At 69.1% G+C, this 55011-nt stretch carries 52 protein-coding genes (2 of these 52 running past the window's edge); 36 read left to right on the top strand and 16 right to left on the bottom strand.

The features are described 5' to 3' along the window. From AC0IYU_RS04955 to AC0IYU_RS04965, 3 genes are all read left to right on the top strand, one after another. Nucleotides 1-224, top strand: the 3' portion of a protein-coding gene (locus AC0IYU_RS04955) for a TetR/AcrR family transcriptional regulator (protein WP_472113762.1). 484 nt of this gene lie to the left of the window's left edge; the window shows 224 of its 708 coding nt (coding positions 485-708); its start codon lies off the left edge, out of view; its stop codon occupies nt 222-224. 4 nt (nt 225-228) lie between these two features. Continuing rightward, on the top strand, nt 229-1065 hold the full coding sequence (locus AC0IYU_RS04960) for a hypothetical protein (RefSeq protein ID WP_472113764.1): 837 nt from the start codon (nt 229-231) through the stop codon (nt 1063-1065). Between the two features lie 63 nt (nt 1066-1128). After that, nucleotides 1129-1386: an acyl-CoA-binding protein gene (locus tag AC0IYU_RS04965; RefSeq protein ID WP_198083495.1), complete on the top strand. Its 258-nt coding sequence runs from the start codon at nt 1129-1131 to the stop codon at nt 1384-1386. Nucleotides 1387-1398: 12 nt separating this feature from the next. Here AC0IYU_RS04965 and AC0IYU_RS04970 read toward each other — a convergent pair whose 3' ends face one another. Then, nucleotides 1399-2637: a CaiB/BaiF CoA transferase family protein gene (locus AC0IYU_RS04970; protein ID WP_472113767.1), complete on the bottom strand. Its 1239-nt coding sequence runs from the start codon at nt 2635-2637 to the stop codon at nt 1399-1401. Between the two features lie 92 nt (nt 2638-2729). Here AC0IYU_RS04970 and AC0IYU_RS04975 point away from each other — a divergent pair, with 92 nt between their 5' ends. Then, a complete protein-coding gene (locus AC0IYU_RS04975; RefSeq protein ID WP_472113770.1) occupies nt 2730-4256 on the top strand; it encodes an FGGY-family carbohydrate kinase in 1527 nt (508 codons plus the stop codon). 21 nt (nt 4257-4277) lie between these two features. Here AC0IYU_RS04975 and AC0IYU_RS04980 read toward each other — a convergent pair whose 3' ends face one another. Genes AC0IYU_RS04980 through AC0IYU_RS04990 form a run of 3 tightly spaced genes read right to left on the bottom strand, consistent with a single transcriptional unit; the run spans nt 4278 to nt 7775 of the window. After that, on the bottom strand, nt 4278-4592 hold the full coding sequence (locus tag AC0IYU_RS04980) for a polyhydroxyalkanoic acid system family protein (protein ID WP_472113773.1): 315 nt from the start codon (nt 4590-4592) through the stop codon (nt 4278-4280). Then, nucleotides 4585-5715, bottom strand: coding sequence for an aminopeptidase (locus AC0IYU_RS04985; protein ID WP_472113775.1), 1131 nt, complete (start codon nt 5713-5715; stop codon nt 4585-4587). The genes AC0IYU_RS04980 and AC0IYU_RS04985 overlap by 8 nt, the downstream gene beginning before the upstream one ends. Then, the gene (locus AC0IYU_RS04990; protein ID WP_472113777.1) at nt 5712-7775 is read right to left on the bottom strand and encodes a molybdopterin-containing oxidoreductase family protein; all 2064 of its coding nucleotides are present in this window, start codon (nt 7773-7775) and stop codon (nt 5712-5714) included. The genes AC0IYU_RS04985 and AC0IYU_RS04990 overlap by 4 nt, the downstream gene beginning before the upstream one ends. A 51-nt stretch (nt 7776-7826) precedes the next feature. Between AC0IYU_RS04990 and AC0IYU_RS04995 the strand changes: the two genes are divergently transcribed. Beyond that, on the top strand, nt 7827-8957 hold the full coding sequence (locus tag AC0IYU_RS04995; RefSeq protein WP_472113780.1) for an ABC transporter substrate-binding protein: 1131 nt from the start codon (nt 7827-7829) through the stop codon (nt 8955-8957). Here the strand turns inward: AC0IYU_RS04995 and AC0IYU_RS05000 are convergent. The 3 genes from AC0IYU_RS05000 to AC0IYU_RS05010 form a co-directional block, all read right to left on the bottom strand. After that, nucleotides 8947-10041, bottom strand: a complete 1095-nt coding sequence (locus AC0IYU_RS05000) for a M14 family metallopeptidase (RefSeq protein ID WP_472113782.1) — start codon at nt 10039-10041, stop codon at nt 8947-8949. The genes AC0IYU_RS04995 and AC0IYU_RS05000 overlap by 11 nt on opposite strands. Then, nucleotides 10038-11240, bottom strand: coding sequence for a M20 aminoacylase family protein (locus AC0IYU_RS05005; protein WP_472113784.1), 1203 nt, complete (start codon nt 11238-11240; stop codon nt 10038-10040). Before AC0IYU_RS05005 ends, AC0IYU_RS05000 begins: the two co-directional genes overlap by 4 nt. A gap of 162 nt (nt 11241-11402) precedes the next feature. After that, nucleotides 11403-12599: a glycerophosphodiester phosphodiesterase gene (locus AC0IYU_RS05010; protein ID WP_472113787.1), complete on the bottom strand. Its 1197-nt coding sequence runs from the start codon at nt 12597-12599 to the stop codon at nt 11403-11405. A gap of 100 nt (nt 12600-12699) precedes the next feature. Between AC0IYU_RS05010 and argE the strand changes: the two genes are divergently transcribed. From argE to AC0IYU_RS05065, 11 genes are all read left to right on the top strand, one after another. After that, nucleotides 12700-13866 carry an acetylornithine deacetylase gene (gene argE, locus AC0IYU_RS05015; RefSeq protein WP_472113790.1) on the top strand — a complete coding sequence of 389 codons (1167 nt, stop codon included), beginning with the start codon at nt 12700-12702 and terminating at the stop codon, nt 13864-13866. A 2-nt stretch (nt 13867-13868) separates the two neighbouring features. After that, nucleotides 13869-15146: a DUF445 domain-containing protein gene (locus AC0IYU_RS05020; protein ID WP_472113793.1), complete on the top strand. Its 1278-nt coding sequence runs from the start codon at nt 13869-13871 to the stop codon at nt 15144-15146. 121 nt (nt 15147-15267) lie between these two features. Continuing rightward, nucleotides 15268-16959: a Vgb family protein gene (locus AC0IYU_RS05025; protein ID WP_472113796.1), complete on the top strand. Its 1692-nt coding sequence runs from the start codon at nt 15268-15270 to the stop codon at nt 16957-16959. Between the two features lie 137 nt (nt 16960-17096). Continuing rightward, nucleotides 17097-17876 carry an MHYT domain-containing protein gene (locus AC0IYU_RS05030; protein WP_472113799.1) on the top strand — a complete coding sequence of 260 codons (780 nt, stop codon included), beginning with the start codon at nt 17097-17099 and terminating at the stop codon, nt 17874-17876. A 104-nt stretch (nt 17877-17980) separates the two neighbouring features. Next, nucleotides 17981-19591 (top strand): acyl-CoA carboxylase subunit beta, encoded by a 1611-nt coding sequence (locus AC0IYU_RS05035; protein ID WP_472113802.1) that lies wholly within the window; start codon nt 17981-17983, stop codon nt 19589-19591. Nucleotides 19592-19709: 118 nt separating this feature from the next. After that, a complete protein-coding gene (locus AC0IYU_RS05040) occupies nt 19710-21617 on the top strand; it encodes an acetyl/propionyl/methylcrotonyl-CoA carboxylase subunit alpha (RefSeq protein ID WP_472114340.1) in 1908 nt (635 codons plus the stop codon). A 41-nt stretch (nt 21618-21658) separates the two neighbouring features. Continuing rightward, the gene (locus AC0IYU_RS05045; RefSeq protein WP_472113804.1) at nt 21659-22570 is read left to right on the top strand and encodes an SDR family oxidoreductase; all 912 of its coding nucleotides are present in this window, start codon (nt 21659-21661) and stop codon (nt 22568-22570) included. A gap of 25 nt (nt 22571-22595) precedes the next feature. Further along, entirely contained in the window at nt 22596-23756 is a 1161-nt protein-coding gene (locus AC0IYU_RS05050; protein WP_472113807.1) for an acyl-CoA dehydrogenase family protein, read from the top strand. A gap of 10 nt (nt 23757-23766) precedes the next feature. Next, a complete protein-coding gene (locus AC0IYU_RS05055) occupies nt 23767-24930 on the top strand; it encodes an acyl-CoA dehydrogenase family protein (protein WP_435487184.1) in 1164 nt (387 codons plus the stop codon). A 135-nt stretch (nt 24931-25065) separates the two neighbouring features. After that, entirely contained in the window at nt 25066-25377 is a 312-nt protein-coding gene (locus tag AC0IYU_RS05060) for a YciI family protein (RefSeq protein WP_472113810.1), read from the top strand. Between the two features lie 17 nt (nt 25378-25394). Further along, nucleotides 25395-25697, top strand: a complete 303-nt coding sequence (locus AC0IYU_RS05065) for a Dabb family protein (protein ID WP_472114343.1) — start codon at nt 25395-25397, stop codon at nt 25695-25697. On the opposite strand, the gene AC0IYU_RS05070 is transcribed toward AC0IYU_RS05065, so the two are convergent. Next, complete coding sequence (locus tag AC0IYU_RS05070) at nt 25682-26626, bottom strand: LysR family transcriptional regulator (RefSeq protein WP_472113813.1); 945 nt, start codon at nt 26624-26626, stop codon at nt 25682-25684. The two genes, AC0IYU_RS05065 and AC0IYU_RS05070, sit on opposite strands and share 16 nt — an antisense overlap. 124 nt (nt 26627-26750) lie before the next feature. Between AC0IYU_RS05070 and AC0IYU_RS05075 the strand changes: the two genes are divergently transcribed. Genes AC0IYU_RS05075 through AC0IYU_RS05085 form a run of 3 tightly spaced genes read left to right on the top strand, consistent with a single transcriptional unit; the run spans nt 26751 to nt 30917 of the window. Further along, nucleotides 26751-27746 (top strand): Bug family tripartite tricarboxylate transporter substrate binding protein, encoded by a 996-nt coding sequence (locus AC0IYU_RS05075; RefSeq protein WP_472113815.1) that lies wholly within the window; start codon nt 26751-26753, stop codon nt 27744-27746. A 53-nt stretch (nt 27747-27799) separates the two neighbouring features. Next, nucleotides 27800-29488, top strand: coding sequence for a carboxylesterase/lipase family protein (locus AC0IYU_RS05080; RefSeq protein WP_472113817.1), 1689 nt, complete (start codon nt 27800-27802; stop codon nt 29486-29488). Between the two features lie 25 nt (nt 29489-29513). Then, complete coding sequence (locus tag AC0IYU_RS05085) at nt 29514-30917, top strand: dipeptidase (RefSeq protein WP_472113820.1); 1404 nt, start codon at nt 29514-29516, stop codon at nt 30915-30917. Nucleotides 30918-30929: 12 nt separating this feature from the next. Here AC0IYU_RS05085 and AC0IYU_RS05090 read toward each other — a convergent pair whose 3' ends face one another. Then, nucleotides 30930-32216: a DEAD/DEAH box helicase gene (locus AC0IYU_RS05090; RefSeq protein ID WP_472113823.1), complete on the bottom strand. Its 1287-nt coding sequence runs from the start codon at nt 32214-32216 to the stop codon at nt 30930-30932. A gap of 47 nt (nt 32217-32263) precedes the next feature. Between AC0IYU_RS05090 and AC0IYU_RS05095 the strand changes: the two genes are divergently transcribed. The 5 genes from AC0IYU_RS05095 to AC0IYU_RS05115 all read left to right on the top strand — a co-directional run bounded on the left by AC0IYU_RS05095 (nt 32264) and on the right by AC0IYU_RS05115 (nt 35697). After that, the gene (locus tag AC0IYU_RS05095; protein WP_435438865.1) at nt 32264-32644 is read left to right on the top strand and encodes a translation initiation factor Sui1; all 381 of its coding nucleotides are present in this window, start codon (nt 32264-32266) and stop codon (nt 32642-32644) included. A gap of 7 nt (nt 32645-32651) precedes the next feature. After that, nucleotides 32652-32888 (top strand): DUF3820 family protein, encoded by a 237-nt coding sequence (locus tag AC0IYU_RS05100; RefSeq protein WP_435446788.1) that lies wholly within the window; start codon nt 32652-32654, stop codon nt 32886-32888. A gap of 180 nt (nt 32889-33068) precedes the next feature. Continuing rightward, complete coding sequence (locus AC0IYU_RS05105) at nt 33069-33479, top strand: RNA recognition motif domain-containing protein (RefSeq protein WP_192323417.1); 411 nt, start codon at nt 33069-33071, stop codon at nt 33477-33479. 205 nt (nt 33480-33684) lie between these two features. After that, nucleotides 33685-34173, top strand: coding sequence for a tripartite tricarboxylate transporter TctB family protein (locus tag AC0IYU_RS05110; protein WP_435487191.1), 489 nt, complete (start codon nt 33685-33687; stop codon nt 34171-34173). 12 nt (nt 34174-34185) lie between these two features. Further along, a complete protein-coding gene (locus AC0IYU_RS05115; protein ID WP_093127645.1) occupies nt 34186-35697 on the top strand; it encodes a tripartite tricarboxylate transporter permease in 1512 nt (503 codons plus the stop codon). A 91-nt stretch (nt 35698-35788) separates the two neighbouring features. Here the strand turns inward: AC0IYU_RS05115 and AC0IYU_RS05120 are convergent, their stop codons facing one another. Then, the gene (locus AC0IYU_RS05120; RefSeq protein WP_472113826.1) at nt 35789-36547 is read right to left on the bottom strand and encodes a sulfite exporter TauE/SafE family protein; all 759 of its coding nucleotides are present in this window, start codon (nt 36545-36547) and stop codon (nt 35789-35791) included. Nucleotides 36548-36964: 417 nt separating this feature from the next. Here AC0IYU_RS05120 and AC0IYU_RS05125 point away from each other — a divergent pair, with 417 nt between their 5' ends. Next, nucleotides 36965-38200, top strand: coding sequence for an ammonium transporter (locus tag AC0IYU_RS05125; RefSeq protein ID WP_472113829.1), 1236 nt, complete (start codon nt 36965-36967; stop codon nt 38198-38200). 18 nt (nt 38201-38218) lie between these two features. After that, entirely contained in the window at nt 38219-38521 is a 303-nt protein-coding gene (locus tag AC0IYU_RS05130; protein WP_472113832.1) for a hypothetical protein, read from the top strand. Between the two features lie 33 nt (nt 38522-38554). On the opposite strand, the gene AC0IYU_RS05135 is transcribed toward AC0IYU_RS05130, so the two are convergent. The 4 genes from AC0IYU_RS05135 to amaB form a co-directional block, all read right to left on the bottom strand. Continuing rightward, a complete protein-coding gene (locus AC0IYU_RS05135) occupies nt 38555-40228 on the bottom strand; it encodes a thiamine pyrophosphate-binding protein (protein WP_472113835.1) in 1674 nt (557 codons plus the stop codon). Between the two features lie 156 nt (nt 40229-40384). Beyond that, the gene (locus AC0IYU_RS05140) at nt 40385-41605 is read right to left on the bottom strand and encodes a pyridoxal phosphate-dependent aminotransferase (protein WP_472113838.1); all 1221 of its coding nucleotides are present in this window, start codon (nt 41603-41605) and stop codon (nt 40385-40387) included. Then, entirely contained in the window at nt 41602-42510 is a 909-nt protein-coding gene (locus AC0IYU_RS05145) for an amino acid ABC transporter substrate-binding protein (protein WP_472113841.1), read from the bottom strand. The genes AC0IYU_RS05140 and AC0IYU_RS05145 overlap by 4 nt, the downstream gene beginning before the upstream one ends. Nucleotides 42511-42613: 103 nt before the next feature. Beyond that, on the bottom strand, nt 42614-44161 hold the full coding sequence (gene amaB, locus AC0IYU_RS05150; protein ID WP_472113844.1) for an L-piperidine-6-carboxylate dehydrogenase: 1548 nt from the start codon (nt 44159-44161) through the stop codon (nt 42614-42616). 231 nt (nt 44162-44392) lie between these two features. Here amaB and AC0IYU_RS05155 point away from each other — a divergent pair, with 231 nt between their 5' ends. Together AC0IYU_RS05155 and AC0IYU_RS05160 are read left to right on the top strand one after the other, a co-directional pair. After that, complete coding sequence (locus AC0IYU_RS05155; protein ID WP_472113847.1) at nt 44393-44896, top strand: hypothetical protein; 504 nt, start codon at nt 44393-44395, stop codon at nt 44894-44896. Nucleotides 44897-44898: 2 nt separating this feature from the next. After that, nucleotides 44899-45339 carry a DUF4174 domain-containing protein gene (locus AC0IYU_RS05160; protein ID WP_472113850.1) on the top strand — a complete coding sequence of 147 codons (441 nt, stop codon included), beginning with the start codon at nt 44899-44901 and terminating at the stop codon, nt 45337-45339. A 42-nt stretch (nt 45340-45381) separates the two neighbouring features. On the opposite strand, the gene AC0IYU_RS05165 is transcribed toward AC0IYU_RS05160, so the two are convergent. Beyond that, on the bottom strand, nt 45382-46266 hold the full coding sequence (locus tag AC0IYU_RS05165) for an IclR family transcriptional regulator (protein WP_472113852.1): 885 nt from the start codon (nt 46264-46266) through the stop codon (nt 45382-45384). A gap of 218 nt (nt 46267-46484) precedes the next feature. Here AC0IYU_RS05165 and AC0IYU_RS05170 point away from each other — a divergent pair, with 218 nt between their 5' ends. The 7 genes from AC0IYU_RS05170 to AC0IYU_RS05200 are packed head-to-tail and all read left to right on the top strand — an operon-like array spanning nt 46485 to nt 53220. Then, nucleotides 46485-47555 (top strand): ABC transporter ATP-binding protein, encoded by a 1071-nt coding sequence (locus AC0IYU_RS05170; protein ID WP_472113855.1) that lies wholly within the window; start codon nt 46485-46487, stop codon nt 47553-47555. Further along, entirely contained in the window at nt 47552-48415 is an 864-nt protein-coding gene (locus tag AC0IYU_RS05175; RefSeq protein WP_472113858.1) for an ABC transporter permease, read from the top strand. Before AC0IYU_RS05170 ends, AC0IYU_RS05175 begins: the two co-directional genes overlap by 4 nt. Before the next feature lie 3 nt (nt 48416-48418). Next, nucleotides 48419-49216, top strand: coding sequence for an ABC transporter permease (locus AC0IYU_RS05180; RefSeq protein WP_435438844.1), 798 nt, complete (start codon nt 48419-48421; stop codon nt 49214-49216). Continuing rightward, nucleotides 49213-49518, top strand: coding sequence for a (2Fe-2S)-binding protein (locus tag AC0IYU_RS05185; RefSeq protein ID WP_472113861.1), 306 nt, complete (start codon nt 49213-49215; stop codon nt 49516-49518). Before AC0IYU_RS05180 ends, AC0IYU_RS05185 begins: the two co-directional genes overlap by 4 nt. Next, complete coding sequence (locus tag AC0IYU_RS05190; protein ID WP_472113864.1) at nt 49515-50963, top strand: FAD/NAD(P)-dependent oxidoreductase; 1449 nt, start codon at nt 49515-49517, stop codon at nt 50961-50963. Before AC0IYU_RS05185 ends, AC0IYU_RS05190 begins: the two co-directional genes overlap by 4 nt. Beyond that, the gene (locus AC0IYU_RS05195) at nt 50960-52117 is read left to right on the top strand and encodes an NAD(P)/FAD-dependent oxidoreductase (protein WP_472113866.1); all 1158 of its coding nucleotides are present in this window, start codon (nt 50960-50962) and stop codon (nt 52115-52117) included. Before AC0IYU_RS05190 ends, AC0IYU_RS05195 begins: the two co-directional genes overlap by 4 nt. 44 nt (nt 52118-52161) lie before the next feature. Continuing rightward, nucleotides 52162-53220 (top strand): ABC transporter substrate-binding protein, encoded by a 1059-nt coding sequence (locus AC0IYU_RS05200; protein WP_472113869.1) that lies wholly within the window; start codon nt 52162-52164, stop codon nt 53218-53220. A gap of 4 nt (nt 53221-53224) precedes the next feature. Here AC0IYU_RS05200 and tet read toward each other — a convergent pair whose 3' ends face one another. Next, on the bottom strand, nt 53225-54454 hold the full coding sequence (tet, locus tag AC0IYU_RS05205; RefSeq protein WP_472113872.1) for a Tet(A)/Tet(B)/Tet(C) family tetracycline efflux MFS transporter: 1230 nt from the start codon (nt 54452-54454) through the stop codon (nt 53225-53227). 90 nt (nt 54455-54544) lie between these two features. On the opposite strand from tet, the gene tetR reads away from it, so the two are divergent. Then, nucleotides 54545-55011 carry the 5' portion of a tetracycline resistance transcriptional repressor TetR gene (tetR, locus tag AC0IYU_RS05210; RefSeq protein WP_472113875.1) on the top strand. 247 nt of this gene lie beyond the right edge of the window, so 467 of the gene's 714 nt are visible here — the first part of the coding sequence; the start codon lies at nt 54545-54547; the stop codon falls past the right edge of the window.

Consider the following 55011-nt stretch of genomic DNA (forward strand, 5'->3'; position numbering starts at 1 on the left):
ACTGGCTGAGCTACGAGTACGTGCGCAACCCGCGCGAGGCGCTGGAGCCCTCGCACGCGCATGGCGCGCTGATGCGCGGCGCCCACCACACGCTGCACCAGCTCGCGCCGTACCTCGAGCGGGAGCAGCGGCGGCATCTGCTGACACTCAGCCATGCCTACAACGGCGACGATGCTCCACAGCGCGGCAGCAACGCGACACCTTCTGTCGACATGGCGGTCTAGACACATGCCCCACCCCGACTTCCAACCCCTCTCGCTGATGTCCGCCCATCCGGCTGCCGCGAACGCCGACCCGTGGAAGCCGCTGCCCTGGGCCGACGTGCCGCGCTACGACGCGCGCAGCGTGGCCTCGCACTGGCCGCGCCTGCATGCCGGCCATGAGCTGCCCGTGCCGGACGAGCGCTCGCCGCTGGCCGAGGGCTGGGCCCTGTACCACAGCGGCGAGTTCGAGCGTGCCGCCATGCTGGGCCTGCTTCACGGGGCCGAAGGGATGGCGCTGGCCAACCAGGCCACCGCCATCTACGCCAACTACCTGGAGCCGCGCGAGGCCGTGCGGCTCGCCATGTTCCGCCAGGTGATCGAGCGCGCCGGCGCGCAGGCCGCGGCCGAGCCCGACAACTGCCAGGCGCTGTACTGGCAGGCCTATGCGCTGGGCCGCTACAGCCAGGGCATCAGCGTGGCGCGCGCGCTGGCCCAGGGGCTGGGCAGCAGGCTCAAGGGCACGCTGGAGCGCGTGATCGAGCTGCAGCCCCGGCATGCCGATGCGCACCTGGCGCTGGCGTCGTTCCACGCCGAGGTGATCGACAAGGTGGGTGCGCTGGTCGGGCGCATGACCTATGGCGTGCGGGCGGAAACGTCGATGGCGCTGTTCGAACGCGGGCTCGAGCTGCACCCGCATTCCGCCGCCGGGAAGATGGAGTACGCGCGCGCGCTGCTGATGCTGCACGGCGATTCGCGCATGGGCGAAGCCACCGACCTGTACGAGCAGGCCGCGGCGCTGAAGCCGGCCGACGCGCGCGAACGGTTCGATGTGGAACTGGCGCGTGCGGGCTTGAAAGACTGAGCCGGTACCCATGGGTACCGCGCAATTTAAGATGTGCGTTTCCAGCTTTTCAAACCGACCGACATGTCCGATCTCCATGCCCAGTTCGAAGCCGCACAGGCCAACTCCAAACTGCTCGCCGAGCGCCCCGACAACCCCACGCTGCTGAAGATCTACGGCCTCTTCAAGCAGGCCACCGAAGGCGACAACACCGCCAAGAAACCCAGCTTCAGCGACATCGTGGCCCGCGCCAAGTGGGATGCGTGGACCGCGCAGAAGGGTGCGAGCGCGGACGAGGCCAAGCAGAAATACATCGACCTGATCGAATCCCTGCGGGGCTGATCGGCACCCGCTTCAACCCACGATCCCGCGTTCATGCAGCGCGGCGATCTGCTCGGCGCTCAACCCGATTTCCTTCAGCACCGCATCGGTGTCCGCGCCCAGCGCCGGCGCGTTGTGCCGGTGGCTGGCCGGCGTGAGCGACAGCTTGGGCACGAAGCCGGGCACGGCGAGCGCGCTGCCGTCGGGCATGCGCACCTGCTGCAGCATGCCGCGCGCGGCGTAGTGCGGGTCGGCCGCGATGTCGGCGATGGTGTAGATGCGACCCGCCGGCACGTGCGCCGCGTCGAGCGCGGCCAGCACCTCGTCGACCGTGCGCTGCGCGGCCCAGTCGCCGATGGCGGCGTCCAGCATCTGCACCTGCGCCACCCGCCCCGCGTTGCCCGCGAGCGCCGCGTCGGCCGCGAGATCGGGCCGGCCGATGCATGCCATCAGGCGGCGAAAGATGCTGTCGCCATTGCCCGCGACGATGGCGTAGCCGCCGTCCTTGCAGCGGTAGGCGTTGGTCGGTGCGATGCCCGGCAACGCGCTGCCGGCCGCCTCGCGCACCGCACCGAAGGCGCCGTACTCGGGCAGCAGGCTTTCCATGCAGTTGAAGACCGCCTCGTACAACGCCACGTCGATCACCTGGCCGATGCCCTTCGGGTGGGCGGCGCTCACCGTGGCATGCCGGTGCTGCATGGCCAGCAGCACGCCGATCACGCCATGCAGCGACGCGAGCGTGTCGCCGATCGACACGCCCACGCGCACCGGCACGCGGCCCGGCTCGCCCGTGAGGTGGCGCAGCCCACCCATGGCCTCGGCCACCACGCCGAAGCCGGGCCGGTCGCGGTAGGGGCCGCTCTGGCCGTAGCCGCTGATGCGCAGCATCACGAGCGCGGGGTTGGCCGCCAGCAGCTGGTCGGGGCCCAGGCCCCAGCCTTCCATGGCGCCGGGGCGGAAGTTCTCGATCAGCACGTCGGCCTCGGCCGCCAGTTGCCGCACGATCGCTTGGGCCTCGGCCTCGCGCAGGTCGAGCGCCAGCGAACGCTTGTTGCGCGACTGCACCTGCCACCACACCGAGGTGCCGTCCTTCAGCAGCCGCCAGGTGCGCAGCGGGTCGCCCGCGCCGGGCGGCTCGATCTTGATGACCTCGGCGCCGAAGTCGGCCAGCGTGCGCGCCGCGAAAGGCCCGGCGATGAGCTGCCCGAGCTCGATGACCTTGAGGCCGGCCAGCGGGCCGGCCACGGGTGGAGAAGAGGTTGTCGTCGTCATGGCGCCAGAGTGTGCCGCGTCGCTGGCAAACTGGCCGGATTCCAACCCGGAGCTGCAGCGGCCGCAGCCCCGATTCCCAGAGACAACACACCATGAAATACGTGATCGGCGTCGACATCGGCACGCAGAGCACCAAATGCCTGCTGGTCGGCATCGACGGCAAGGTGCATTCGCAACGCAGCGTGGCCTACCAGCCCGAGACGCCCAAGCCGCTGTGGGCGCAGCAGGACTGCGCGGTGTGGTTCGACGCGGTGTGCGAAAGCGTGCGCGCCTGCGTGGCGGCCAGCGGCTTGGCGCCCGCGGACATTGCAGCGATGTGCGTGAGCAGCCTGTACGGCGGCGCGGGCATTCCGGTCGATGCGGCGATGCAGCCGCTGCACCCCTGCCTGATCTGGATGGACCGCCGCGCCACCGCCGAAGTCGCGTGGGTGAACGCAAACGTGGACGTGCCGCGGCTCGAGGCCATCACCGGCAACGGCGTGGACAGCTACCACGGCTTCACCAAGATCCTGTGGGTGCGCGAGCACCTGCCGCAGGTGTGGGAGGCCACGCGCTACTTCCTGCCGCCCAACAGCTACATCAACTGGCGGCTGACGGGCGAACTTGCGGTGGACCACAGCTCGGCCGGCAACATCGGCGGCGTGTACGACGCCGAGCGCCGGCAGTGGTCCGAAGAGGCGATGCGCATGCTCGGCATTCCAGCGCATCTGATGCCGCCGCGCCTCGTGGAATCGAGCGACGTGGTCGGCGGGCTGAGCGTCGGGTGGGCGGCGAAGCTGGGCCTGGCCGAAGGCATGCCGCTGATGGCGGGCGGCGTCGATGCGGCCGTGGCCACCTTCTGCGCGGGCGTGACGGGCAGCGGCGACCATGTCGCGATGATCGGCACCAGCATGTGCTGGGGCTTCGTGAGCCCCACGGTCGATGCGCGGCACCAGCTCATCACCATGCCGCACGTGTACCGCGGCGCGGACCGCAGCTATGTGTTCGGCGGCGCGATCACGGCGGGTGCGGCCGTCACCTGGTTCCGCGAAGCGTTCTGCCAGGCCGAGGTGGCCGAGGCCGCGCGCACCGGAGCGGACGCGCACGCGCTGATCGAGCGCAAGGCCGTCGACGTGCCGCCCGGCGCCGAAGGCCTCGTCTTCCTCCCGTACCTGATGGGCGAGCGCAGCCCCATCTGGGACGCACAGGCCAAGGGCGCGTTCATCGGCCTGTCGCTCGCGCACAGCCGCGCGCACCTGTACCGCGCGGTGCTCGAAGGCGTGAGCTTCGCGCTGCAGCACAACATCGAGGCGGGGCGACGCAGCGGCCAGCCGCTGGACGACCGCCTGATCGTGGTCGGCGGGGCGGCGCACTCCGACCTGTGGATGCAGATCGTGGCGGACGTCACGGGCTACCCGGTGTTCACCATCGAGGAAGAAGTCGAGGCTGCATTGGGCGCGGCGATGCTCGCGGCGCTGGGTGCGGGGCTGGTCGATGCGGCGACGGCCGAGCGCGGCTGGGTCACGCTGGTGGAACGCGCAAGGCCCCAGCCCGAGGCGCAGGCGGTGTACCGCGAACGCTTCGATATCTACAAGTCGCTCTACCCGGCGTTGCGCGATGCGATGCACCGGCTGAGCTGAAGCCTGGCGCCGGTCGACGCCTCAGGCGAGGCGGGTACCGCCGCCGGGCGCGCCAAGCATCGCGTCGAGGTTGCGCGTGATCTTCTGCTCGATCATTTCGCTGAAGCTGCTGAACAGGAAGCCCAGCGTTGCGTCCAGCACGAAGGTGCTGGCCGTGACCTCGACGGTGCCGTCGATGCCGGCGCGGGTGAACGTCGCCACGTCGCGGTCGTCGCCCTGGGTGTAGACGCATTCGAGGCCGAACTCCTGCTCGGCCTGCTCGATCCACCGGTGTGCGACGGCGCGGGCGCCGGCGATGCCCAGCGTGTGGTTGCGTTCGATATGGATGTCAGGCACCGTGATCTTCCTTGTTGGCTTTGTGGGGGCTGGAGCGGGCTTGCAGGATGCCGGTGGCCGCTTGCAGCGCGCCGCGGCGTTCCTCGGCGGTCGGCAGCGCGGCGATGCGCTTGACCTCAGTGTAGAAGCGCGGCCAGTCGCGGCCTTCGCGATCGAAGAGTTTCTCGAAGCTGGGCACCAGGTCGTCGTACGCGCCCTGCGCCCCGAAGGCCGCGTTGTTGGCGCGCGCGACCCAGCCGTCGTAGGCATTCTGGCGCGGGCCGGCCCAACCCGCTTTCAGTTGGGCGTAGCGCGCGCGAAACTCGGCCATGGCGGCCTGCTTCATCGCTTCGACCCGGGCCCAATCCTTGGCCTTGGCTTCGGGCGATTCGTAGACCTGGGTCAGTGCGCGGCGGGTGTCGAGCGCCAGCGCGCGAAAACCCTGGCGCTGCGCGTCGAACTGCGTGTATTCCCCGCGCGCTGCCTCGCCGGCTTCGCGCTGCAGCCACATCGCGCCGCCGATGCGCTCGACCGACGTGGCGTACGACTCGTTGAACACCGTGTCGCCCGGCACATACAGCACCTGATGCGCGAGTTCGTGGAACACGATGCGCGCCAGCTCGCCCTCGGGGTAGCCGATGAAGGTGGACAACAGCGGATCGCCGCCGGCCCAGTTCATCCAGCCGAGCGTGGAGTACGCGGGCACGGGGTACACGGCGACTTCCAGGTCGAGCTTCTTCTGCGCCTCGGCTTCGGCCTTGGCCGCGTCCTCGCTGTAGTAGCCGCGGTAGCCCACGCAGCCCGCCACCGGAAAGCACCAGCTCTTGAGCGTGAGCGCATACGGCGGCGCGGCCACCACGTTCCATACGGCGGCGGCGCGGTGCAGGTCGGCATAAGACTTGTAGCTGGGGTTGTCGGGCAGCCCGAGCTCGCGGGACGCGAAGCGGCGGATGCGCTGCGTGAGTTCGAGCTTGGCCTTCAGCGGCGCGGACACGGCCGGGTCGGCCAGCCACTCGGGCACGGGCTTGGCCGCCCGCATGATGCCGATGTGGCCGCTGGCCGATTGCCAGTAGTAACCGAGGTCGGCGCAGCCGGTCAGCAACAACAGCGAGCCGGCCAGCGCGAGCGCGGGGAGTGGCCTCACGCCCGCTCGACCTCGACCAGGCAGTCGTAGAACGTGGGGCCGCGGCCGATGTCGGTCAGGCGCTGGCTGGTCAGCTCGTTCACGTTGGTGCCGTCCATGCCCAGCTTGCGCCACCAGATGCCCATGCCGTGCACCACGCCCTGCCGCGCGCGGCGCGACACCTCGGCACGGCAGCGGTGCTCGCCGCGCTGGTTGAACACGCGCACCGTGGCCCCGTTTTCAATGCCGCGCGCGGCGGCGTCGTCCGCGTGGATCTCCAGCAGCGGCTCGACCTCGATGGCGCGCAGGCTGGTCACGTTGACGAAGGTCGAATTGAGGAAGTTGCGCGCCGGCGGCGAGATCATGGCCAGCGGGAACTCCTTCGAGCTGCCGGCCGGCTCCCAGTTGGGCACGTGGTCGGGCACGGCGTTCATGCCCATGGCCTCCAGCCGGGCGCTGAAGAACTCGCAGCGGCCCGAGGGCGTGGGGAACTTGCCTTCGGCGAACGGCGCCTCGGGCAGCTTCACGCTGGTGAAGCCCTGTTCCAGCAGCTGGGGAAAGTCGATGGCGTTCTCGGCGAAGGCGGTGCGGCACAGCGTCTCGTCGGAGTCGGAGAAGCAGGGCTCGGTGAAGCCCATGCGGCGCGCCAGCTCGCGGAACACCCAGGCGTTGCTGCGCGCCTCGCCGCGCGGCGCCACGGCCGGGCGGTTCAGCAGCACGTCGGTGTGGCCGTAGCTGCAGTGGATGTCCCAGTGCTCCAGCTGCGTGGTGGCGGGCAGCAGGTAGTCGGCGTAGTCGGCGGTGTCGGTGCGGAACTGCTCCAGCACCACGGTGAACAGGTCTTCGCGCGCAAAGCCCGCCGCCACCTTGGCCGACTCGGGCGCCACCGCCACCGGGTTGCTGTTGTAGACCACGATGGCCTTCACGGGGCGGGCGGTGTCCAGCAGCGCGTCGCCGATGGTGCTCATGTTGATGGTGCGCGGCCGGCGGCCGGCCAGCAGGTCGGGGCGCTGCAGCGCGGCGCGGTCGACCGGGTAGTGGCCCGAGCTGCTCAGCAGCAGGCCGCCCGCGCGGTCGCGCCAGGCGCCCACCAGCGCCGGCAGGCAGGCGATGGCGCGGGCCGCGTTGCCGCCGCCGCGCACGCGCTGCATGCCGTAGTTCAGGCGGATGGCGGCCGGCTTCGTGGTGCCGTAGGCCCTGGCCAGCGACACGATCTGCGCTTCGGGAATGCCGCAGACCTCGGCCGCCCGCGACGGCGGCCATTGCAGCGCGCGCTCGCGCAATTGCTCCCAGCCCAGCGTGTGGTCGGCGATGTAGCCGTGGTCGAGCCAGTCGTGCACGATGAGTTCGTGCATCAGCGCCAGCGCCAGGGCGGCGTCGGTGCCGGGCAGCAGCGCGACGTGCTCGTCGCACTTGTCGGCAGTTTCGGTCTTGCGCGGGTCGATGCACACCACCCGCGCGCCGGCGCGCTTGGCCACCTGCACGTGGCGCCAGAAATGCAGGTTGCTGGCGATGGAGTTGCTGCCCCAGATCAGGATGAGCTTCGCCTCGGCGAAGAACTCGATGCGCATGCCGACCTTGGCGCCCAGGGTGTAGACCATGGCCTCGCCGCCCGCCATGGAGCAGATGGTGCGGTCCAGCAGGCTGGCACCCAGCTTGTGGAAAAAGCGCCGGTCCATCGACTCGCCCTGCACCAGGCCCATGGTGCCCGCATAGCTGTAGGGGAGAATGTCTTCGGGTTTTCCCTGTAATACTTCAAGATGCGCGGCGATGTCGTCGAGCGCTTCGTCCCAGCTCACCGGCTCGAACTGGCCGCTGCCCTTGGGACCGACTCGCTTGAGCGGCTGAACCAGCCGTTCGGCATGGTCGTTGCGCTCGATGTAGCGCGACACCTTGGTGCACAGCACGCCGCCGGTGTGCGAATGCGCGGCATTGCCCTGCAGCTTCACGGCCACGCCGTCCTTGACGGTGGTGACGAGCGCGCAGGTGTCCGGACAGTCATGGGGGCAGGCCCCCAGGACGGTGGACACAGCGGTGGGCGGGGGTGCTTCTTCGAGCAGGGAATCCGGTGCGTGGGGCATCGGGCAAGTCTAATTTGTGCGCGAGTCAAAGCGCGGGAGGGGGTTTTGAACATGGTGATGAATCGACGACGTTTTTCTTTGGCCGCGGGCGCGGCCGCCACGCTGGGCAGCTTCGGCATCGCCCGGGCGCAGGGCGAGGCACCGCTGGTGCTGGGGCAATCGGCGCCGTTCACAGGCCCGGCGGCGCAACTGGGCATCCAGTTCCACCAGGGCGCCAAGCTGTTCCTGGACACCTACAACGCCCAGCCGGGCCGGCGCAACGTGGTGATCAAGAACCTGGACGACGGCTACGAGCCCGACCGTTGCGCGGCCAACACGCAGAAACTGATCGACGAGGACGTGTTCGCGCTGTTCGGCTACATCGGCACGCCGACCAGCCTGGCGGCGATGCCGCTGGCGGTCAAGGACAAGGTACCGTTCATCGCGCCACTCACCGGCGCCATGTCGCTGCGCGAGCCGTTGCAAAAGAACGTGTTCCACCTGCGCGCCTCGTACAACGACGAGACGGCGCTGATGGTGAAGCAGCTGACGCACCTGGGCCAGAAGAAGATCGCGGTGTTCCATCAAAACGACGCCTACGGCAAGGCCGGGCTCGACGGCGTGACGCTGGCGCTCGAGCAGCAGCAACTCAAGCCTGTGGCGCTGGCCACGGTGCAGCGCAACTCGAACGACGTGGCTGCGGCGGTGAAGACCATCGTGGCCGCACGGCCGGACGCGGTGGTGCAAGTCGGCGCCTACAAGGCCTGCGCGGCGTTCATCCGCGAGGCGCGCAAGGCGGGTTACGGCGGCACGTTCTTCAACATGTCCTTCGTCGGCACGCAGGCGCTGGCCGACGAACTGGGCAAGGAGGCCGCGGGCGTGATGGTCACGCAGGTGGTGCCCTCGCCCTACAACCAGGCCAACACCCTGGCGCGCGAGTTCGCGGACGCGGTGCGCAAGGCCGGCAACGGTGCCAGCGCCAACTTCTCGAGCATGGAAGGCTACCTGGCCGCGAAGGTGCTGACCGAGGGGCTGCGCAGGGCGCCGGGCAAGCCGACGCGCGACAGCCTCGTGGCCGGGCTGGAAAGCATCGACCGCCAGCAGTTCGGCGGGTTCGAGGTGTCGTTCTCCGCGAAGAACCACGTGGGCTCGAAGTTCGTCGAGCTTTCGATGCTGACGGGCGACGGGCGGGTCAGGACCTGAGCCCGTCCACGGCCTGGAACATGGCCTGGCGGGCCTGGCTGACGATCTGCCCGCGCCAGGCGTCGGTGTCCGTGTAGAACGCCTCCACCATCCGCGCCCGGATGCCGTCGGCCAGGTCGGCCGGCGCTTCCGGATGCTTGTGCAGCCAATGGTCGGCGCGCAAGGCGCCGGTCACTTCGAGGATCGGCAGCGTGCCGTATTCCAGCGCGATGCCGGTGTACTCGGCCTGCGGGCACTCTTCGTACACCGAGTCCCACATGAGCCCGCGCAACAGCGCCGAAGTGGAAGAACCGTCGTAGATCGAAGTGACAGGCGCGGCCGGCGTGCCCCACCAGGCGTTGGCGCGTGCGTAGGCGGCCTTGTCGTCCTTGCCGGCGTAGATGCGTTCGCCCAGGCCGCTGGGGCCCAGGCCCGTGTGCAGGTCGATCCACGCCAGGCGCTTCGCGCGGCCCGCGTGGCGCCTCAGCACCTTGCGAACCGTCTGGTTGCTCCAGGTCGGCGCCTTGCCGCCGAAGAACAGGCCGTCGTCGAACTGGTACTGCCCGCTGGTCACGGCGGCCTGGTAGGCCGTGGTGCCGTGCTTGTCGATCCACTTGGCCACCGCCGCCTGGTTCTCGGGCGTGGGCGGCCAGGTGGCGGGCAGCAGCAGCTCGTGCAGCCTGGCGTAGGGCTCGTTCACCGGCACCGGCTTCGAGAAGTCGATGAAGTTGCGGTTCAGGTCGACGTTCTCGTGCGTCACGCGCCGGCCGTGCGAAAAGCCGTGCGGGTTGAGCGCGTGCACGTACAGCACCGCCACGCCCTGCGCCCTGGCCTTCTCGCGCCACTCGGCGTCGTGCAGCGCGAACACCTGCACGCCGCTGCCACAATGGCCTTCGACGCCGTGGCAGGCGCTGGTGACGATGAGCATGTGCTCGGCGTCGGCGTTGCCGTCCAGCGCCACGTCCATCGACAGCTCCTCGCCGTCGCGGCCCTTCAGCGGGTGTGCGTGCGGCTCGACCGTCAGGCCCGCGCTCACGCAGGCCTGCAGGAACTTCTGGCGCGCCTGGGCGTAGCGCGGCGAAAAAGCTTCGGCAATGCCGATCATGCGGCGGCGGCGCCGGGCTTCAGGAACTGCTCGGCGAGCTGCACCCAGCAGGTCGCGCCCAGCGGAATCAGGTCGTCGTTGAAGTCGTAGCTCGCGTTGTGCAGCGTGCACGGGCCTTCGCCGTGGTGCACGTCGCGGTGCGCGCCGTCGCCGTTGCCGATGAAGGCATAGGCACCGGGCTTGGCCTGCAGCATGAAGGCGAAGTCTTCCGACGTCATGGCCGCCTCCTGGCGCAGCACGTTGTCGGGGCCGACGATCTCGCCCATCACGCGGCGGGCGAAGTCGGCTTCGGCCTCGGTGTTGATGGTGGGCGGGTAGTAGCGCTCGAAGCGGAAGTCGCAGGTGGCGTCGTGCGCCGCGCAGATGTGCTTGGCGATCTGCTCCATCTTGGCCTCGATCATGTCGAGCACTTCCAGCGAGAAGGTGCGCACCGTGCCCGACAGCTCGCAGTTGTCGGGAATCACGTTGTTGGTTTCGCCCGCGTGGATGGTGGTGACCGAGATCACGGCCGAATCGGTCGGCTTCATCTTGCGCGTGAGGATGGTCTGGAAGGCCTGCACGATCTCGCAGGCGATCGGCACCGGGTCGATGCCGGTCTGCGGCAGCGCGGCGTGGCCGCCCTTGCCGATCACGTTCACGTGGAACTTGTTGCCCGACGCCATCACCGGGCCGGGGCTCACGGCGAACTGGCCGGCCTTCATGCCGGGCCAGTTGTGCATGCCGAACACGGCGTCCATGGGGAACTGCTCGAAGAGCCCTTCCTTGATCATTTCGCGCGCGCCGCCGCCGCCCTCTTCCGCGGGCTGGAAGATCAGGTACACGGTGCCGTCGAAGTTGCGGTTCTTCGCCAGGTGCTGCGCGGCCGCCAGCAGCATGGCGGTGTGGCCGTCGTGCCCGCAGGCGTGCATCTTGCCGTGGTGCTGGCTGGCGTGGGCGAAGGTGTTGAGTTCGGTGACGGGCAGCGCGTCCATGTCGGCGCGCAGGCCGATGGCGCGGTTGCCCGTGCCGTTCTTGATGATGCCCACCACGCCGGTGGTGCCCAGCCCGCGGTGAATGGGAATGCCCCATTCGGTGAGCTTGCCTGCCACCACGTCGGCGGTGCGGACTTCTTCGAAGCAGAGTTCGGGATGGGCGTGGAGGTCACGTCGGACGGCGGCGATGCCGGCCGCCTGCGTGACGAGCGAATCGATGAGTTTCATGTTTCACAGTCTAGGCTTTGCAGGAACACCCGCAAAGACCGTGCCGGGTAATCACGCACTCCCCCAGGCTGCGCGCACTTCGTGTCGCTTCGCCAACCCCCTCGCCGGGGGGCAACACCTGCGGCCCGGCAAAGCCGGTTCCGCGGTGTTCCGCGAAAAGGGTCAGCGCCCGATGCTCTTCAGGTAGTCCGCGCGCGCGGCCAGGGCGGTGTCGGTGAAGTCGGTGAACACGCCGTCCACGCCCAGCTTGTAGTACACGCCGTATTCGTTCTTTCCGTCCTTGTTGTAGTCCGACGGCAGGCGGCGCGACTCGTTGCGGAAGGTGAAGGGGTGCACGAACAGGCCGGCCTTGTGGGCGTCGGCGATCAGCGTGGTGGGCGCCATGGAAGTGGCGTCGGCGTCGTTGATCTTGCCGTCCTTGTTCACGTCCACCGGCTTGCCGTCGGCGCCGATGGTGCCCTTGATGCTCACGATGTAGCGCTTCCACGGGCCGATGCCGTCGGCGTAGGTCTTGATTTCGGCCAGGCCCGCGGGCGTGACCATGGCGTCGAAGTTGCGCTTGTCGCCCGCCTTGGTCCAGTCGTAGGGGCGGTCGCTGGGCACGGCGAAGGTCACGGTGCCGGTGCGCAGGTCGACGCTGTCGCCGTCGATCAGCTGGATGATCTTCGTGTTCAGGCCCTTGCTCTTCATGTACTTCAGGCTGCCCGGCTCGAAGGACTGCACGTAGATGGGCGCGGTCTTGCTGTTCCAGCCGGCGGCCGTGATGGCGGCGATCATCTTGTCTTCCAGCGGCAGGCCGAGTTCGCGGAAGTAGGTCGGGTTCTTCGATTCGGGGTAGATGGCGATGGTGCGGCCGGTTTCCCTGGTCTTGGCCTTGGCGAAATCGATGATTTCCTGGAAGGTCACGACCTTGAACTTGCCGTTGAACTCCTGCGGCCGCTCGGCGTCGGTGGAGATGCCACCCAGGTTCTTGATCTCGGCGAGCGTGAAGTCGTTGCTGAACCAGCCGGTCTGGGTTTCGCCGTCGACCTTGATGGTCTTCTTGCGCGAGGCGAAGCGCGGGTGCTTGGCCACGTCGGTGCTGATGGCCAGGTTGGGGTCGTGGCGGGCGATGAGCACGCCGTCCTTGGTGGAGACCAGGTCCATCTCGATCACGTCGGCGCCCAGCTCGATGGCGCGCGAATAGGCTTCCAGCGTTTCTTCAGGCAGGTAGCCCGAGGCGCCGCGGTGTGCAATGACCAGCGGCGGGTTGCCGTCGAGCGTCAGCAGCTTGTTGGCGGAACCGGAATTGCCGGTGGTGCCGCAGGCGGCAACGCACAGGGCGGCGGTCGCGGTCAGGGCGAGCTGAAGGGTGCGCATGGAATTTTTCTCCGTCCAAAAGAGGCGCAGCGTACCCGCTTCGCGTGACAGCATCGACCCCGCCCGGCGCGGCGCGCCGACTTCCGGGAGAATGTGTTGCATGCTCCATACGCTTTCCCCCCAAAGCCTTCTGCTGGCCCAGACGCTGGTTCGCATGAACACCGTCAGCGCCAACAGCAACCTCCAATTGATCGACTTCGCCCAGAGCCGTCTGGCCGCCCTGGGCGTGAAGAGCCGCATCACCTACAACGCCGAACGCACCAAGGCCAACCTGTTCGCCACGCTGGGCGAAGGCAAGCCGGCCGGCGTGATCGTCTCCGGCCACACCGACACGGTGCCCTGGGACGGCCAGGACTGGAGCGTCGACCCGCTCTCCGCCGTGGTGCAGAACGAGCGCCTGTACGGCCGCGGCTCGGCCGACATGAAGAGCTTCATCGCCATTGCGCTGGCCAATGCCCACCGCTTCCTGGAAAGCGACTCGCCCTTCGCGGTGCATTTCGCGTTCAGCTACGAGGAAGAGATCGGCTGCTTCGGCGTGAAGGAACTCATTGCCGACATGCGCGACGCGGGCATCAAGCCGCTGGCCTGCATCGTGGGCGAGCCCACCAGCATGGTGCCGGCCATCGCCCACAAGGGCGTGTACCGCTACAAGTGCTGCGTGCGCGGCAAGGAGGCGCATTCGTCGCTCACGCCCAAGTCGGTGAATGCCATCGAGATGGCCGCCCGCGTGATCGGCAAGGTGCGCGACATGGCCGAGGACTTCGAGCGCAGCGAGCCGCGCTACGAGGGCTTCGACGTGCCCTTCAGCACCGCGAGCGTGGGCCAGTTCCACGGCGGCATCGCCGACAACGTGGTGCCGCGCGACGCCGAATTCCGCTATGAATTCCGCGACCTGCCCACCGCCGACGCCAGGCGCATGCAGGCCGACGTGGTGGCCTACGCCGGCGGCCTGGAGCCTTCGATGAAGAAGGTGGCCAAGGACGCCGGCTTCCAGTTCGAGACCATCTGCGAAATTCCGAGCTTCCTGGGCTCGGCCAGCGACCCCATCACCCTGCTGGCCCAGCGCCTGGCGGGCGAGGACCGCACCACGCTGGTGGCTTTCGGCACCGAAGCGGGCCTGTTCAAGAACGCCGGCATCCCCACCGTGGTGTGCGGCCCCGGCAGCATCGAGCAGGCGCACCAGCCCGACGAGTTCGTGAGCCTGGAGCAGCTGGCGCGCTGCGAGCTGTTCATGGAACGGCTGGCCACCTCGCCCACCATCGGCTGATATTGGCTGACACCGGCGACAGCGGCGCAGGCGACGCGCTGCGGCGCATGAAGCGCGTCGCGCTCGGCCTGCTGTGCGGCGCCGCGCTGCTCTATGCGGTGGCCAGCGTGCTGCATGCGCGGCACCCGGCCTGGGTGTCCCCGGGCTATGTGGCGGCCTTCGCTGAGGCCGCGATGGTCGGCGCCATTGCGGACTGGTTCGCGGTGGTGGCGCTGTTTCGCCATCCGCTGGGCCTGAAGATTCCGCACACGGCCATCATCCCGAGCAACAAGGACCGCATCGGCGCCAAGCTCGCGGGCTTCATCTGCGACAACTTCCTGAGCACCGCGCAGGTGCTGGGCAAGGTGCGCCAGTTCGACGCGGCCGGGCGCATCGCCGACTGGCTGGCCCGCCCGGCCAGCGGAGAGAAGCTGGGCGAATGGGGCGTGGCGGCCGCGCGCTACGGCCTGACGGCCTTCGACGACGAACGGGTGCGCGCCTTCATGGGCCGCGCCGCGGCGGCGGGCCTGGAGAAGATCGACCTGTCTCGCCTGACCGGCCAGGCGCTGGACGCGCTCACGGCCGGCGGGCGCCACCAGGCGCTTCTCGACGACGTGCTGCAGCAGGTGGCCGGCCTGCTCGAGGGCGACGAACTGCAGGCGCACATCACCGAGGCCATCGCGCGCGAGATCAAGACGCTGCGCTACGTGGGCCTGGACCAGGTGGCGGCCAAGCTGGCCACGCGCAAGATCGTGGCGGCCGTGGCGCACACCCTCGGCGAGCTGGCGGCCGAGCCCGACCACCCGATGCGCAAGCGCTTCGACCACTTCGTCGACGACTTCGTGGTGCGCCTGAAGCTGGACCCCGAGTTCCAGCGGCGCGGCGAGCAGATTCGCGCCGAGCTCATCGCGCACCCTGCCCTGGGCGACTACCTGCACGGCCTCTGGGGCGAGCTGCTGGCGTGGCTGCACGACGACCTGGGCCGCCACGACTCGACCATCCGCCAGCGCATCGCGTCGATGGCCGGCGCGCTGGGCACGCGGCTGCAGGGCGACGAGGCCATCCGCCGCTGGATCAACGAGCAGATCGAGGCCGCCGCGCCGCTGGCCATCGAGCGCTACCGCGAAGACATCCGCCGCTACATCGAGGAGCGCGTGGGCGAGTGGAACGCGCAGGAAATGACCGTCGAGCTCGAGCGCCACATCGGGCGCGACCTGCAGTTCATCCGCATCAACGGCACGCTGGTGGGCGGGCTGGTGGGGCTGCTGATCCACACGGTCACGCAGCTGCTGCGCGGCTGAGCGCGATTCCGCCGGGCGGGTAAGCCCCAGCGGACGAAAGTCCGCACCGTGTCCCCGGAGAGACTCCGCCGCCCCGGCGGCCTCCTAGACTGCTCGCGCCATCACAAGAGGAGACAAACCCATGCCCCGTCGTTCGTCCGGCGTTTTCCGCGCCGCCGCGCTGGCCGCCACCTTGGCCCTGCTGGGCGCCTGCAGCACGCTGGCCCCGCCTTCCTTCACCCCGTCCGCCGAGCCGCTCAGCACCCGGCCTGCACGGCCCGTGTCGTGGGCCGCACCCGAAGCGCTGGTGGCGCCTTCCGCCTTCGCCGGCGTGCACGGCCTGGCCATCGACGCCAAGGGCCGCCTGCTGGCGGGCTCGGTGCTGGGCAACACGCTGTGGGAGGTCGACCGCACCACCGGCGCGGCCAAGGTGCTGGTCGACGCGCCCGAAGGCCAGGCCGACGACATCGCGGTGGGCCCCCGGGGCGAGCTGGCCTGGACCAACTACCTCATGGGCATGCTGCGCTACCGCGAGAACGACACCGCCCCGCTGCAGGTGCTCGCCAAGGACCTGCCCGGCCTGAACTCGCTGGACTTCGACCGCCGCAGCGGCAAGCTCTATGCCTCGCAGGTGTTCCTGGGCGACGCGCTCTGGGAAATCGACCGCACGGGCCAGAAGCCGCCGCGGCTCATCAAGAAGGACATGGGCGGCTTCAACGGCTTCGAGGTCGGGCCCGACGGCCTGCTCTACGGGCCGCTGTGGTTCAAGGGGCAGGTCGTGAAGATAGACCCGGCGAACGGCGACATGACCGTGATTGCCGACGGCTTCAAGATCCCGGCCGCCGCCAACCTGGACGGCAAGGGCAACCTCTGGGTGGTCGATGCGCGCAGCGGCGAGCTGGTGCGGGTCGATCTTGCAAACGGCAAGAAGACCGTCGCCAGGCAACTGCGGCCTTCGCTGGACAACCTCGCCATTGCACCGGACGGCACGATCTACGTGTCGAACATGGCCAACAACGAGGTGCTGGCCTTCAACCCCGCCACCGGGGACCTGCGCACGCTCACCAGCGGCAAGGTGGCGGTGCCGGCCGGCATGAAGATCGACGGCAACGACCTGTGGGTGGCCGACGTGTTCGGCTTCCGCCAGGTCGACGTGCGCACGGGCGAGGTGCGCGACGTGTTCCGCATGCAGCGCGAGCCCGAGCTCGACTACCCGTTCGCGGTCGGCCTGTCGCCCAGGCTGTTCGCGCTGACCTCGTGGTTCACCGGCACGGTGCAGCTGGTGGACCGCCAGACGCTGAAGACCGTGGAAACCATCCACGGCCTGAAGGCGCCGTTCGACGCCATTCCCATGCCCGACGGCAGCGTGATCTATGCCGAGATCGCCACCGGCAGCATCACGCGCGCCAGCGGGCCGAAGTTCGTCCAGAAGTCGGTCGTTGCCAGCGGCCTGAACGGGCCGGTGCAGATGGTCATCGGCCAAGACGGCGCGCTGTACGTGACCGAGGCGGCCGGCAAGCTGCTGCGCATTCCGCTGGACGCCAGCGCGCCGCTGCGCACCGTGGCCGACGGGCTGGCGCTGCCCGAAGGCGTGGCGCAAACGCCCTGGGGCAGCTTCATCGTGGCCGAGAGCGCGGCGCGCCGGCTGGTGGAGATCGACCCGGCCGACGGCAGCCGCCGCACCGTGGCCGAGAACCTGCCGATCGGCCTCGCGCCCGGCCCCGGGCTGCCGCCGCCGTACGTGGTGACCGGCGTGGCCGTGGGGCGCGACGGCACCATCTACATGGCGGCCGACCGCAACAATGCGATCTATCGAATTCGCGCCGTAAGGTAGCGTAACAAGAAGTGTAATTACCTGTTTACTTTTTAAAACAACCATTACAAACTGACCCGAACGTCTCGCGGCGTCCCGGTCGCATTCCGTTTTCGGGGGTTCGCGAGCCGTCCTTTCTTTCATCGAAAGGAACACGCATGACTCCGCTCGTCGCAGGCCAGCTGCTGTTGCCCGAATATTCCCTGGGCATGGTGGCGCTCTCCTTCTTCATCTCGTTCGCCGGCTCGCTGGTGGCGCTCATATGCGCCGGGCGCATGGTCGGCGCGGACGGCAAGCCCAACCTTGCCGTCGTCGCCTGCGCCGCGGTGGCGCTGGGCGGCATCGGCATCTGGTCGATGCACTTCATCGGCATGCTGGCGTACCGGCTGCCGGTGGCCATTTCGTACAACGTGCCGCTCACGGCGGTGTCGCTGGTGGCGGCCGTGCTCATCTCCGGCATTGCGCTGTACATGGCCGGCGGCCGGCACCGGTTCAGCAAGTCGGGCTGGCTGGGCGGCAGCCTGCTGGCCGGGGCCGGCGCGTGCGTGATGCACTACATGGGCATGTTCGCGATGAACATGCGCGCCGAGATGGACTTCGACGTGGCGTGGGTCGCGCTGTCGGTGGTCATTGCCGTCAGCGCCGCCGCCGCCGCGCTGTGGCTGGCGTTCAACCTGCGCAAGTTCTCCCACAAGGTGGCGGCCGCCGCCGTGATGGGCGTGGCCGTGTGCACCATGCACTACGTGGGCATGAGCGCCGCGCGCATGGTCTGCACCGCCGCCGCGCCGGTCGACGCGCTGGCCATCGGCGGCAGTTCGATGGGCCTCATCGTGTTCGGCACGGCAGGCGCGGTGCTGATCTTCATCTACTGGGTGGTCACCGGCAGCAGCCTCGACACGACACCGGCGGCCGGCGTGCGGCGGCCGACGGCCCACTGACGCACCGACGCCCGGGAGCGCCCACCAGCTAGTTGGCGCAAGCAGGGGCGGCGGGCCCCTCATAAAGTCCGTACAGAGCGACAACAACGATCCGTACAGACCCCATGCCCGTCATCGAATCCCGGCTGCACGCGGCCAGCGACACCTTTCAGGCCAACCGCACCGGCATGCTCGCGCTGCTCGGCGAGGTGCGCGCGCACGAGGCCCGCGCCGAGGCGGCGTCCGGCGCATCGGCCGAGCGCTTTGCCAAGCGCGGCCAGTTGCTGCCGCGCGAGCGCATCGCGCTGCTGCTGGACACCGGCGCGCCCTTTCTCCCGCTGGCCTCGCTCGCCGGGCTGGGCCAGGACAACCCCGACCTGTCGAAGAGCGTGCCCGGCGGCGGCGTGATCGCCGGCATCGGCCGGGTGTCGGGCGTGCGCTGCATGGTGAGCGCGTCCGACTCGGGCATCGACGCCGGCGCGCTGCAGCCCATGGGGCTGGACAAGCAGCTGCGCGTGCAGGAGATCGCGCTCGAAAACAAGCTGCCCTATGTGCAGCTGGTGGAAAGCGCGGGCGCCAACCTCATGCAATACCGCGTGCAGGACTTCGTGCGCGGCGGCGGCATCTTTCGCAACCTGGCGCGCCTGTCGGCCGCCGGGCTGCCGGTGGTGACGGTGACGCACGGCTCCTCGACCGCGGGCGGCGCGTACCAGACCGGCCTGTCCGACTACATCGTCATGGTGCGCGACCGCACGCGGGCCTTTCTGGCCGGGCCGCCGCTGCTGAAGGCCGCCACCGGCGAGATCGCGACCGAAGAAGAACTGGGCGGCGCGGTCATGCACACGCACGTCTCCGGGCTGGGCGACTACCTGGCCGAGGACGACCGAGACGCCCTGCGCATCGCGCGATCGATCCTCGGCGGCATCGACTGGGCGCGCCACGAAGCGCCGCGCACTTTCGCGCCGCCGCGCCACGACGCCGACGACCTGCTGGGCCTCATGCCCAGCGACGGCCGGCGGCCGGTGGACATGCGCGAGGTCATCGCGCGCATCGCCGACGGCTCGGAGTTCCTCGAGTTCAGCGAACACTACGGCAGCGCCACCGTCTGCGGCCACATCCGGCTCGAAGGGCACGCGGTGGGCCTCATCACCAACAACGGCCCCATCGATTCCGACGGCGCGACCAAGGCCACGCACTTCATCCAGGCCTGCTGCCAGTCGCGCACGCCCATCGTCTACCTGCAGAACATCACCGGCTACATGGTGGGCCGCGCGCACGAGGAGGCCGGGATCATCAAGCACGGCGCCAAGATGATCCAGGCCGTGACCAGCGCCACGGTGCCGCAGATCACGCTGCACTGCGGCGCCTCCTACGGGGCGGGCAACTACGGCATGTGCGGGCGCGGCTTTGCGCCGCGCTTCTGCTTCAGCTGGCCCAATGCGCGCACCGCGGTGATGGGCGGCGAGCAGGCCGCGAAGACCATGGCCATCGTGATGGAGGCCGGGATGGCGCGCAAGGGAGCGGTCGACCACGCGAAGATCGACGCCATGCAGCAGCAGATCGTCGAGCGCTTCGATCGGCAGATGAGCGTGTTCACCACCAGCGCGCTGCTGCTGGACGACGGCGTCATCGACCCGCGCGACACGCGTGCCGTGCTGGCCGAGGTGCTGTCGGTCTGCCGCGATGCCGATGCGCGCGTGCCGCAAGCCATGCAGTTTTCGGTGGCGCGGCCATGAGCGAAGCGCCGGGCCGCCCCAGGCAAGCGCGCGCCGCAGTGCGCAGCGCGGAGGTTTTTCAGTGAACGGCTTCAGCAAGATCCTCATCGCCAACCGCGGCGAGATCGCGGTGCGCGTGATGCGCACGGCGCGCGCGATGGGCTACCGCACCGTGGCCGTGTATTCCAGCGCGGACGCCGACGCCGAGCACGTGCGCCAGGCCGACCAGGCCGTGTGGATCGGCGAGCCGCTGCCCGCGCAGAGCTACCTGAACATCGCCGCGGTCGTCGAGGCCGCACGCACCAGCGGCGCGGACGCGGTGCACCCGGGCTACGGCTTCCTCGCGGAGAACGCCGAGTTCGCGCAGGCCTGCCGCGACGCGGGCCTGGTCTTCATCGGACCGTCGCCCGAGGCGATTCGCGCCATGGGCGACAAGGCCGGCGCCAAGCGCCTGATGCAGGCCGCGGGCGTGCCGTGCATTCCGGGCTACCAGGGCGACGACCAGGGCACGGAGCGGCTGGCCGCCGAAGCCGCGCGCATCGGCTGGCCCGTGATGATCAAGGCCACGGCCGGCGGCGGTGGGCGCGGCATGCGGCTCGTGGCATCTGCCGCGCAGTTCGACGAACTGCTGCGCAGCGCGCAGTCGGAAGCGCTCAACGCCTTCGGCGACGCGACCGTCATCCTGGAGCGCGCCATCGTCGCGCCGCGCCACATCGAGATCCAGGTGTTCGCCGACCGGCACGGCCACGCCATTCACCTGGGCGAGCGCGACTGCTCGGTGCAGCGCAGGCACCAGAAGGTGATCGAGGAAGCGCCCTCGCCCGCGGTGTCCGAGGCCTTGCGCGAGCGCATGGGCGCCACGGCCGTGGCGGCGGCGAAGGCCATCGCCTATGAAGGCGCGGGCACGCTTGAATTCTTGCTCGATGCCGAAGGCCGGTACTGGTTCATGGAAATGAACACGCGGCTGCAGGTGGAGCACCCGGTGACCGAGGCCGTGACCGGGCTGGACCTGGTCGAGTTGCAGTTGCGCGTGGCCGCCGGCGAACCGCTGCCGCTGGCGCAGCAGGACGTGCGCATCACCGGCCATGCGATCGAAGTGCGCCTGTGCGCCGAAGACCCGAACCAGGGCTTCATGCCGCAGAGCGGCACGCTCGCGGCGTGGCGGCCTTCGCCCGCGCTGCGCACGGAACACGCGCTGCGCGACGGCGCGGCGGTGCCGCCCTTCTACGACTCGATGATCGCCAAGCTGGTGGCGCACGGCCGCACGCGCGAGGAAGCCAGGCACCGGCTCATTGCGGGCCTGCAGGACACGGTGGCGCTCGGCATCGCGACCAACCAGCCACTGCTGCAGCGCGCGCTGTCGCACGAAGTGTTCGCCAGCGGCGCGGCGACGACGGCCTTCATTGCGGATCACTCGGGTGCGTTGCTCGCGCCCGATGCCCCGGCCGACACGCAGGCCGCGCTGCTCGCCGCCCTGCTGCTGCAACTCGGCGAGCGCGGCTGGCCGTCGCCGCTGGCGCACACGCTGCCCAATGCCTTGCGCTTTGCGCTCGACGGCGCGGTGCACACGGCCCGAGTGACGCCGCGCGGCAAGGGCGCCTTCGATGTGGTGCTGGACGACCAGGCGCCCGCGCAGGTCGCGCAGATCGCGCTGGTGGCCTTGCAGGACGACGGCACGCTGCGCTTTTCGTGCGGCGGACTGGCCGAGCAGCCGCTGGTGGTGCGCGAGGCCGGCCGCGTCTTCTTCCATTTCCGTGGCCGCGCGTTCCGGCTCGACAACCTCACGCACGTGGCCGTGGCACGCGCCGCAGATGCCGGCCACGACGGCCTGCTGCGCGCTTCCATGAACGGCCGCGTCATCGCGCTGCTGGTGGCCGAAGGCGATGCGGTCGCCGCGGGCCAGCCGCTCGTCACGCTGGAGGCGATGAAGATGGAGCACGTGCACTGCGCACCGCGCGCCGGGCGCGTCGCGCTGCATGTCGCGGTCGGCGCGCAGGTGGCCGCGCGGCATGTGGTGGCCGAGGTGGCCGAGGTCGTCGGCGCATGACGCATGACGCACCGCAAGACAAGTTTCCGAAAGTCCTTCGCATGAACGCCTCTTCATCCCGCTACCACTCCGTCTTCACCCCCGGCCTGTTCGACGGGCAGGTCATCGTCGTCACCGGCGGCGGCTCCGGCATCGGCCGCTGCACCGCGCACGAACTCGCGGCGCTCGGCGCACACGTGGTGCTGGTCGGGCGCAAACAGGAAAAACTCGACGCGGTCAAAGCCGAGATCGAGGCCGCCGGCGGCCATGCCAGCACGCAGGCCTTCGACATCCGCCGGGAAGACGCGGTGCGCGAGGCCATCGGCGCCGTCGTTGCCGCGCAGGGCCGCATCGACGGGCTGGTCAACAACGCGGGCGGCCAGTACATCACGCCGCTGGCCGCCATCTCGGCCAAGGGCTGGGAGGCGGTGATCCACACCAACCTCACGGGCGGCTTCCTGGTGGCCCGCGAGTGTTACGTGCAAAGCATGCAGGCGCACGGCGGCGCCATCGTCAACATCGTGGCCGACATCTGGGGCTCCATGCCCAACATGGGCCACAGCGGCGCGGCGCGCGCCGGCATGGTGAGCTTCACCGAGACGGCCGCCGCCGAATGGGCCGTGAGCGGCGTGCGCGTGAACGCGGTGGCACCGGGCTACATCGCATCGAGCGGCATGGACCACTACCCGCCCGAGGCCGGCGACATGCTGCGCGCCATGCGCAAGACCCTGCCCGCGGGCCGCTTCGGCACCGAGGCCGAGACCTCCGCCGCCATCGCCTTCCTGCTGTGCCCCGCGGCCAGCTTCATCAGCGGCACCGTGCTGCGCGTGGACGGCGCGCGGCCGCAGGTGCGCATGGGCTGGCCGATGGAACTGCCCGATGCCCGGGCGCGGCAGCGCGGCGCGGTGAAGCCCTTCGACGGCTTCCACCTGGCGCAGACGCCGCGTGTGTTCCAGGACGCGCAGGGCAAGTGAAGAAAGAACGAACGGAGACAACCCCATGCAGTACACGCACGAGCACCTCGAGATCCAGAAGACCCTGCGCCGCTTCATCGACGAAGAGATCAATCCGCACGTGGACGAATGGGAAGCCGCCGAAATATTCCCCGCGCACGAGGTCTTCAAGAAGCTCGGCAACCTGGGCCTGCTGGGCCTGAACAAGCCCGAGGCCTTCGGCGGCGGCGGGCTCGACTACTCGTACGCCATGGCCATGGCCGAGGCGCTCGGCCACGTCAGCTGCGGCGGCGTGCCCATGGCCATCGGCGTGCAGACCGACATGTGCACGCCCGCGCTCGCGCGCTTCGGCAGCGACGAACTGCGCCGCGAGTTCCTGGCGCCCGCCATCGCGGGCGACATGGTGGGCTGCATCGGCGTGAGCGAGCCCGGCGCGGGCAGCGACGTGGCGGGCCTGAAGAGCCATGCGCGCAAGGACGGCGACGACTACCTCATCAGCGGCCAGAAGATGTGGATCACCAACAGCCTGCAGGCCGACTGGATGTGCATGCTGGTCAACACCGGCGACGGACCGGTGCACCGCAACAAGTCGCTGGTGATGGTGCCGATGGACAGCCCCGGCATCGAGAAGGCGAAGAAGATCCGCAAGATCGGCATGAACTCGAGCGACACCGGGCTCATCTACTTCGACAACGTGCGCGTGCCGCAGCGCTACCGCGTCGGCGAGGAGGGCCAGGGCTTCATCTACCAGATGCAGCAGTTCCAGGAAGAGCGGCTGTGGGCCGCGGCGAGCTCGCTCGAAGCGATGGAAGACTGCATCGCCCAGACCATCGAATGGGCGCAGCAGCGCCAGATGTTCGGCGGCACGCTGGCCGACCAGCAGTGGGTGCAGTTCAAGCTGGCAGAGCTGAAGACCGAAGTCGAAGCCCTGCGTGCCCTCGCCTACCGCGCCTGCGACCTGCATGTGCAGGGCGAGGACGTGCTCGAGCTGGCCTCCATGGCCAAGCTCAAGGCCGGGCGCCTCACGCGGCAGGTGGCCGACACCTGCCTGCAGTTCTGGGGCGGCATGGGCTTCACCCTGGAAAACCGCGTGTCGCGCCTGTACCGCGACGGGCGGCTGGGCTCCATCGGCGGCGGCGCGGACGAGGTGATGCTGGGCATCCTCGCAAAGACCATGGGCATCGCCAAGCGGGCGCCGCGCGTTTGAAGACGCGGTCATGAATGCAGAACTGCAAGCCGACCGCGCCGCGCTCGCCGACACGGTGCGGCGTTTCGCCGAAACCGAGATCGCGCCGCACGTGCAGGCTTGGGACGACGCGGGCGAGTTTCCGCGCGCGCTCTACACACGCGCCGCCGAACTCGGCTTGCTGGGACTGAGCTATCCCGAGGAACTGGGCGGCACGCCCGCCTCGTATTCGCTGAAACTGCCTGCATGGATCGCGCTCGCGCGCCATGGACGCAGCGGCGGCGTGCTCGCCAGCCTGTTCTCGCACAACATCGGCCTGCCGCCCGTGGTGCTGCACGGCAGCGAGGCGGTGCGCCGGGAGGTGGTGCCGCCGGTGCTGCGCGGCGAGAAGATCGCGGCCCTGGCCATCACCGAGCCCGGCGGCGGCTCCGACGTGGCGGCGCTGCGCACCACCGCACGGCGCGAGGGCAACGACTACGTCGTAAACGGCGAGAAGACCTTCATCACCTCAGGCATGCGCGCCGACTGGATCACCGTGGCCGTGCGCACCGGCGAAGGCCGCGGCGCGGGCGGCATCTCGATGCTGCTGGTGCCGGGCGACACGCCGGGCCTCTCGCGCACGCGCCTGGCGAAGATGGGCTGGCTGTGCTCCGACACCGCCACGCTGCACTTCGACAACGTGCGCGTGCCGGCGCGCTACCTGCTGGGGGACGAAGGCGCGGGCTTTCGCATGGTCATGGGCAACTTCAACGGCGAGCGCATCGGGCTGGCCGCCGGGGCGCTCGGCTTCGCGCAGGCCTGCCTCGACGAAGCACTGGCCTGGTCGCGTGAGCGCAAGACCTTCGGCACCGCGCTCATCGAGCACCAGGCCGTGCGCCACAAGCTGGTGGACATGCAGATGCGCATCGCCTCCACCGAAGCATGGATCGAGGCCGTGTCGGCCGAGGGCGATGCGCTCGAGGCGGCCGGCCGCTTCAACGCGCCCGAGTGGGTGGCGCAGATCTGCATGCTGAAGAACCACGCGACGCAGACCATGCAGTTCTGCGCCGACCAGGCGGTGCAGATCCTGGGCGGCATGGGCTTCATGCGCGGCACCGTCAGCGAGCGCATCTACCGCGAGGTGAAGGTCATGATGATCGGCGGCGGGGCGGAGGAAATCATGAAGGAGCTGGCGGCCAGGCAGATGGGCTGGTGAGCGGCCAGACCGGGCGCGCCGCAGGCCGATCTCACGCCAGCGGAAAACTGTTCTTCACCGGCGAGGCTGCCGGTGCATGGCGTTCTGCGCCGCGCCTGCTTAGCATCGAGCGGCCACCCACAGCAGGAGCCCCGTGTGATCTTCGTCTTTCATCTTCTCGACAAACCCGGTTCGGCCGCGTTGCGCACCGCGGTGCGCCCGGAACACAAGGCCTACCTGGCGCAGGTGGCCGACCGCATGGCCTTCGCCGGCCCGCTGCTGGCCGACGACGGAAAGACGATGGTGGGCAGCCTGCTGGCCATCGAATTCGACAGCCGCGCGGCTGCCGAGCAATGGCAGGCGAACGAGCCTTTCACGCGCGCCGGGCTCTATGCCAGCAGTTCGAGTTCGGTCCTGGCCTTCACCAACCTGTGGCCGCAGAAGGTCGGCTTCGCGCCGGCCGAATGAGCGAGCGCACGGCCTCCATGGTCAAGCACATCGTGATGTGGAACCTGCGCGGCGACACGCCCGAAGAAAAGGCGCAGGCCTGCCAGCTGCTCAAGCGCAAGTTCGAGTCGCTGCGCGGGCAGGTGCCGGGCCTGCGGCACCTGGAAGTGGGCGTCGATTCAAGCGGCGTGGGCTACGCCTGCGACGTGGTGCTCTACAGCGAGTTCGACAGCCAGGCCGCGCTGGACGGCTACGCCACGCACCCCGCGCACCTGCGCATTCGCGAAGAGCTGGGCGAGCTGCGCATTGCGCGGCACCAGGTGGACTACGCGGCAGGTTGATCCGAGGCGGGTCGACCGGCGCCGGAGCGCGCCTGCGCCACGCAGAAGCTGCGCACCAGTTGCAGCGCTGGCGCCTCGGTGCGGCCTTCGAGCGTGACGAAAGCGAACTGCGCGCTCAGCCCCGCCGCGGGATGCACCTTCAACTCGGCCAGCTCGCCGCTGTCCTGCAGCGCACGCGTGGCCGCCAGTACGCCCAGCAAGATGGCGTCGGTGTTGCGTACAGCGCCGATCAGCGCGCCGATGTCTTCCGATGACACGTGCAGCCAGCGCTGCGGGCTGGCGTCGCTGCCGTAGCGCGCCACCAGCGTGCGTGCCACGTCGTCGCTGACCATCGTCGAGATCACCGGGTAGCGCGTGAGCGCGTCGAAGCGCACGGGCTTGCGGCGACCCTGCTCGAGCAGCGGATGGTCGCGCCGGCAGACGAAGCCCGAACGCATGGTCGGAAGCACCTCGATGTGCAGGTCTTCGCGCGGCGGCACCGCACGGTAGGTGAGCACCAGCGCGTCGAGCGTGCGCGCACGCAGCGCCGCCAGCTGAAGCTCAGGGCTGCCGCCGTGCAGCTGCACGCCCACGCGTGGATGGTTGCGCAGCATCTCGATCAGCAAGGGCCCCGAGAACAACGCGCCGGGCGCCGCGCCGAGCCCCAGCCTCACCGAGCCCGCCTGTCCGTCGGCCAGCAGCGCGGCGGCGCGCTTGAGTTCGTGCGCTTCCGTGGAGATGCGCTTGGCGCGCGCCAGCACCATCGCGCCGAAGGGTGTGAGCTCGTTGCGCTTGCCAATGCGGTCAACGAGCTGCATGCCCAGTTCCTGCTCGAGCATCTGAATGCTTCGGCTGAGCGCCGGCTGCGTGAGGTGCACCTTCTCTGAAGCACGGCTGAAGGAGCCGGTTTCCGCGAGCGCGAGCAGATGGTCGAGTTGCTGGAGGTTCATGGCGGGCGGCGAGTTGTCGTATGCATGAGTAGTGCGCATGGTAATGACAAAAACAATGCATTGGACGGATGAAAGAACGATTCCTAGCATCCAGCGCATACCACTCAAGACCCAGGAATTCCCCATGAAACGGTTCGCTCGATGGCTCTGCGCGCTCGCTTTTCTAGGCTGCGCAACGGCAGGGACGGCGCAGGCGCAGACGGCCACCTTCCCCTCGAAGGTGGTCACGCTGTTGGTTCCCTACCCGGCCGGCGCGGCCAGCGACTTCACAGCGCGGGCGCTGAGCGAGCCCCTCGCCAAGGCGCTCGGCGGCCCGGTGATCGTGGAGAACATCGGCGGCGCGACCGGCGCCATCGCCGCGGCCAAGGTGCTCGCCGCGCCGGCCGACGGCCACTACCTGTTCCAGGGCTCGCCCAACGAACTGATCCTGTCGGGGCTGGTGAACAGGAGCACGCGCTACAAGCCCGAAGACTTCCAGTGGATCGCGCCGGTGGCGACCTCGCCGCTGGTGCTGGTGGTCAACAGCAAGCTGCCGGTGCACACGCTCGACGAGTTCGTGGCGCTGGCGCGCACCCGCAAAGACGCCCCCTTGAGCTACGGCACGCCGGGCGCGGGCACGCTGTACCACCTGCTGGGCGAGCTCTTCACCAAGCGCACTGGCGCGGCACTCACGCACGTGCCCTACAAAGGCGGCGCGCCGATCATCCAGGACCTGCTCGGCGGGCAGATCGACTTCGCGTTCATGCCCTACCAAGCCTTCTATGTGGACTACGTGAACCAGGGCCGCCTGCGCCTCGTCGGCTCGCTCTCGCCGGGCAAGCGCCTGCCCGCGCCCTTCGACACGCTGCAGACCAGCGCGCAGAGCAAGGAGATGAAGGAGTTCGACTTCGGCATCTGGACCTCGTACATGGTGCGCAAGGGCACGCCACAGCCAGTGGCCGAGCGGCTGAACGCCGCGATTGCAGCAGCGCTGAAGAACCCGCATGCGCGCGCGCAGCTGGAGTCGCAGGCCAAGACGGTCTTCGAGCCGATGAGCCTGGAGGTGGGCGAAAAGTTCTACGCGAACGAGGCCGCGCGCTACCGCGAGCTGGTCAAGACCATCGGCTACGAGTCGCCCTGACGCCGGTTCGCTTCCTTCCATTTCCATTCGATTCCGTTCGAGGAGACGCATTCATGAAGACTGGACACATCCATGGCATGGCGCTCGCGCTCGCGCTCGCGCTGTCGCTCTCCGCTTGCGGCGGTGGAGGCGGGGGCACCACGGGGTTCGGCGGCCTTGCGCTGCCGCCACCCGCGGCACCGGCGCCCGCCCCGGCAGCGGCGCCACCACCCGCGCAGGACCTCACGCTCGCCATGACCACCGAAGGCCAGGTCGCGGGCACGGCCGGCGCCGATGCGGTGTCCTTCCTCGGCATTCCCTACGCGCAGGCACCGGTGGGCGCGTTGCGCTGGGCGCCACCGCGGCCGCCGGCCGCGCATGCCGACACGCTGCTCGCCAAGACCTTCGGCAACGCCTGCCCGCAGGCGTCAGGCGCGGTGTCGTCGCCGATTGCCGAAGACTGCCTCTACCTGAACGTGTGGAAGCCCGCGGGCACCAAGCCCAACGACAAGCTGCCGGTGCTCTTCTACATCCACGGTGGCGCCTTCACGCTGGGCTCGGGCGAGATGGGCCCGAGCCCGCTGGCCAGCCGCGGCGTGATCGTTGTCAGCCTGAACTACCGACTGGGCGCGCTCGGCTACCTCGCCAACCAGGCACTGCGCGCGGCCAACAAGGACGGCAGTCTCGGCAACTTCGCGGTGATGGACCAACTGGCCGCGCTCGGCTGGGTGCAGAAGAACATCGCGGCCTTCGGCGGCGACGCGGGCAACGTCACGCTGTGGGGCACCTCGGCGGGCGCGACGCAGAGCTTCTCGCTGCTGCAGTCGCCCAAGGCCAGGGGGCTGTTCCAGCGCGCGGTGATGCAGAGCGGCGGCTCGGCCGAGTACTCGAACCCGAGCATGGACACCTCGCTGGCCGTCGGCGACACGGCGGTGAAGAACCTCGGCTGCAGCACCGCAACCGACGTGGTCGCTTGCCTGCGCGCGCTGCCCGTGTCGGCGCTGCTAGGCCAGGGCGGGCTCAAGTGGCGGCCCACGGTGGACGCACAAATCATCACGCAGGTGCCCGCGCGCGCCTTCCAGAGCGGCAACTTCAACCAGGTGCCCGTGATGATCGGCGGCGTGTACGACGAGGGCACGCTGTTCGTCGACACGCAGCTGAGCACCGACAACTACCCGCTGTACCTGCGCGGCCTTGCACCGGCAGGCTACGACACCACGGCCATCGAGGCCGCGTATCCGGTTGGCAACTACGCGGTGCCCGCGCAGGGCTTCGCGCGGGCCATGGGCGACGCGCTGTACGCGTGCGGCAACAGCGCCCGGCGCGATGCGCTGTCGGCCTGGGTGCCGGTGTACGGCTGGGAACTGAACGACCCGCAGCTCTCGTTTCCGCCAAGCCCCAAGCGCTTCTACTACGGCACCGCGCACGGCATGGACAGCTACTACTTCACCGGCACGGTCGATGCGCTGCCCAGCTACCCGTACTTCGACCCCGGCAGCGCCACGCCCGACGCGGCCACCACGGCGCAGCGCAAGGCGTTGTCGGCGCAGATGGTTGCGTACCTGCTCAACTTCGCGAAGAACGGCGACCCCAACGGCGACGGGCGCAACGTCGCCTCGCGCTGGCCGCGCTTCACGGGGCCGTCGGACCGCGCGCTGATCGACTTCAGCTACCCCGCCGTCAAGACCTCGAGCAACGCCTTCGAGCACACGCACAAGTGCGACACGCTGTGGGGACCCGCCGTGTTCCCGCCGCTGTACTGACCCACGAACCCGAACAGATTTCTTCATGAACGAGCAGCACGTCATCGACTACCTCCACGCCCGGCAACCCAAGATCGTGGACTGGCTCAAAGCCTTCCTGCGCATTCCGAGCGTGAGCGCCGACCCGGCCTTCGCGCAGGGCATGCACGACGCGCGGCGCTTTCTCGTCGAGCGGCTGGAAAACATCGGCCTGGCCAACGTGCGGCTGCTCGACGGCGGCGGCGAACCCGCCGTGTATGGCGAATGGAACGGCGCGCCGGGCAAGCCCACGCTGATGGTCTACGGCCACTACGACGTGCAGCCCGTGGACCCCATCGAACAGTGGCGCACGTCGCCCTTCGAGCCGACGGAGGTGGACGGCCGGCTCTACGGGCGCGGCACGTCCGACGTGAAGGGCTCGACCACCATCGCGCTGGAAGTGATCGCCGCGTTCCTCGCGGTGCAGGGCGCATGCCCGGTGAACATCAAGGTGTTCCTGGAGGGCGAGGAAGAGACAGGCAGCCCGTCGCTTCGGCCCCTCATCGAGCGGCATCGGCAGTTGCTGCAAGCTGACGCGGTGCTGTCGGCGGACGGCGGGCGCGCGAGCGCCGAGGTGCCCACCATCAACACAGGCGCGCGCGGCAATGCGCAACTCGAGGTGCGGCTGCGCACCGCGCACAAGGACCTGCACTCGGGCCGCTACGGCGGCAGCGTGCGCAACGCGCTGCATGAGATGGCGCGGCTGGTCGCCTCGCTGCACCATGCGGACGGCAGCGTGGCGGTCGACGGCTTCCACGACGGCGCCTTGCCGCCGACCGAGCGCCAGCGCGCCGACACCGCGGCGTTTCCGTACGACGAGGCGGCGTTCTTCTCGGACGTCGGCGGCAACTCGCATGGCGAGCCGGGCTACACGGCGCGTGAACGCGTCACGCTGCGGCCTGCGCTGGACATCAACGGCCTGTGGGGCGGTTACACCGGCGGCGGCGGCAAGACCATCGTGCCCTGCGAGGCGCAGGCCAAGCTGACGACGCGCGTGGTCGTGGGGCAGGACCCGGCCGGCATGATCCGCGCGGTGCTGCACCACCTGCAACGGCATTGCCCCGCGGGCTGCACACTCGACGTGGTGGCGATGAACGATGGATCGCCCGCATCGACGCTCGCCGCGGGCCATCCGCTGGTGCGCGCGGCCGAGGCGGTGCTCGAATGCGAGACCGGACGCCGGCCCATTCACGTGCGCCTGGGCGCGAGCGTACCGGTGACGGCGATCTTCAAAGAGATGCTGGGCATCGACACGTTGATGTTCGGCTTCAACCTGCCAGACGAAGACGTGCACGCGCCGAACGAGTTCTTCAGGTTGAAGTCCATCGGCGAAGGCACGCGCGGGTGGACGCTGCTGCTGGCGGAGCTGGCGAAGCATGCGCCGGCGTCGTTCCACGCAGCGCAGGACTGACGCGCGTCAGGCTCAGTGCCCGGCGTCGTTTCCGCCGTCGTTGTCGTTACCACCCTGCGCGGCCTTCGCCGCCGCGCGCAGCTTGTCCTTCTTGCTCGGCCGCGCCCCCTTCACGCCGCCCGTGCCCGACGCATCGGTCACCGGCACGGCCGCTTCGGTAGGCTCGAAGCCTTCGACGCGCTCGCGCGGCAGGCTCAGGCCCTGGCGCTTCTCGATCAGGCGGAAGTGGGCCTCGGTCGATGCACTCACGAAGCTGATCGCCAGCCCGCTCGCCCCCGCGCGCCCGGTGCGGCCGATGCGGTGGATGTAGTCGGTGGGCGAACGCGGCAGGTCGTAGTTGATGACCACGGGCAGCTGCGCGATGTCGATGCCGCGCGCCGCGAGGTCGGTGGCGATCACCACGTCCCAGCGGCTCTCCTTGAACTGCGACAGGATGTCGGTGCGCGTGCCTTGCGCGATGTCGCCGTGGAAGGGCACCGCGTAGATGCCGTTCTTGTAGAGCTTCTCGGCCACGATCTGCGCCGCGTGCTGCGTGGCGACGAAGACCAGCACGCGGTCCCATTCGCCTTCGTGCTGCTTGAGCAGGTGGCGCAGCAACTGCGTGCGTCGGATGGCGTCGACCTCGATCACGCGCTGCACGATATTGGGCTCGGTGCCCGGTTCGCCCTGCACGTCGATGACGGCGGGCTCGCGCAGCATGCCGTCGGCCAGCGCCTGGATGGCGGCCGGGAAGGTGGCGGAGAACAGCAGGTTCTGGCGCTGCGCGGGCAGCAGCGCGAGGATGCGGCCGAGCTCCTCGGCAAAGCCGAGGTCGAACAGGCGGTCGGCCTCGTCGAGCACCAGCGTCGACACGGCATTCAGCTTGAGCGCGTTGTGCTCGATCAGGTCGAGCAGCCGGCCCGGCGTGGCGATGACGATGTCGGCGCCGCCGCGCAGGCCCATCATCTGCGGGTTGATCGACACGCCGCCGAAGGCGATGACGATCTTCAGCCGTTCGGGCAGGTGCTGCGCCAGGCTGCGCATGGTCTCGCCGACCTGGGCCGCGAGTTCGCGCGTGGGCACGAGGACCAGGGCGCGCACGCGGCGCGGGCCGTCCACGCGCTGGGCACTCAGGCGCTGCAGCACGGGAAGGGAAAATGCGGCGGTCTTGCCGGAGCCGGTCTGCGCCGAGCCCCGCACGTCGCGGCCCTGCAGAATCGCGGGGATGGCCGCGGCCTGGATGGCGGTCGGCGCGGCATAACCGCTTTCGGCGGCAGCCTGAACGAGCGCGGGGGCCAGGCCCAGTGAAACGAATGGCATGTGAGCAGACAGAGAGAGAAACCCGAGAGAGAAGAAAGACGTAGCGAATGTCGACGATGAAACAGCGCAATCAGACCGGCAGCGCCCTGGTGTACTCCACCGAGGCGGGCGGGCGCATGTGCCCCGACTGCGGCGAGCCCGTGGCCCGGTGCCGCTGCAAGGAACTCAACGCGCGCGCGCCGGCCACCGACGGCATTGTGCGTGTATCGCACGAGACCAAGGGGCGCAAAGGCAAGGGCGTGACCGTCGTCAAGGGCGTGGCGCTGGACGCCGAAGGCCTCGCAGCGCTCGGCAAGCAGCTCAAGACGGCCTGCGGCTCGGGCGGCACGGTGAAGGACGGCGTGATCGAAATCCAGGGCGACCACCGCGAAACGGTGATCGCCGCCCTCGTGAAGCAGGGCCACACCGTCAAGCGCGCGGGAGGCTGAGCACCCGATGAAGCCCGAAGACCTGCAGCGCCTGGTGAGCCTCCCGATGCCTTTTGGCAAGCACAAGGGCACGCTGATCGCCGATTTGCCCGGAAATTACCTGAATTGGTTTGCACGTGAGGGTTTTCCCTCAGGCGACATTGGCCGGCTGCTCGCCCTGATGCATGAGATAGACCACAACGGGCTTTCGGACCTCCTGAAACCGTTGCGAAATCGCCCGCCGGGTCGGACTGTTTCGCAATAACACACGAATTTCCCACTCTTTTTGCAATTCACGCTGGATAATCCGGCTTACGTGTCTGTGAGACTTGTCTCCCGTGCACGTAATTCGGTGATCGGTCAGTTTCGCGCCACAGCGCACTTGTTTGTTGTGATTCTGGGACTCCATCGCTTTGTTTTGTTGGTTTGAATTAGGAGTCCCTCAATGGGCAAGAAACTCTACGTAGGCAACCTCGCCTACTCCGTGCGTGACAACGACCTGGAACAGGCTTTCGGCGAGTTCGGCTCGATCGTCAGCGCCAAGGTCATGATGGAACGCGACACCGGTCGTTCGAAGGGCTTCGGCTTTGTCGAAATGGGCACGGATGCTGAAGCACTCGCAGCTGTCGAAGCCATGAACGGCCATTCACTCCAGGGCCGTGCCCTGACGGTGAACGAAGCCCGTCCGATGGAAGCTCGTCCCCCCCGCACCGGTGGTGGCGGCGGCTACGGCGGTGGTGGCGGTGGCGGCTACGGCGGTGGTGGTGGTGGCGGCGGTTACGGCGGCGGCGGCGGTGGCCGCAGCGGTGGTGGCGGCGGTTACGGCGGCGGCGGCGGTGGCCGCGGCGGCTACTAAGCCCTCCCTGCACGTCCGAGAGCTCCGGCTCTCTGAATGAAAAAAGCTCCTTCGGGAGCTTTTTTCGTTTCTACCGCGCCCTTCCGTGCCCGCAGTCAGGTCGCCCTCATGGAAACCCGGTAAGCATTTGTCCGTACCCTCGCGGTCAGCCAACGGTCAGCCGCGCAGAACGACGCTCACTCCTTCAAAACAAGAGGGGCGAGACATGCGCATCAAGAGTCAGGCGGACTTCTTTTCAGGAGTCATGTTCACCAGCGTGGGAGGGGCCTTCGCGATAGGCGCCACGACCTACACCATCGGCGACGGCGCCCGCATGGGGCCGGGGTACTTCCCGCTGATGCTGGGCATCCTGCTGGCCTTTCTGGGCGCCATCATCATGTTCCAGGCGCTGGTGGTCGAGACCACCGACGGCGACCCGATCGGCAAGTGGGCCTGGAAGCCCCTGGCCTTCGTGCTCGGCGCCAACCTCGCCTTCGGCGTGCTGCTGGGCGGGCTGCCCAGCATCGGGCTGCCGGCCATGGGAATGATCATCGCGATCTACGCCCTCACGATCATCTCGAGCATGGCGGGCGAGCACTTCAAGCTGCGCGACGTGCTGATCCTCTCGACCATCCTGGCCGCCGGCAGCTACGTGGCCTTCATCTGGGCGCTCAAGCTCCAGATCCAGGTCTGGCCCACTTTCATTTCGGGCTGAGGAGCACGCACCATGGACCTGATCCACAACCTTTCCATCGGTTTCGGCGTTGCCTTCACCTTCACCAACCTGCTGTATTGCCTGCTGGGCTGCATTCTGGGCACGCTGATCGGCGTGCTGCCCGGCATCGGCCCGGTCGCGACCATCGCGATGCTGCTGCCTGCCACGTACGCGCTGCCGCCCGTGTCGGCGCTCATCATGCTGGCAGGCATCTATTACGGCGCGCAGTACGGCGGCTCCACGACGGCCATCCTGGTGAACCTGCCCGGGGAGTCGTCCTCGGTGGTCACCTGCATCGACGGCTACCAGATGGCAAGGCAGGGCCGCGCGGGCCCCGCGCTGGCCGCGGCCGGCCTGGGCTCGTTCTTCGCGGGCTGCGTGGGCACGCTGATCCTGGCGGCCTTCGCACCGCCGCTGACCGAGCTGGCCTTCAAGTTCGGCCCGGCCGAGTACTTCTCGCTGATGACGCTGGGCCTGATCGGCGCGGTGGTGCTGGCGTCGGGTTCGCTGATCAAGGCGGTGGCCATGATCGTGCTGGGCCTGCTGCTGGGCATCGTGGGCACCGACGTCAACTCGGGCGTGGCGCGCTACAGCTTCGACATTCCTGAACTGACCGACGGCATCGGCTTCGTGGTGATCGCCATGGGCGTGTTCGGCTACGGCGAAATCATCGGCAACCTCTCGCAGCCCGACGACGAGCGCGAGGTGTTCACGCACAAGGTGAAGGGCCTGTGGCCCACCAAGGAAGACTTCAAGCGCATGACGCCCGCGGTGCTGCGCGGCACGGCGCTGGGTTCGGCCCTGGGCATCCTGCCGGGCGGCGGCGCGCTGCTGGCCTCGTTCGCCTCGTATGCGCTGGAGAAGAAGATCAAGATGCGCCCGGGCGAAGTGCCTTTCGGCAAGGGCAACATCCGCGGCGTGGCGTCGCCCGAGTCGGCCAACAACGCCGGCGCGCAGACCTCCTTCATTCCGCTGCTGACGCTGGGCATTCCGCCCAACGCGGTGATGGCGCTGATGGTGGGCGCCATGACGATCCACAACATCCAGCCCGGCCCGCAGGTGATGACCAGCAACCCGGAGCTGTTCTGGGGCCTGATCGCCTCGATGTGGATCGGCAACGCGATGCTGATCATCCTGAACCTGCCGCTCATCGGCATGTGGATCAAGCTGCTGACGGTGCCCTACAAGTTCCTGTTCCCGGCGATCGTGCTGTTCTGCGCCATCGGCGTGTACTCGACCAACAACAACACCTTCGACGTGTGGATGGTGGCGGCCTTCGGCTTCATCGGCTACCTGTTCATCAAGCTCAGGACGGAGCCCGCGCCGCTGCTGCTGGGCTTCATCCTCGGGCCGATGATGGAAGAGAACCTGCGGCGCGCCCTGCTGCTGTCGCGCGGTGCATGGAGCGTGTTCGTCACGCGGCCGCTGTCGGCGGGGCTGCTGGTGGCCGCGGTGATGCTGCTGGGCATCGTGCTGCTGCCGGCCATCAAGGCCAAGCGCGAGGAAGCCTTCGTCGAAGAATAGGCCCGCCACCGGGGGCAACACCCGAGGCCCGGCAAAGCCGGTTCCTCGGTGTTTCTGGAAGAAGCCCCCGGCTTGGCGCCTGGGGCTTTTTTCATTTCAGGAACGCGTCGTACGCCGTCTTCAGGATCAGCGCGCTCACCACCACGATGAACACGCCCCGCACGAACCCCGCGCCGTGCTTGAGCGCCACGCGCGTGCCCAGCAGGCTGCCGGCCACGTTGGCCACCGCCATCACCAGCCCGTACTGCCACCACACGTGGCCCTTGGCCGCCAGCAGGATCAGCGCGGCGCCGTTGGTCAGGGTGTTGATGATCTTGGCGGAGGCCGAGGCGTTGAGGAAGTCGTAGCCCATCCAGCGCACGAACAGGAACACCAGGAAGCTGCCCGCGCCCGGCCCGAAGAAACCGTCGTACAGCCCGATCGACAGGCCGATGGTGCAGGCCGCCAGCGTTTCGGCGCGGCCGGTGAAACGCGGCGCGTGCAGCCGGCCCATGTCCTTGCGCGCCAGCGTGTACAGAAGCACGCCCAGCAAGATGACAGGCAGCGCCCGGCGCAGGAAGTCGCCGGGAAACATCGTGACACCCCAGGCGCCCAGCATCGCGCCGGCAAAGCCGGCCAATGCGGCCGGCCAGAGGGCCCCCCAGCGCATCTGCACCCGCTGGCTGAACTGGGCCGCCGCGGCGGCCGTGCCCCAAATGGACGCGCTCTTGTTGGTGCCCAGCAGGGTCGCCGGTGGTGCGCCCGGAAACACGGCGAACAGCGCCGGCACCAGGATCAGCCCGCCCCCACCCACGATCGAATCGACAAAACCCGCGAGCAGCGAGGCACCTGTGACCACCAGCATTTCCATGGCGGCGATTGTCTCACCCGCAACGCTACTAAAAAAGTAGCGTCACGCGCAGGTGCGGCAAGCGTATGGGGTGCATTCGGCTTGAGAAAAAAGGCCGGGCCACGCCCTTCGAACAGGCAAAAAAAAGACGCCGACCAGCGGCGTCTTTCAAGTTCGAAACAGGCATCTCGTACGGAGCCTTTGAAGATTTTTCTTGTTGATCGGGAAGTTGTCTCCTCGGACCCTCGGCAGTACGAGCAGGGCCCGTTCGCGAGTGGGCAGACTTTAGAGCGTGCACCGCGTCAGTGCATTGGGAATTACCCGCTTTGACTCAGGTCCGACACACGATTTGCGAACGAAAGTGTGTCGATGAGTTAACAAGGTGGCACGACTTGTGCACGTAAGGCAACAGTCCACAACTCGAAGAAGACAACGGCCATGGCCTTGGCAACGCACGCCTCCATCAGCGCGGCAGACACCGCGTGGATGATGACTTCGACCGCGCTGGTGCTGCTGATGACGCTGCCCGGCATCGCGCTCTTCTACGCAGGCATGGTGCGCCGCAAGAACGTGCTGGCCACCATGGCGGCCGTGGTGGCGATTGCCGCGGTGGTCTCGCTGACCTGGTTCGCGCTGGGCTACTCGCTGGCCTTCACGCCCGGCTGGCCCTGGCTGGGCGGGCTCGGGCGCTGGGGCTTCTCGGGTTTCGAGTACCTGAAGGAAGCGGGCCAGGTGGCGGTGAGCCATGTCGCGCCCAACGTGCCCGAGTCGGTCTACGCGATGTTCCAGCTGACCTTCGCGATCATCACCACCGCCCTGGTGCTGGGCGCCTTCGTCGAACGCATGCGCTTCTCGGCCATCCTGTGGTTCGCGCTGCTGTGGAGCGTGCTGGTGTATGCGCCGGTGGCGCACTGGGTGTGGGAGCCGGGCGGCTGGCTCGCGCAGATGGGCGCGCTCGACTTCGCCGGCGGCTCGGTGGTTCACGTCAACGCGGGCATCGCGGGGCTGGTCTGCGCCTATGCGCTGGGTCCGCGCAAAGGCTACGGGCGCGAGGCCTTCGAGCCCTACAGCCTGGCGATGACGATGATGGGCGCCGGCCTGCTGTGGGTCGGCTGGTTCGGCTTCAATGCAGGCTCGGCCGTGGCAGCCGACGGGCGCGCGGGCCTGGCGATGCTGGTGACGCACATCGCGGCGGCGGCCGGCGCCATGAGCTGGATGATCGGCGAGTGGATCGTGCGGCGCAGCCCCTCTTTGCTGGGCCTGTGCTCGGGCCTGGTGGCCGGGCTGGTGGCGATCACGCCGGCGGCCGGTTTCGTCACGCCGCTGGCGGCGCTGGCCATCGGCACCATCGCGGGGCTGGCGTGCTACTGGGGCGCCACCGGGCTGAAGCACATGCTGGGGGCGGACGACTCGCTGGACGTGTTCGGCGTGCACGGCATCGGTGGCATCGTGGGTGCGCTGCTCACGGGGGTGTTCGCCGATGCGCGCATCTCGGGCGTCACGGGCGACGTGCTGACGCAGGCCGTCGCGGTGGGAAGCGTGGCCATCTACAGCGCGACGGGGACGGCGGTGGTGCTTTGGCTGGTGCATGTGCTGGTGGGCTTGCGCGTCGACGCAAACAGCGAGCTGCTGGGCCTCGATCTTGCACAGCACAAGGAACACCTGGGGAGTTGATCCACCGTCGGAGGAACCATGCCATCCATGTCCGAAAGCGAACGCATCGCCCTCGCCGCCCGCCTTCATGTGGCGCTGCGGCGAAAGCACGGCCGCGTGACCGACACCGAGTGGATGGCAACCAACGCGGAATACGCCGCCGAGATCGTGCGCATGACGCGCGCGCACGCCGCCGAAACCAAGGACGAGGAGCTCGACCAGCTGGCCACGCGGCTGGAGCAGGCGATGGAGCCGCTGGCGCGCGCTGCCCGGCTGGCGGCGCGGCAACCCGACGGGCAGCCGCCGACGCCGCCGCCGCGGTACGTGGGCGGGTTGCGCTGAACGAACCCCGCCCCCCGATGCCGATTCCCGAACTCAGCCCGCAGCCAACGCCGCCTTGCGAATCGACTGCAGCGTGCTCCCCGGGGTGATGGCCTCCGGGTCCAGCAGGCAATGCAGGATCGCCGGCTTGCCGCTCGCTCGCGCGCGGGCCAGTGCGGGGCCGAACTCTTCCGTGGTGGTGACCCGCTCGCCGTGGCCGCCGAACACCTCGGCATAGCCGCGGAAGTCGGGGTTCTTCAACTGCGTGGCGCTGATGCGGCCGGGGTAATGCTTTTCCTGGTGCATGCGGATGGTGCCGTACATGGCGTTGTCGAGCAGCACCACGAGGATCGGCAGGCCGTACTGCACCGCCGTCGCGAACTCCTGGCCGTGCATCATGAAGTCGCCGTCACCGGCAAACACCACCACCTCGCGCTGCGGCCACAACCGCTTGGCGCCGACACCGGCCGGCAGGCCGTAGCCCATCGAGCCGCTGGTGGGCGCCAGCTGGCTGGCGAACGCGCGGAACGGCCAGAAGCGGTGCACCCAGGTGGCGAAGTTGCCCGCGCCGTTGCAGAAGATGGTGTCGGCCGGCAGCACCTCGCGCAGGTGCTGCATGACCTCGCCCATCTGCAGCGGACCCGGAATGCGGATGGGCGCCGGGTCGCTCCAGCGCAGGAAGTCTTCGCGCGCGGTCTTGGTCTCGGCCTGCCACGCGGGCGTGGATGCGGGGCGCAGCGCGGTCACCGCTTCGGCAAAAGCCTGCGGCGTGGCGTGGATGCCCTGCGCCGGGCGGTAGAGCTTGCCGAGTTCGTCCGCATCGGCGTGCACGTGCACCAATGCCTGCTTCGGCTGCGGAATCGCCAGCAGCTCGTAGCCCTGCGACGGCACTTCCGACAGGCGGCCACCGACCAGCAGCACCAGGTCGGCATGGCGGATGCGCTCCAGCATGCGCGGGTTGGCGCCCAGGCCCAGGTCGCCCGCATAGCAAGGGTGCTCGGCGGACATCAGCATCTGGCGGCGGAACGAGCAGTACACGGGCAGCGAGAACGCCGCCGCGAATTCCGCGAACTGCTGTGCGGCCTTTTCGGACCAGCGGCTGCCGCCCAGGATGACGACCGGGCGCAGCGCCTGCGCCAGGCGCTGCTGCAGTTCGGCGACCTGCGACGCACCGGGATGGGTTTCGGTCACCGCGTAAGGCAGCGCGTTCGCCACCGTCGCGGCCTCGGTCAGCATGTCTTCCGGCAGCGCGATCACCACCGGGCCGGGCCGGCCCGAGGTGGCGACGTGGAAGGCGCGCGACACCAGCTCCGGCACGCGCGCCGGGTCGTCGATCTGCACGACCCACTTGGCCATGGTGCCGAACACGGCGCTGTAGTCGAGTTCCTGGAAGGCCTCACGGCCCAGCGCCTCGCGCGCGACCTGGCCCACGAAGAGCAGCAGCGGCGTCGAGTCCTGGTGCGCGATGTGCACGCCGGCCGCCGCGTTGGTGGCGCCCGGGCCGCGCGTGACGAAGCAGATGCCGGGCTTGCCCGTGAGCTTGCCCTGCGCCTCGGCCATCATGGCCGCGCCGCCTTCCTGGCGGCACACGGTCACGTCGATCGATGCGTCATGCAGCGCGTCGAGCACGGCAAGAAAGCTTTCGCCGGGCACGCAGAAGAGTTGCTGCACGCCATGGGTGATGAGCTGGTCGACCAGGATCTGGCCGCCGGTGCGGGGTGAGGTCATGCTTGTTCCAAAGGGCTGAAGGTAGGCGGTATTGCTCCTTCCCCTTTGGGGGAAGGCTGGGATGGGGGCAAGCGGCGTTGGTCAGGCCGACAGCAACTGACATGCCGCAAGCCCCCACCCCTTCCCTCCCCCAGCGGGGGAGAGAGAAAGTCAAAGTCATTCGAGGGCGTTGCACGCGGCGATGATGCGACTGCACGCCTCTTCCAGTTGCGACATCGCCGTCGCATACGAAATCCGGAAATACGGCGCCAGCCCGAACACGCTGCCTGGCACCACCGCCACCTCGAAGTCCTGCAGCAGGTAGCCGCAGAAGTCGCTGTCGCTCTGCAGCAAGGTGCCGCCGGGTGTGCGCTTGCCGAGCACGCCCGCGCAACCCGCGAAGGTATAGAACGCGCCTTCGGGCACGCGGCAGTGCAGGCCGGGCGCGCGGTTCAGCGCGGCGACCACGAAGTCGCGGCGCGCCTGGAAGTCGGCGCAGCGCTCGGCCACGATGCCCTGCGGCCCGGTCAGCGCCTCGATGGCCGCGGCCTGGCTGATGGACGACGGGCAGGAGGTCGTCTGGCTCTGCACCACGGCCATGGCCGCGATGAGCGCGCGCGGCCCTGCGCCGTAGCCCACGCGCCAGCCGGTCATGGCGTAGGCCTTCGACACGCCGTTGACGGTCAGCGTGCGTTCGCGCAGCCGCGGCTCGACCGCCACCGGCGTCGCAAAGGCGAGCTCGTCGTAGAGGATGTGTTCGTAGATGTCGTCCGCCAGCACCCACACCTGCGGATGCCGCAGCAGCACCTCGCACAGCGGCTTGAGTTGCGCCGCGCTATAGGCCGCGCCGCTCGGGTTCGACGGCGAGTTGAGGAACAGCCAGCGCGTGCGCGGCGTGATGGCCGCGTCGAGCTGCGCCGCATCGAGCCGGAAGCCGTTGGCTTCGGTGCAGGCCACCACCACCGGCACGCCGCCGCAGATCCGCACGATGTCCGCGTACGAGGTCCAGTACGGCGCCGGCAGGATCACCTCGTCGCCCGGGTCCAGGCTGGCCATCAGCGCGTTGAAGATGACCTGCTTGGCGCCCGCGCTCACGCTGATCTCGTCGGGCGCGAAGTCCAGCGCATTGTCGCGCCTGAACTTCAGCTGCACCGCCGCCTTCATCGCCGGGCTGCCGTCGAGCACCGTGTAGCGCGTCTCGCCGCGTTCGATGGCGCGCACCGCGGCGTCGCGCACGCTCGACGGCGTGTCGAAATCGGGCTCGCCCGCGCCCAGCACGATCACCGGACGGCCCGCGCGCTTGAGCGCGTTGGCGTGGTCCGTGATGCGCAGGATTTCCGAGACGCCGATGGCGCGCACGCGCTGCGCCGGCAGGAAAGCAACCGTGCCCAGGCTCACTTGGCGTAGGCCTCCAGCGGCTTGTCGTTGGGCTCGGCCATCAGCTGCTTGAGCGCCGGGCTCATCGGCAGGTTCAGGCTGGTGTTCTTCGGCGGAATGGCGGCCACGAACCACTTGGTGTAGATCTTCTCGAGGTCGCCGCTCTTCATCATGCGGCGCAGCGAGTCGTCCACCGCCGCCTTGAAGGCGGGGTCGTCCTTGCGGAACAGCAGCGCGATCGGCTCGGAGCCCAGCGCCTCGCCGACGATGCGGTACGACGCGGGGCTCTTCGAGTTCGCGATGATGCCGGCCAGCAGGTTGTCGTCGAGCACGAAGGCATCGGCGCGGCCCGACTCCAGCAGCAGAAAGCTCTCGAGGTGGTCCTTGCCCAGCATGGTGTTGTAAGACACGTTCTGCGCGCGCTCGCGCTTGCGCAGCAGCTGCACGGCGGTGGTGCCGGTGGAGGCCGACACGTTGCGTCCCGCCAGCTGGTCGAGCGTGGCGATGCCCGAGTCGACCTTGGTCGCCATGCGCACTTCGCTCACGTACGTGGTGAGCGCGAAGGCCACCTGCTGCTGGCGCGCGGTGTTGTTGGTGGTGGGGCCGCAGCCGATGTCCAGCGTGCCGTTCTGCACCAGCGGAATGGTGTTCTGCGCCGTCACGGCCATGTACTCCAGCCTGGCCTGCGGCGCGATGTCCTTCAGCACGCGCTCGCACAGCTCCACGTGGTAGCCCACGTACTTCTCGCCCGCGCCCAGCATGTAGGCCATGGGCGGCGAGGCTTCGCGCACGCCGAGCACGACCTTGCCGCTGCTCTTGATCTTGTCGAGGGTGCCGGGGGTGGTCTGCGCGGCGGCGCCGAACGCGAGCGCGAGCATCGCGGCTGCGATGGCGGTGGTTGTGGCGGTCTTGAAGGGAATGTTCATGGTCTCTGTCTCCTGCTTATGGTTGTGGTGAATGCATGCGGCCGCCGTCCTGCCACCGCAGCAGGGCTGCTGCGCGGCAGGTTCGAACGAACCGGGGGGGCGATCAGTCGCCGATGTCGAAAGTCACGCCCTGTGCGAGCGGCAACGCGGTCGAATAGTTGGTGGTGTTGGTCGCGCGGCGCATGTACGCCTTCCAGCTGTCCGAGCCCGCCTCGCGCCCGCCGCCGGTTTCCTTCTCGCCGCCGAAGGCACCGCCGATCTCGGCACCGCTCGGGCCGATGTTGACGTTGGCAATGCCGCAGTCAGAGCCCGCGCTCGACATGAAGCGCTCCGCCTCGCGCACGTTCAGCGTGAAGATCGACGACGACAGGCCCGCGCCCACTTCGTTGTGCCATTCGATGGCCTCGTCGAGCGTGCCGTAGCGCACCACATACAGGATGGGCGCGAAGGTCTCGCGCAGCACCGGGCCGGCGTGCGACTTGAGTTCGACCAGCGCGGGGCGCACGTAGTAGGCGTCCTGCGTGCCGATGCCATCGACGCGGCTGCCGCCATGCACGGTGGCACCGATCTCGCGGCTTTCGTTCAGGGCCTTCTGCATGCCGTCGAAAGCGGCGCGGTCGATCAGCGGACCGACCAGCGTGCCGGCCTCGCGCGGATCGCCCACCTGCACGTTGCCGTAGACCTTGGCCAGCTTGGGCACCAGCGCGTCGTACACGCTGTCGTGCACGAACAGGCGGCGCAGCGTGGTGCAGCGCTGGCCCGCCGTGCCCATGGCCGCGAAGGCGATGCCGCGCAGCGTGAGGTCCAGGTCGGCCGACGGCGTGACGATGGCGGCGTTGTTGCCGCCCAGCTCCAGGATGGCGCGGGCAAAGCGGGCAGCCAGCTTCGGCCCGACCTGGCGGCCCATGGCGGTGGAACCGGTGGCCGACAGAATGGGCACGCGGTGGTCGTCCACCAGCACCTCGCCGATGTCGCGCAGGCCCAGCAGCAGGCCCAGCAGGCCTTCGGGCGCGTCGCCGAAGCGCTCGACGGCGCGCTGCGCGATGGCATGCACGGCCAGCGCGGTCAGCGGTGTTTTCTCGGACGGCTTCCACACCACCGAGTCCCCGCACACCAGCGCCAGCGCCGCGTTCCACGACCACACGGCCACCGGAAAGTTGAAGGCCGAAATCACGCCGCACACGCCCAGCGGATGCCAGGTTTCCATCATGCGGTGCTCGGCGCGCTCGGTGGCCAGCGTCAGGCCGTAGAGCTGGCGCGACAGGCCCACCGCGAAGTCGCAGATGTCGATCATTTCCTGCACCTCGCCCGCGCCTTCGGATGGGATCTTGCCGGCCTCCAGGGTGACCAGGCGGCCCAGGTCGCGCTTGGCGACGCGCAGCTCTTCGCCCAGCAGGCGCACCAGTTCGCCGCGGCGCGGGGCCGGCACGTTGCGCCAGGCCTTGAAGGCGTCGTGCGCGCGGCCGATGGCGGCGGTGGCCTCCGCCGGCGTGGTCTGCCGCACCTGCGCGACCACCTCGCCGGACACCGGCGAGCGCACCGTCAGTTCGCCGCCGGTGTGGGCCTCGCGGGGCACGCCCAGGCGCTGCAGCAGTTGTTCGACTTCGGCGGCGACGGACGCCTGGGAAAGAGGGGGGTGGGCTTCGGACATGGACGCGCTCCGGGAGGGAGGAGAAAGAAGGAAGGCAGGAAGGCGGTACGGGGGGGGGTGGAACCCGGCCAATATCAGCGAACTGCGCGCGATTGGCTAGTGAAAAAATGGAAGGACCTGATGCGTTTCAGGAAGGATGATGGCGTGCGCCGCGCATCCGACGGGCTGCGCGCCTACGCACAGGGCGCAAGGCCGCATCCAAGATGCGCCACCCCCACTTGCCCGACCGCCATGAAGACGATCCTCTCCCTCTACGCCGCCCTCCACGCGCTGACGGCGTTCGCGTTCGCCGCAGCGGCCGTGGTGCTGATCGTGGTCGCGGGGCACGCGGGCTTTGTCGCCGTCATGCAGGGCATCGACATCTCGGCGGCCGAAGCGGTGATCGAGGCGGTCGGCCTGCTGGCGGCCGCGGTCGTGGCGCTGCAGATCTCCCAGACCGTGCTCGAAGAAGAAGTGGTGCGCGACGCCCACATCGGCGCGCCGACGCGGGTGCGCCGGTTCCTGTCGCGGTTCATGGTGGTGATCGTGGTGGCGGTGGCGGTCGAGGGCCTGGTCGCGATCTTCAAGGCCCGCGAGGCGCCCGAGCTCATGCTGTACGGCGCCGCCCTGCTGAGCGCGGTGGGCCTGCTGATGGCGGGCTGGGGCGTGTTCATCCGCCTCAACCGCTACGCCGAAGAGCTGGAGCCCGAAGCGATGCAGGAAGCCAAGAGCGAAGACATCAAGCTGAAGGAGTGAGCATGCCTTTTTCGAGCCTTCTCAAGCCCACCCTGGCCGCGCTGGGCGTGGCCCTGCCGCTCGCGGCCGCCGCCGCGGACCGCAACCCGCTCGTGGCCGAGCGCTGGAAGACGCGCCCGGTGGTCGTGGTGGTGCCGGCGGAGGGTGACGCGCTGCTGCGCAAGGTCGAGTCCGCCCTGCGCCAGACGGCCACGCGCGAGGCCTTCATCGACCGCGAGATGGTGCTCTACACGGTGGTCGCGGGCCAGGGCCGCCGCAACGCGCAGCCGCTCGACGTGGCGCAGACCCGCGCGCTGCTGGCCGCGCTGAAACTCGATGCGGCGGGCCCGCCCATCTTCGTGCTGGTCGGCAAGGACGGCGGCGTGAAGATGACCGAAGGGCCCGACGTCGACCTGCAGGCGGTGTTCGCGGAGATCGACAGGATGCCGATGCGCCGGCGTTGAAGCTGGCGGTGCCGGCGTTGTCGATGCCCCGGCGTTGAAGGCTCAGGCCTTCCCCGGCCCGGGCGGCTCCGGCAGCTCGATCTTCTGCCCCGCCGGCGAACTTGCCAGGCTCTGCGCCGGCCGCCGCAGCGTCGCGTCGAACGGGTTGATCTTCGGCCCGATGGCCGCGGCCTCGCGCTTGAGCAGTTCCACCACCGTCGGCATGCGGTCGGCATTGAGCCGGTCGGCGATGGTGCCCACGCTCAGCGCGGCCACCGCGCGCCCTTCGCGGTCCAGGATGGGCACCGCCACGCCCGCCATGCCTTCGAGCAACCCAGTGTTGCGCCCCGCGTAGCCCTGCTGGCGCACGCGCTCGATCTCGGTGCGCAGGTACACCTCGTCGTACACGCCGTACTCGCGCACGCGCGACAGGTTGAAGCGGATCACCTCTTCACGCTCCGCCTCCGGCAAAAACGCCAGGATGGCCAGCGCCCCTTGCCCCACGCCCAGCGCAATGCGCCCGCCGATGTCGCCGGTGAACGAACGGATGGGAAACGGCCCTTCGCTGCGGTCCAGGCAGACGGCGTCGAAGCCGCTGCGCGCCAGCAGGAAGATGCTGTCCCCCAGGCTCGCGCACAGCCGCAGCAGCACCGGCCGGCAGATGGAGCGCAGGTCGCCGGGGTTGCCCGCACTGGCCGCGAGCGCAAAGAAATCGATGCCCAGGCGGTAGAGCTTGGTGCGCTCGTCCTGCTCGACCATGCCTTCGGCCATGAGCGACTGCAGCAAACGGTGCGTGGTGGCCTGCGTAAGGCCCACGGAACGTGCGATCTGCGTCACGCGCCCGCCCTCGGCCTGCACCGCGCCGAGCGCCCGGATCACCGAAAACACGCGCGGCACGCCGCCGCTGGACGGGGCGGTGGCCGGTGCGGCGTCCGAAGTGCTTTCCATACCTTGCTCCTGTGGAATCGTGCCAATTGCTTTGGGCAATTATATTCCATTGAACGGAATAAATTGAAGAAAGATTCTGATTAGTGGAATACCCGAGGCGATCTGGCGCAATCGTTGCAATAGAGTGAATCGAACGCAGCAAGCTGTCCATGGCCCGCACCAAGATGAATCCAGGTGCCCGGAGCCATCTTTTCGCTCCCGCAGAAAGGCAAGCCTCCATGTCATTCCTCCGGCTCACCGACGTCACCAAGTTCTATGGCGCCACCCGCGCGGTGTCGGCCATGAACCTCACGGTGGAAAAAGGCGAGTTCGTCTCGCTGCTCGGCCCCTCGGGCTGCGGCAAGACCACCACGCTGCAGATGATTGCGGGCTTCGAGGCCGTGAGCAGCGGGCGCATCGAGCTCGCGGGCAAGGACATCACGCACGCCAAGGCCAACACGCGCGGGCTGGGCATCGTGTTCCAGACCTATGCGCTGTTCCCGCACATGACGGTGGCCGACAACGTGAGCTTCGGCCTCGAGATGCGCAAGATGCCCAAGGCCGAGCGCAGCGAGCGCGTGAAGCAGGCGCTGGCGCTGGTGCACCTCGAAGCGCACGCCACGCGCTATCCGCGCGAGCTCTCGGGCGGCCAGCGGCAGCGCGTGGCGCTGGCGCGCGCGCTGGTCATCGAGCCGCCGGTGCTGCTGCTGGACGAGCCGCTCTCCAACCTGGACGCCAAGCTGCGCGAGGAGATGCAGTTCGAGCTGCGCCAGATCCAGCGCAAGGTGGGCACCACCACGGTGATGGTCACGCACGACCAGAGCGAGGCCATGTCCATCAGCGACCGCGTGGTGGTGATGGAAGCCGGCTGCGCCACGCAGATCGACCACCCGCAGCGCGTGTACGAGCATCCGAGCACGCGCTTCATCTCCACCTTCGTGGGCAAGGCCAACCTGCTGGACTGCCGCGTCTCCAGCAGCGGCGCCACGCGCACCTGCGTGGAAGTCGGCGCGCTCTCGCTCGACGTGGACGACACGGGCTTCAGCATCGACGCCGCGGCGCTGCTGAGCGTGCGGCCCGAAAAGCTGCAGCTGGTGCCGCCGGGGCAGGGCCGGCTCGACGGCGAAGTGCAGGAGCGCTTCTTCCTCGGCAGCCAGTGGCTCTACCGCGTGGCCACGGCCGTGGGCGACCTCACGGTGCTCAGCCCCAACGACGGGCGCGAGGCGCTCGAGGAAGGCGCCCGTACCGGCCTCGACTGGCCGGCGCACTGCATGCGGCTGCTGCCGGCGGAGAAAGCGGTCGCCGCATGAGCACCGCGCTGAAGCACAAGGCCACCCCGTGGTGGCTCAGCGCCCCCGCGCTGCTGCTGTTCACCGCGCTGCTGCTGGTGCCGCTGGCGCTCACGGCCGTGCTGTCGTTCAACGTGTACGACCCGGCCACGGGAGCGAAGGCGGGCGAGTTCACGCTCGCGCACTACGCGCTGGTGTTCTCCGACTCGTACTACCTGGGCATCTTCTGGCGCACCTTCTGGGTGTCGGGCCTGGTCACGCTGATCTGCGTGGTCATCGGCGCGCCCGAGGCCTATGTGCTCAGCCGCATGCGCAACCCGTGGCGCTCGATCCTTTTGCTGGTGGTGCTGGCGCCGCTGCTGGTGTCGGTGGTGGTGCGCGCCTTCGGCTGGAGCATGCTGCTCGGGCCCGAGGGCGCGGTCAACGGCCTGCTGGGGCTGCTGGGCATCGGCCCGGTGAAGATCCTGTACACCAGCACCGCCGTGGTCATTGCGCTGGTGCACGTGATGCTGCCGTTCATGGTGATCCCGGTGTGGACCTCGCTGCAGAAGCTGGACCCGGGCGTGGAGAACGCGGCCCTGTCGCTCAACGCCACGCCCTTCACCACGCTGCGGCGCATCGTGCTGCCGCAGGTGATGCCGGGCATTCTGTCAGGCAGCCTGATCGTGTTCGGCCTGGCCGCGAGTTCGTTCGCCATTCCGGGTCTGCTGGGCGGGCGGCGCCTGAAGATGGTCGCGACCATCGTCTACGACGAGTACCTGAGCGAACTCAACTGGCCGCTCGGTGCCGCTGTGGCCCTGGTTCTGCTTGTCGCGAATCTGGTCGTCATGCTCAGCTACAACCGTTTGGTCGAAGGCCGCTACAAGAAAGCGCTGGGCTGAGCCATGAACAAGAACGGCCCCATCGCCCTCGCGTTCAACGCGCTCGTCATCACCTTCATGCTCGCGCCGCTGGTGGTGGTGTGCATCGTGGCGTTCACGCCCGAGAACACGCTGACCATTCCGACCACGCACTTCTCGCTGCGCTGGTTCCGCGCGGTGTTCGCGCACCCCGACTTCATGCAGTCGTTCTGGAACAGCCTGTGGCTCGCGCTGAGTTCGGCCACCATCGCCACGCTGCTGGCGGTGCCGGCCGGCATGGCGATCACGCGCTACGCGTTTCCGGGGCGCAACTTCCTCAACGGCCTGTTCCTGTCGCCGCTGATCGTGCCGCACCTGGTGCTGGGCGTGGCGCTGCTGCGGCTGTTCTCGCTGGTCGGCGGCACGGGCAGCTTCGCCTGGCTGGTGATGGCGCATGCGCTCATCGTCACGCCCTACACGCTGCGCCTGGTGGTGGCGGCGCTGGTGGGCTTCGACCGCAGCGCCGAGCAGGCCGCGCTGTCGCTGGGCGCGAGCCAGGCCACGGTGTTCCGCCGCATCACGCTGCCGATGATCCTGCCGGGCGTCACGGGCGGCTGGATGCTGTCGTTCATCAACAGCTTCGACGAGGTGACCATGTCGATCTTCGTCACCTCGCCCAGCACGGTGACGCTGCCGGTGCGCATGTACATGTACGCCACCGAGTCGATCGACCCGCTGATGGCGGCGGTGTCGGCGCTGATGGTGGCGGTCACGGCCTTCGCGATGGTGCTGCTCGACCGCATCTACGGGCTGGACCGCGTGCTGGTGGGACGCAGCAAATGACGATCACTTCTCATGCCTTGCTGCACCGCGTGGCCGAGACCACCGGCCGCGAGGCCGTGGCCTTCACGCTCGACGGCGTGCCCGCCAGCGCACTCGCCGGCGACACCGTGCTGACCGCCGTGCTCACCCAAGGCGCCCAGCTGCGGCGCAACGAATTCAGCGGCCTGCCGCGCGCGGGCTTCTGCATGATGGGCGCCTGCCAGGACTGCTGGATCGCCACCGGCGACGGTGACCGGCTGCGCGCGTGCTCGACCTTCATCGCGCCGGGCATGGCGCTGGTCACGGGAAAGATCGGCGCATGACGGGCTCAGGCGACATCCGCCCCGTGATCGTCGGTGCCGGCCCGGCCGGCGTGCGCGCGGCGCAGACGCTGGTGGCCTACGGCCTGCGGCCCGTGGTGATCGACGAGGCCTCGCGCGCCGGCGGCCAGATCTACCGCCGCCCGCCCGCCAGCCTGGCGCAGCGCAGCACGCAAACGCTCTACGGCCTGGAGTCGAAGCGCGCCGAAGGCGTGCACGCCTCCTTCGACGCGCTGCAGGGCCGCATCGAGCACCGGCGCGACAGCCTGGTGTGGAACGCGCAGGACCGGCTGCTCGACGTGATGCACGGCCCCACGCACACCAACCACCGCGTGCCCTACAGCCACCTGATCGTGGCCACGGGCGCCACCGACCGCGTGCTGCCGGTGCCGGGCTGGACGCTGCCGGGCGTGTACACGCTGGGCGGCGCCCAGGTGGCGCTCAAGTTCCAGGGCTGCGCCATCGGGCAGCGCGTGGTGTTCATGGGCACCGGACCGCTGCTGTACCTGGTGGCGTACCAATATGCGAAGGCCGGCGTGAAGGTGGCCGCGGTGCTGGACACCGCGCGCCTGTCCGACCAGCTGGCCGCCACGCCCGCCATGCTCACCCAGCCCGCGGTGTTCGCCAAGGGCGTGTACTACGTCGGCTGGCTGCGCGCGCACGGCGTGGCGCTGCACAGCGGCGTGCGCCCGCTGCGCGTGCTCGGCGACGACGCGCAAGGCCGCGTGACCGGCGTGGCCTGGCAAGACGGCCACGAGGAACGCACGCTGGCCTGCGACGCGGTGGGCTTCGGCTACGCGCTGCGCTCCGAGACGCAGCTGCCCGACCTGCTGGGCTGCCGCTTCGACTACGCGCCCATGCACCGCGCGCACCTGCCGGTGTGCGACGCGGCGGGCCGCTCCAGCGTGCAGGGCGTGTACCTCGCGGGCGACGGCGCCGGCATCATGGGTGCGGATGCGGCCGAGTGGGCCGGCGAGCGCGCGGCGCTGGCGCTGCTGGCGGACAACGGCATGCCCGTCGACACGGCCCGTGCATCGGCGCTGGAACGCAAGCTGGGCAAGCTCGTCGGCTTTCGCCGGGGGCTGGAGCGCGCCTTCCCCGTGCCGCAGGACTGGGCCGCGCACGCCAGCGACGACCTGGTGGTCTGCCGCTGCGAAAACATCACGGCCGGCACCTTGCGCCAGGCCGTCGCGATCAACGGCGCCGACGAAATGAACCGCCTGAAGGCCCTGTCGCGCGTCGGCATGGGCCGCTGCCAGGGCCGCATGTGCGGCGTGGCCGCGGCAGAAATCCTGGCGCACGCGACGCAGCAACCGCTGCAGCAGGTCGGGCGGCTGCGTGGCCAGGCGCCGATCAAGCCGATTCCGCTGCGGCTCGCGCCCGCCGAAGCGACCGCCGAAACGAGCGAAATGGCCGGCAAGGCGACCGACGAAGGAACCGGCGAATGAGCGGCATCACCCCCCTGAAGACCGACGTCGCCATCGTCGGCGGCGGCATCGTCGGTGCGTCGGCCGCGCTCGCCTTGCGCCGCATGGGCCTGGGCGTGGTGCTGCTGGAGCGCGACCTGTGCGGCTCGCGTTCGAGCGGCGTGAACTTCGGCGGCGTGCGCCGCCAGGGCCGCCCGCTGAGCCAGCTGCCGCTGACGCAGCGCGCGCACCGCATCTGGGGCCAGCTGCCCGCGCTGCTGGGCACCGACGGCGAATACATCCGCTCGGGCCATTTCAAGATCGCGCGCAGCGAGGCCGACATGGCCTCGCTGGAGCGCTACCGCGCCATGAGCAGCGACTTCGACCTGGGCCTGGAGCTGATCTCCGCCGCGCGCCTGCGCACGCAATGCCCCTGGCTCGGCACGCGCGCCATGGGCGGCTCGCTGTGCCCGGAAGACGGGCAGGCCAACCCGCGCCTGGTGTCGCCGGCCTTCGCGCTGGCGGCGCGGCGCGCGGGCGCGCAGGTGCTGGAGCGCCACAAGGTCGACGAGGTGGCGCACGACGGCGCCCTCTTCATGGTGCGCGCGACGCATGCCGAAGGCACGCTCGAAGTGCAGGCCCCGGTGCTGCTGAACTGCGCCGGCGCCTGGGCCGGCGCCATCGCCGCCCAGTTCGGCGAGACGCCGCCCATGCGCGCACGCAGCCCCGTGATGGCGGTGACCGAGCCGGTGCCGCACTTCATGGCATGGAGCCTGGGCGTGGAGGGCGGCGGCATCTACTGCCGGCAGGTCGCGCGCGGCAACCTCGTGATGGGCGGCGGCACCGGCATCACGCTCAGCGCCGACCGCGCGCGCGCCGACCACGACGCCATCGCCATGCTCGCGATGCAGGCGGTCGAGTTGCTGCCCACGCTGCGCCACGCGCATTTCATCCGCACCTGGGGCGGCACCGAGGGCTACCTGCCCGACCGTGAACCGGTGCTCGGCCCGAGCCGCACCACGCCGGGCCTGTTCCACGGCTTCGGCTTCGCGGGCGCGGGCTTCCAGATCGGCCCGGCCGCCGGCGAGGTGCTGGCCGAACTGGCGCGCGACGGGCGCACCGACACACCCATCGACGCCTTCGCCATCGGGCGCTTCGACGAAGAACCCGTTTCAGTTTCCGTTTCCCACGCCTGACCCCTGCCCGAACTCCCACCCTGAACTTGATTGGAGAGCACACCATGTCCCGCACCGCCAAGTCCCCCTCCCTGCTCTGCGCCGTCGCTTTCGCGGCGCTGCTTGCCGCCGCCGGCACCGCCAGCGCGCAGAACAAGACGATCTACATCGGCATGAACGGCGGCACCATGGAGAAGGCGTACACGCAGTACGTGTTCCCGGCCTTCGAGAAGGCCTACGGCGCCAAGGTGGTGGTGGTGCCGGGCACTTCGTCCGACATCCTGGCCAAGGCCCAGGCCAACAAGGACAAGCCGCAGATGCACGTGATGTTCCTCGATGACGGCATCATGGTGCGCGCCATCGGCATGGGGCTGTGCCAGAAGCAGAAGCCCAACCCCTCGCTCAGCGAGATCTATCCGGCCGCGCGCTTCAAGGACGACATGGCCAGCGGCGTGAGCCTGGGCATGACGGGCCTGGCCTACAACGCGAAGATGTTCAAGGAAAAGGGCTGGGCGCCGCCCACCTCGTGGATGGACCTGGCCGACCCCAAGTTCAAGGGCAAGGTGGTGTTCCAGTCGATGTCGTCCTCGTCCTTCGGGCTGCACGGCTTCCTGATGTTCAACCGCATCCAGGGGGGCAACGACAAGAACGTGGAGCCCGGCTTCAAGGCCTGGCCCACCACCGTCGGCCCGAACGTGCTGGAGTACATCCCGAGTTCGGCAAAGCTGTCGGAGATGGTGCAGACCAATGAAGCGGCCATCTTCCCGCTGACGCCCACGGCCGTGGCCGCGCTCAAGACCAAGGGCATCCCGGTGGAGTACGCGCCGCCCAAGGAAGGCGCGGTGGTGCTCATGGTGGGCCAGTGCGTCATCGCCAACAACAGCGAACCCGAGCTGTCGCAAAAGCTCGCCGAGTTCCTGCTGAGCCCGGTGGCGCAGGCCAACGTGCTGCAGTACGGCGCGCAGATTCCGACCAACCCCAAGGCGCCGGCCGAGGGCGAAGGCGCGGCGCAGGTGGCGGACATCAACAAGTGGATGAAGACGGCCGTCACCATCGACTGGGAAAGCATCAACGCGAACCGGCCCGCATGGAACGCGCGCTGGAACAAGACGATAGAGAAGTGATCCGTCAACCCTGCGCGCCGGTTCTTCCGGTTTTGCGCAGCAGCACCGGCAGGCACAGCAGATAGAGCGACGCCCCCGCCAGCCACACGATGCCCGGAAAGCGCGTGCGGAACGCGAAGTAGAGCGGGCTGATGAGCAGCGGGCCGAACACCGCCGCCAGGCTGGTGATGCTCGCGAGCACGCCCTGCAGCCGCCCCTGCTGCGCCTCGCCCACGCGCGCCGAGAGCGTCGCCTGCAGCGCCGGGGCGCAGACGCCGCCCATGCACAGGAGCGGCAGCATCGCGATGGCCATCCAGCCCTGCGTGGCGAAGGCAATCAGCGCATAGCCCGTGCCGTCGGCGATGGTGCCGATGGCGATGGCCGCGCGCTCGCCCCAGCGCTCGACCACCGGGCCGGCGACGAAGCCCTGCACCAGCGCGTGCAGCAGGCCAAAGACCGCGAGCGAGAGGCCGACCATGGTGCCGTTCCAGGCGTAGCGGTCCTGCCCGTAGATCACCCAGGTCGTTCCGGCGACCTCGCCCACCAGCACCAGCAGCAGGAAGACGCCGAGCAAGGGCAGCAGCGCCGGAAAGCTGCTGGCCCAGCGCAGCGGCGCGAGCGGATGCACCACGCCGCGATCGAAGGGTTTCGTGGCGAGTGCCGGCGGGCGCGACTCGCGCAACACCAGCACACCGACGAGGAAGGTCACGCCGTTGAGCACCGCAGCCGCGACGAACGGCAGCCGCACGCCGTGGTCGCCGAGCACGCCGCCGATGGCCGGCCCGGCAATGAAGCCCAGGCCGAAGCAGGCGCCCATGCGGCCGAACCATCGCGCGCGCTGGTGCTCGGGCGTGAGGTCGGCAATGGCGGCGGAGGCCACGGCGGTGCTCGCGCCCGTCATGCCCGCGATCGCACGGCCCACGAAGAGCATCCACAGCGAGGGCGCGAAGGCCATGAAGAGCGCGTCGATGGCAGCGCCCGCCACCGAGATGAGCAGCACAGGCCGGCGGCCGAAGCGGTCGCTGAGCGCGCCGAGCACGGGTGCGCAGAGGAACTGCATCAGCGCGTAGAGCGAGAGAAAGGCGCCGAAGCGCCAGCCGAGGTCGCCGGTGTGGCCGACCTCGCGCAGCAGGCCCGGCACGATGGGCATGACCAGGCTGATGCCCACGGCGTCGAGCGTGACAATGGCCAGGATCACGGCATGCGCGCGGCCGGCGCCCGCCAGGGTGTCAGGGGAACGGTGGAAATTTATCATTGATAAGGAATTATCAGCGATAAATTCCTGGCCGTGAAGCGGCGGCGCGCGCCGGCCTGCGCATCAACATCTACATCGGTACACATCGGCATGAAACTGGACCGCGAAGCGATCCTCGAGGCAGCGCTCGCGCTGCTGGACGAGGTCGGCATGGACAAGCTCAGCACCCGGCTGCTGGCCGAGCGGCTGGGCGTGCAGCAGCCCGCGCTGTATTGGCATTTCAAGAACAAGCGCGCGCTGCTGGACGCAATGAACGGCCAGATCCTGCACGGCACGCACGAGCGCAAGCTGCCGCTGCCTGGGGAGACCTGGGACGCGTTCCTGCGCGAGAACGCGCACAGCTTCCGGCGCGCGCTGCTGGTACGGCGCGACGGTGCCCGGTTGCATGCGGGCTCGGAGCCCGACCCGGGCGACCTCGACATGGTCGAGGCCCAGATCGCCGCGGTCGTCGGCCTGGGCGTGCCGGTGGTGCAGGCGATGACGCTGCTGATCGCGCTGGGCCGCTACACCGTGGGTTGCGTGCTGGAGCAACAGGCGGCGCCGCCCGACGCGGCAGC

The sequence above is a fragment of the Variovorax sp. AC103 genome, assembly GCF_979254005.1.

What these genes read in the sequence shown, in the direction of transcription:
- AC0IYU_RS05170 (WP_472113855.1), top strand. Translation starts at nt 46,485, where the DNA reads ATGTCATTCCTCCGGCTCACCGACGTCACCAAGTTCTATGGCGCCACC.
- AC0IYU_RS05185 (WP_472113861.1), top strand. Translation starts at nt 49,213, where the DNA reads ATGACGATCACTTCTCATGCCTTGCTGCACCGCGTGGCCGAGACCACC.
- AC0IYU_RS05200 (WP_472113869.1), top strand. Translation starts at nt 52,162, where the DNA reads ATGTCCCGCACCGCCAAGTCCCCCTCCCTGCTCTGCGCCGTCGCTTTC.
- AC0IYU_RS05195 (WP_472113866.1), top strand. Translation starts at nt 50,960, where the DNA reads ATGAGCGGCATCACCCCCCTGAAGACCGACGTCGCCATCGTCGGCGGC.
- argE (WP_472113790.1), top strand. Translation starts at nt 12,700, where the DNA reads ATGCTCCATACGCTTTCCCCCCAAAGCCTTCTGCTGGCCCAGACGCTG.
- AC0IYU_RS05190 (WP_472113864.1), top strand. Translation starts at nt 49,515, where the DNA reads ATGACGGGCTCAGGCGACATCCGCCCCGTGATCGTCGGTGCCGGCCCG.
- AC0IYU_RS05090 (WP_472113823.1), bottom strand. Translation starts at nt 32,216, where the DNA reads ATGCCATTCGTTTCACTGGGCCTGGCCCCCGCGCTCGTTCAGGCTGCC.
- AC0IYU_RS05115 (WP_093127645.1), top strand. Translation starts at nt 34,186, where the DNA reads ATGGACCTGATCCACAACCTTTCCATCGGTTTCGGCGTTGCCTTCACC.
- AC0IYU_RS05040 (WP_472114340.1), top strand. Translation starts at nt 19,710, where the DNA reads ATGCGCACGGCGCGCGCGATGGGCTACCGCACCGTGGCCGTGTATTCC.
- AC0IYU_RS05160 (WP_472113850.1), top strand. Translation starts at nt 44,899, where the DNA reads ATGCCTTTTTCGAGCCTTCTCAAGCCCACCCTGGCCGCGCTGGGCGTG.
- AC0IYU_RS04960 (WP_472113764.1), top strand. Translation starts at nt 229, where the DNA reads ATGCCCCACCCCGACTTCCAACCCCTCTCGCTGATGTCCGCCCATCCG.
- AC0IYU_RS05055 (WP_435487184.1), top strand. Translation starts at nt 23,767, where the DNA reads ATGAATGCAGAACTGCAAGCCGACCGCGCCGCGCTCGCCGACACGGTG.
- AC0IYU_RS05105 (WP_192323417.1), top strand. Translation starts at nt 33,069, where the DNA reads ATGGGCAAGAAACTCTACGTAGGCAACCTCGCCTACTCCGTGCGTGAC.
- AC0IYU_RS05050 (WP_472113807.1), top strand. Translation starts at nt 22,596, where the DNA reads ATGCAGTACACGCACGAGCACCTCGAGATCCAGAAGACCCTGCGCCGC.
- AC0IYU_RS04990 (WP_472113777.1), bottom strand. Translation starts at nt 7,775, where the DNA reads ATGCCCCACGCACCGGATTCCCTGCTCGAAGAAGCACCCCCGCCCACC.
- AC0IYU_RS05145 (WP_472113841.1), bottom strand. Translation starts at nt 42,510, where the DNA reads ATGAACATTCCCTTCAAGACCGCCACAACCACCGCCATCGCAGCCGCG.
- AC0IYU_RS05135 (WP_472113835.1), bottom strand. Translation starts at nt 40,228, where the DNA reads ATGACCTCACCCCGCACCGGCGGCCAGATCCTGGTCGACCAGCTCATC.
- AC0IYU_RS05065 (WP_472114343.1), top strand. Translation starts at nt 25,395, where the DNA reads ATGGTCAAGCACATCGTGATGTGGAACCTGCGCGGCGACACGCCCGAA.
- tet (WP_472113872.1), bottom strand. Translation starts at nt 54,454, where the DNA reads ATGATAAATTTCCACCGTTCCCCTGACACCCTGGCGGGCGCCGGCCGC.
- AC0IYU_RS05095 (WP_435438865.1), top strand. Translation starts at nt 32,264, where the DNA reads ATGTCGACGATGAAACAGCGCAATCAGACCGGCAGCGCCCTGGTGTAC.
- AC0IYU_RS05085 (WP_472113820.1), top strand. Translation starts at nt 29,514, where the DNA reads ATGAACGAGCAGCACGTCATCGACTACCTCCACGCCCGGCAACCCAAG.
- AC0IYU_RS05025 (WP_472113796.1), top strand. Translation starts at nt 15,268, where the DNA reads ATGCCCCGTCGTTCGTCCGGCGTTTTCCGCGCCGCCGCGCTGGCCGCC.
- amaB (WP_472113844.1), bottom strand. Translation starts at nt 44,161, where the DNA reads ATGTCCGAAGCCCACCCCCCTCTTTCCCAGGCGTCCGTCGCCGCCGAA.
- AC0IYU_RS05005 (WP_472113784.1), bottom strand. Translation starts at nt 11,240, where the DNA reads ATGAAACTCATCGATTCGCTCGTCACGCAGGCGGCCGGCATCGCCGCC.
- AC0IYU_RS05120 (WP_472113826.1), bottom strand. Translation starts at nt 36,547, where the DNA reads ATGGAAATGCTGGTGGTCACAGGTGCCTCGCTGCTCGCGGGTTTTGTC.
- AC0IYU_RS05180 (WP_435438844.1), top strand. Translation starts at nt 48,419, where the DNA reads ATGAACAAGAACGGCCCCATCGCCCTCGCGTTCAACGCGCTCGTCATC.
- AC0IYU_RS05165 (WP_472113852.1), bottom strand. Translation starts at nt 46,266, where the DNA reads ATGGAAAGCACTTCGGACGCCGCACCGGCCACCGCCCCGTCCAGCGGC.
- AC0IYU_RS05070 (WP_472113813.1), bottom strand. Translation starts at nt 26,626, where the DNA reads ATGAACCTCCAGCAACTCGACCATCTGCTCGCGCTCGCGGAAACCGGC.
- AC0IYU_RS05100 (WP_435446788.1), top strand. Translation starts at nt 32,652, where the DNA reads ATGAAGCCCGAAGACCTGCAGCGCCTGGTGAGCCTCCCGATGCCTTTT.
- AC0IYU_RS04965 (WP_198083495.1), top strand. Translation starts at nt 1,129, where the DNA reads ATGTCCGATCTCCATGCCCAGTTCGAAGCCGCACAGGCCAACTCCAAA.
- AC0IYU_RS05110 (WP_435487191.1), top strand. Translation starts at nt 33,685, where the DNA reads ATGCGCATCAAGAGTCAGGCGGACTTCTTTTCAGGAGTCATGTTCACC.
- AC0IYU_RS05125 (WP_472113829.1), top strand. Translation starts at nt 36,965, where the DNA reads ATGGCCTTGGCAACGCACGCCTCCATCAGCGCGGCAGACACCGCGTGG.
- AC0IYU_RS05010 (WP_472113787.1), bottom strand. Translation starts at nt 12,599, where the DNA reads ATGCGCACCCTTCAGCTCGCCCTGACCGCGACCGCCGCCCTGTGCGTT.
- AC0IYU_RS05080 (WP_472113817.1), top strand. Translation starts at nt 27,800, where the DNA reads ATGAAGACTGGACACATCCATGGCATGGCGCTCGCGCTCGCGCTCGCG.
- AC0IYU_RS04970 (WP_472113767.1), bottom strand. Translation starts at nt 2,637, where the DNA reads ATGACGACGACAACCTCTTCTCCACCCGTGGCCGGCCCGCTGGCCGGC.
- AC0IYU_RS04995 (WP_472113780.1), top strand. Translation starts at nt 7,827, where the DNA reads ATGGTGATGAATCGACGACGTTTTTCTTTGGCCGCGGGCGCGGCCGCC.
- AC0IYU_RS04975 (WP_472113770.1), top strand. Translation starts at nt 2,730, where the DNA reads ATGAAATACGTGATCGGCGTCGACATCGGCACGCAGAGCACCAAATGC.
- AC0IYU_RS05000 (WP_472113782.1), bottom strand. Translation starts at nt 10,041, where the DNA reads ATGATCGGCATTGCCGAAGCTTTTTCGCCGCGCTACGCCCAGGCGCGC.
- AC0IYU_RS05175 (WP_472113858.1), top strand. Translation starts at nt 47,552, where the DNA reads ATGAGCACCGCGCTGAAGCACAAGGCCACCCCGTGGTGGCTCAGCGCC.
- AC0IYU_RS05130 (WP_472113832.1), top strand. Translation starts at nt 38,219, where the DNA reads ATGCCATCCATGTCCGAAAGCGAACGCATCGCCCTCGCCGCCCGCCTT.
- AC0IYU_RS05030 (WP_472113799.1), top strand. Translation starts at nt 17,097, where the DNA reads ATGACTCCGCTCGTCGCAGGCCAGCTGCTGTTGCCCGAATATTCCCTG.
- AC0IYU_RS05045 (WP_472113804.1), top strand. Translation starts at nt 21,659, where the DNA reads ATGAACGCCTCTTCATCCCGCTACCACTCCGTCTTCACCCCCGGCCTG.
- AC0IYU_RS05035 (WP_472113802.1), top strand. Translation starts at nt 17,981, where the DNA reads ATGCCCGTCATCGAATCCCGGCTGCACGCGGCCAGCGACACCTTTCAG.
- AC0IYU_RS05075 (WP_472113815.1), top strand. Translation starts at nt 26,751, where the DNA reads ATGAAACGGTTCGCTCGATGGCTCTGCGCGCTCGCTTTTCTAGGCTGC.
- AC0IYU_RS05155 (WP_472113847.1), top strand. Translation starts at nt 44,393, where the DNA reads ATGAAGACGATCCTCTCCCTCTACGCCGCCCTCCACGCGCTGACGGCG.